44 protein-coding genes and 2 tRNA genes (1 of these 46 cut by a window edge) are annotated in these 57,671 nt (G+C 72.4%); 30 read left to right on the top strand and 16 right to left on the bottom strand.

Annotated features, from left to right (window positions below; all coding sequences use genetic code 11):
• Positions 1–1,010 carry the 5' end (the start) of an aminopeptidase N gene (gene pepN, locus ACFYMP_RS15780; RefSeq protein ID WP_388856640.1) on the bottom strand. The gene continues 1,561 nt to the left of window position 1, outside the view, so 1,010 of the gene's 2,571 nt are visible here — the first part of the coding sequence; the start codon lies at positions 1,008–1,010; the stop codon falls past the left edge of the window.
• A gap of 507 nt (positions 1,011–1,517) precedes the next feature.
• Between pepN (ACFYMP_RS15780) and ACFYMP_RS15775 the strand changes: the two genes are divergently transcribed.
• A complete protein-coding gene (locus tag ACFYMP_RS15775; RefSeq protein WP_388856638.1) occupies positions 1,518–2,804 on the top strand; it encodes an FAD-dependent monooxygenase in 1,287 nt (428 codons plus the stop codon).
• A 100-nt stretch (positions 2,805–2,904) separates the two neighbouring features.
• Here ACFYMP_RS15775 and ACFYMP_RS15770 read toward each other — a convergent pair whose 3' ends face one another.
• The gene (locus ACFYMP_RS15770; RefSeq protein ID WP_388856636.1) at positions 2,905–3,933 is read right to left on the bottom strand and encodes an aspartate-semialdehyde dehydrogenase; all 1,029 of its coding nucleotides are present in this window, start codon (positions 3,931–3,933) and stop codon (positions 2,905–2,907) included.
• Positions 3,934–4,176: 243 nt separating this feature from the next.
• Between ACFYMP_RS15770 and ACFYMP_RS15765 the strand changes: the two genes are divergently transcribed.
• The 4 genes from ACFYMP_RS15765 to ACFYMP_RS15750 all read left to right on the top strand — a co-directional run bounded on the left by ACFYMP_RS15765 (position 4,177) and on the right by ACFYMP_RS15750 (position 8,418).
• Complete coding sequence (locus ACFYMP_RS15765) at positions 4,177–4,695, top strand: RNA polymerase sigma factor (RefSeq protein ID WP_388856633.1); 519 nt, start codon at positions 4,177–4,179, stop codon at positions 4,693–4,695.
• A 1-nt stretch (position 4,696) separates the two neighbouring features.
• Positions 4,697–5,686, top strand: coding sequence for a hypothetical protein (locus ACFYMP_RS15760; protein ID WP_388856630.1), 990 nt, complete (start codon positions 4,697–4,699; stop codon positions 5,684–5,686).
• A 118-nt stretch (positions 5,687–5,804) separates the two neighbouring features.
• Entirely contained in the window at positions 5,805–6,254 is a 450-nt protein-coding gene (locus ACFYMP_RS15755; protein ID WP_388856627.1) for an NUDIX hydrolase, read from the top strand.
• Positions 6,255–6,648: 394 nt separating this feature from the next.
• Positions 6,649–8,418, top strand: coding sequence for a TIGR03767 family metallophosphoesterase (locus ACFYMP_RS15750; RefSeq protein WP_388856624.1), 1,770 nt, complete (start codon positions 6,649–6,651; stop codon positions 8,416–8,418).
• A 49-nt stretch (positions 8,419–8,467) separates the two neighbouring features.
• Here the strand turns inward: ACFYMP_RS15750 and ACFYMP_RS15745 are convergent, their stop codons facing one another.
• The 3 genes from ACFYMP_RS15745 to pepN (ACFYMP_RS15735) all read right to left on the bottom strand — a co-directional run bounded on the left by ACFYMP_RS15745 (position 8,468) and on the right by pepN (ACFYMP_RS15735) (position 13,734).
• Complete coding sequence (locus tag ACFYMP_RS15745) at positions 8,468–9,607, bottom strand: serine hydrolase domain-containing protein (protein WP_388856621.1); 1,140 nt, start codon at positions 9,605–9,607, stop codon at positions 8,468–8,470.
• A 198-nt stretch (positions 9,608–9,805) separates the two neighbouring features.
• On the bottom strand, positions 9,806–10,888 hold the full coding sequence (locus ACFYMP_RS15740) for a hypothetical protein (protein ID WP_388856618.1): 1,083 nt from the start codon (positions 10,886–10,888) through the stop codon (positions 9,806–9,808).
• A gap of 275 nt (positions 10,889–11,163) precedes the next feature.
• Positions 11,164–13,734, bottom strand: a complete 2,571-nt coding sequence (gene pepN, locus ACFYMP_RS15735; RefSeq protein ID WP_388856615.1) for an aminopeptidase N — start codon at positions 13,732–13,734, stop codon at positions 11,164–11,166.
• A 371-nt stretch (positions 13,735–14,105) separates the two neighbouring features.
• Here pepN (ACFYMP_RS15735) and ACFYMP_RS15730 point away from each other — a divergent pair, with 371 nt between their 5' ends.
• Positions 14,106–14,750, top strand: coding sequence for a DsbA family protein (locus tag ACFYMP_RS15730; RefSeq protein ID WP_388856611.1), 645 nt, complete (start codon positions 14,106–14,108; stop codon positions 14,748–14,750).
• A gap of 86 nt (positions 14,751–14,836) precedes the next feature.
• Here the strand turns inward: ACFYMP_RS15730 and ACFYMP_RS15725 are convergent, their stop codons facing one another.
• The 3 genes from ACFYMP_RS15725 to ACFYMP_RS15715 form a co-directional block, all read right to left on the bottom strand.
• Positions 14,837–15,052, bottom strand: a complete 216-nt coding sequence (locus tag ACFYMP_RS15725; RefSeq protein ID WP_388856608.1) for a hypothetical protein — start codon at positions 15,050–15,052, stop codon at positions 14,837–14,839.
• A gap of 148 nt (positions 15,053–15,200) precedes the next feature.
• Entirely contained in the window at positions 15,201–15,842 is a 642-nt protein-coding gene (locus ACFYMP_RS15720; RefSeq protein WP_388856605.1) for a superoxide dismutase, read from the bottom strand.
• A 258-nt stretch (positions 15,843–16,100) separates the two neighbouring features.
• Entirely contained in the window at positions 16,101–17,528 is a 1,428-nt protein-coding gene (locus tag ACFYMP_RS15715; RefSeq protein WP_388856602.1) for an amino acid permease, read from the bottom strand.
• An 819-nt stretch (positions 17,529–18,347) separates the two neighbouring features.
• Between ACFYMP_RS15715 and ACFYMP_RS15710 the strand changes: the two genes are divergently transcribed.
• Positions 18,348–18,935, top strand: a complete 588-nt coding sequence (locus ACFYMP_RS15710) for a biotin transporter BioY (protein ID WP_388856599.1) — start codon at positions 18,348–18,350, stop codon at positions 18,933–18,935.
• A gap of 97 nt (positions 18,936–19,032) precedes the next feature.
• Here the strand turns inward: ACFYMP_RS15710 and ACFYMP_RS15705 are convergent, their stop codons facing one another.
• Positions 19,033–20,526, bottom strand: coding sequence for an amino acid permease (locus ACFYMP_RS15705; RefSeq protein WP_388856596.1), 1,494 nt, complete (start codon positions 20,524–20,526; stop codon positions 19,033–19,035).
• A 166-nt stretch (positions 20,527–20,692) separates the two neighbouring features.
• On the opposite strand from ACFYMP_RS15705, the gene ACFYMP_RS15700 reads away from it, so the two are divergent.
• From ACFYMP_RS15700 to ACFYMP_RS15690, 3 genes are all read left to right on the top strand, one after another.
• On the top strand, positions 20,693–21,187 hold the full coding sequence (locus tag ACFYMP_RS15700; RefSeq protein WP_388856593.1) for a ribose-5-phosphate isomerase: 495 nt from the start codon (positions 20,693–20,695) through the stop codon (positions 21,185–21,187).
• 20 nt (positions 21,188–21,207) lie between these two features.
• Positions 21,208–22,023, top strand: coding sequence for an Fpg/Nei family DNA glycosylase (locus ACFYMP_RS15695; RefSeq protein WP_388856590.1), 816 nt, complete (start codon positions 21,208–21,210; stop codon positions 22,021–22,023).
• A gap of 502 nt (positions 22,024–22,525) precedes the next feature.
• Complete coding sequence (locus ACFYMP_RS15690) at positions 22,526–24,913, top strand: AbfB domain-containing protein (RefSeq protein WP_388856587.1); 2,388 nt, start codon at positions 22,526–22,528, stop codon at positions 24,911–24,913.
• Between the two features lie 74 nt (positions 24,914–24,987).
• Here ACFYMP_RS15690 and ACFYMP_RS15685 read toward each other — a convergent pair whose 3' ends face one another.
• The gene (locus tag ACFYMP_RS15685; RefSeq protein ID WP_388856584.1) at positions 24,988–26,217 is read right to left on the bottom strand and encodes a GNAT family N-acetyltransferase; all 1,230 of its coding nucleotides are present in this window, start codon (positions 26,215–26,217) and stop codon (positions 24,988–24,990) included.
• A gap of 143 nt (positions 26,218–26,360) precedes the next feature.
• Between ACFYMP_RS15685 and ACFYMP_RS15680 the strand changes: the two genes are divergently transcribed.
• Positions 26,361–27,509, top strand: coding sequence for a PP2C family protein-serine/threonine phosphatase (locus ACFYMP_RS15680; RefSeq protein WP_388856581.1), 1,149 nt, complete (start codon positions 26,361–26,363; stop codon positions 27,507–27,509).
• Between the two features lie 72 nt (positions 27,510–27,581).
• Here ACFYMP_RS15680 and ACFYMP_RS15675 read toward each other — a convergent pair whose 3' ends face one another.
• Together ACFYMP_RS15675 and ACFYMP_RS15670 are read right to left on the bottom strand one after the other, a co-directional pair.
• Positions 27,582–28,802 (bottom strand): cation:proton antiporter, encoded by a 1,221-nt coding sequence (locus ACFYMP_RS15675; RefSeq protein WP_388856578.1) that lies wholly within the window; start codon positions 28,800–28,802, stop codon positions 27,582–27,584.
• 191 nt (positions 28,803–28,993) lie between these two features.
• A complete protein-coding gene (locus tag ACFYMP_RS15670) occupies positions 28,994–30,142 on the bottom strand; it encodes an acyltransferase family protein (RefSeq protein WP_388856575.1) in 1,149 nt (382 codons plus the stop codon).
• A gap of 565 nt (positions 30,143–30,707) precedes the next feature.
• Between ACFYMP_RS15670 and ACFYMP_RS15665 the strand changes: the two genes are divergently transcribed.
• On the top strand, positions 30,708–30,902 hold the full coding sequence (locus tag ACFYMP_RS15665) for a hypothetical protein (protein ID WP_388856572.1): 195 nt from the start codon (positions 30,708–30,710) through the stop codon (positions 30,900–30,902).
• 99 nt (positions 30,903–31,001) lie between these two features.
• On the opposite strand, the gene ACFYMP_RS15660 is transcribed toward ACFYMP_RS15665, so the two are convergent.
• Positions 31,002–31,072, bottom strand: a tRNA-Gly gene (locus ACFYMP_RS15660).
• Positions 31,073–31,210: 138 nt separating this feature from the next.
• Between ACFYMP_RS15660 and ACFYMP_RS15655 the strand changes: the two genes are divergently transcribed.
• The 5 genes from ACFYMP_RS15655 (at position 31,211) to clpX (ending at position 36,111) form a co-directional block, all read left to right on the top strand.
• Positions 31,211–31,287: transfer RNA gene (locus ACFYMP_RS15655), tRNA-Pro, on the top strand.
• A 230-nt stretch (positions 31,288–31,517) separates the two neighbouring features.
• A complete protein-coding gene (tig, locus tag ACFYMP_RS15650) occupies positions 31,518–32,900 on the top strand; it encodes a trigger factor (RefSeq protein ID WP_388856569.1) in 1,383 nt (460 codons plus the stop codon).
• Between the two features lie 428 nt (positions 32,901–33,328).
• A complete protein-coding gene (locus tag ACFYMP_RS15645) occupies positions 33,329–33,934 on the top strand; it encodes an ATP-dependent Clp protease proteolytic subunit (RefSeq protein WP_388856747.1) in 606 nt (201 codons plus the stop codon).
• A 53-nt stretch (positions 33,935–33,987) separates the two neighbouring features.
• A complete protein-coding gene (locus tag ACFYMP_RS15640; RefSeq protein WP_363144960.1) occupies positions 33,988–34,659 on the top strand; it encodes an ATP-dependent Clp protease proteolytic subunit in 672 nt (223 codons plus the stop codon).
• A 162-nt stretch (positions 34,660–34,821) separates the two neighbouring features.
• Entirely contained in the window at positions 34,822–36,111 is a 1,290-nt protein-coding gene (gene clpX / locus ACFYMP_RS15635; RefSeq protein WP_363145214.1) for an ATP-dependent Clp protease ATP-binding subunit ClpX, read from the top strand.
• Between the two features lie 109 nt (positions 36,112–36,220).
• Here the strand turns inward: clpX and ACFYMP_RS15630 are convergent, their stop codons facing one another.
• The gene (locus ACFYMP_RS15630; protein WP_388856566.1) at positions 36,221–37,234 is read right to left on the bottom strand and encodes a hypothetical protein; all 1,014 of its coding nucleotides are present in this window, start codon (positions 37,232–37,234) and stop codon (positions 36,221–36,223) included.
• Positions 37,235–37,400: 166 nt separating this feature from the next.
• Between ACFYMP_RS15630 and ACFYMP_RS15625 the strand changes: the two genes are divergently transcribed.
• Positions 37,401–40,022, top strand: a complete 2,622-nt coding sequence (locus tag ACFYMP_RS15625; RefSeq protein ID WP_388856563.1) for a valine--tRNA ligase — start codon at positions 37,401–37,403, stop codon at positions 40,020–40,022.
• Positions 40,023–40,095: 73 nt separating this feature from the next.
• Here ACFYMP_RS15625 and ACFYMP_RS15620 read toward each other — a convergent pair whose 3' ends face one another.
• The gene (locus ACFYMP_RS15620) at positions 40,096–40,623 is read right to left on the bottom strand and encodes a hypothetical protein (RefSeq protein ID WP_388856560.1); all 528 of its coding nucleotides are present in this window, start codon (positions 40,621–40,623) and stop codon (positions 40,096–40,098) included.
• Between the two features lie 113 nt (positions 40,624–40,736).
• Complete coding sequence (locus tag ACFYMP_RS15615; protein WP_388856557.1) at positions 40,737–41,747, bottom strand: rod shape-determining protein; 1,011 nt, start codon at positions 41,745–41,747, stop codon at positions 40,737–40,739.
• A gap of 118 nt (positions 41,748–41,865) precedes the next feature.
• Between ACFYMP_RS15615 and ACFYMP_RS15610 the strand changes: the two genes are divergently transcribed.
• The 12 genes from ACFYMP_RS15610 (at position 41,866) to ACFYMP_RS15555 (ending at position 57,451) form a co-directional block, all read left to right on the top strand.
• The gene (locus ACFYMP_RS15610; RefSeq protein WP_388856554.1) at positions 41,866–43,404 is read left to right on the top strand and encodes a bifunctional folylpolyglutamate synthase/dihydrofolate synthase; all 1,539 of its coding nucleotides are present in this window, start codon (positions 41,866–41,868) and stop codon (positions 43,402–43,404) included.
• A gap of 5 nt (positions 43,405–43,409) precedes the next feature.
• The gene (locus tag ACFYMP_RS15605; protein WP_388856552.1) at positions 43,410–43,769 is read left to right on the top strand and encodes a DUF4233 domain-containing protein; all 360 of its coding nucleotides are present in this window, start codon (positions 43,410–43,412) and stop codon (positions 43,767–43,769) included.
• Positions 43,770–44,003: 234 nt separating this feature from the next.
• Entirely contained in the window at positions 44,004–44,417 is a 414-nt protein-coding gene (gene ndk, locus ACFYMP_RS15600; protein WP_388856549.1) for a nucleoside-diphosphate kinase, read from the top strand.
• Between the two features lie 366 nt (positions 44,418–44,783).
• Positions 44,784–45,803, top strand: a complete 1,020-nt coding sequence (locus ACFYMP_RS15595) for a rod shape-determining protein (RefSeq protein ID WP_363144967.1) — start codon at positions 44,784–44,786, stop codon at positions 45,801–45,803.
• 133 nt (positions 45,804–45,936) lie between these two features.
• Complete coding sequence (gene mreC / locus ACFYMP_RS15590) at positions 45,937–46,932, top strand: rod shape-determining protein MreC (protein WP_388856546.1); 996 nt, start codon at positions 45,937–45,939, stop codon at positions 46,930–46,932.
• Positions 46,933–46,939: 7 nt separating this feature from the next.
• A complete protein-coding gene (mreD, locus tag ACFYMP_RS15585) occupies positions 46,940–47,635 on the top strand; it encodes a rod shape-determining protein MreD (RefSeq protein ID WP_388856543.1) in 696 nt (231 codons plus the stop codon).
• A 74-nt stretch (positions 47,636–47,709) separates the two neighbouring features.
• On the top strand, positions 47,710–49,995 hold the full coding sequence (mrdA, locus tag ACFYMP_RS15580; RefSeq protein WP_388856540.1) for a penicillin-binding protein 2: 2,286 nt from the start codon (positions 47,710–47,712) through the stop codon (positions 49,993–49,995).
• On the top strand, positions 49,995–51,191 hold the full coding sequence (gene rodA, locus ACFYMP_RS15575) for a rod shape-determining protein RodA (protein ID WP_388856537.1): 1,197 nt from the start codon (positions 49,995–49,997) through the stop codon (positions 51,189–51,191). The genes mrdA and rodA overlap by 1 nt, the downstream gene beginning before the upstream one ends.
• 84 nt (positions 51,192–51,275) lie before the next feature.
• A complete protein-coding gene (locus ACFYMP_RS15570; protein ID WP_388856535.1) occupies positions 51,276–52,820 on the top strand; it encodes a CHAD domain-containing protein in 1,545 nt (514 codons plus the stop codon).
• A 209-nt stretch (positions 52,821–53,029) separates the two neighbouring features.
• Entirely contained in the window at positions 53,030–54,961 is a 1,932-nt protein-coding gene (locus ACFYMP_RS15565) for a TIGR03960 family B12-binding radical SAM protein (RefSeq protein ID WP_388856532.1), read from the top strand.
• Between the two features lie 91 nt (positions 54,962–55,052).
• Positions 55,053–56,615, top strand: a complete 1,563-nt coding sequence (locus ACFYMP_RS15560) for a hypothetical protein (RefSeq protein ID WP_388856529.1) — start codon at positions 55,053–55,055, stop codon at positions 56,613–56,615.
• Between the two features lie 47 nt (positions 56,616–56,662).
• Entirely contained in the window at positions 56,663–57,451 is a 789-nt protein-coding gene (locus tag ACFYMP_RS15555; protein WP_388856526.1) for a TIGR03936 family radical SAM-associated protein, read from the top strand.
• The last annotated feature ends 220 nt before the right edge of the window (positions 57,452–57,671 follow it).

The following is a 57,671-nucleotide window of genomic DNA, read 5'->3' as shown; positions in this document are numbered from 1 at the left end:
CCGGGCGCGTGCGCCTGGCAGGCCACCGAGGTGTACGTCGCGAAGGACTCGTTGAGCCAGAGGTCGTTCCACCACTCCATGGTCACGAGGTCGCCGAACCACATGTGGGCCAGCTCGTGCAGGATGGTCTCCGCGCGCCGCTCGTACGCCGCGTCCGTCACCTTGGAACGGAACACGTACTGGTCGCGCAGGGTCACCGCGCCGGCGTTCTCCATGGCCCCCGCGTTGAACTCCGGGACGAACAGCTGGTCGTACTTCTCGAAGGGGTACGCGTAGTCGAACTTCTCCTGGAACCAGTCGAAGCCCTGCCGGGTGACCTCGAAGATGTGCTCCGCGTCGAGGTGCTCGGCGAGCGAGGGACGGCAGTAGACGCCCAGCGGCACCCGCTGCCCGTCCCGCTCGTACACGCTGTGCACCGAGTGGTAGGGGCCGGCGATCAGCGCCGTGATGTACGAGGAGATGCGCGGGGTCGGCGCGAACTCCCAGACGTCGTCCTTGGGTTCGGGGGTCGGCGAGTTGGAGATCACGGTCCAGCCGGCCGGCGCCTTCACGGTGAAGCGGAAGGTCGCCTTGAGGTCGGGCTGCTCGAAGCTCGCGAAGACCCGGCGGGCGTCCGGCACCTCGAACTGGGTGTACAGGTACGCCTGGTTGTCCACCGGGTCGACGAAACGGTGCAGCCCCTCACCGGTGTTGGTGTACGCGCAGTCCGCGACGACCCTCAGCTCGTTGCGGCCCTCCAGCAGGCCGGACAGCGCGATCCGGGAGTCGGCGAAGACCTCCGCCGGGTCCTTGGCGTCGCCGTTGAGCACGACCTCGTGCACGGTGGGAGCGATCAGGTCGATGAAGGTCGAGGCCCCCGCCTCGGCCGAGTCGAAGCGCACGGTCGTCACCGAGCGGTAGACGCCGCCCTCCTGCGCGCCGCTGAGGTCCAGGTCGATCTCGTACGCGTCGACCGTCAGCAGACGCGCCCGCTCCTGCGCCTCTTCACGGGTCAGATTTGTGCCAGGCACGCGGTCAGCTCCTCGGTGTAGATGTCTGTGCGTCCCGACGCCAGGACAAGGGCGCCGGGCGGTGGGACGCGGTCGCGTCCGCGCCCCGGCGTCCGTCCGCCGTGGTGACGTCGGTACGTCGATGGCGTCGTATGGGGCGTTTATCCGTCCCATCCTTCCACGCGGCGCGCCCCCGGTCGGCGTCGGGCGCCGAACGGCTCGCGAGGGCGGGCGGGGGCGTGTGAGCGAACAGACGGCAATCCGGCGCGCGCTCCCGGGCAGGTACGGACCATCCCGGGAGCGGTCCGGACCAACGGGCGCGCCCGCCGGGATCATCCGGGGCATGCCGGACTTTCCCGCGCCCCCCGAAGGCGCCCCCGCGCGCCCGCCGCGAGCGCCCTGGGGCGGCCCCCTCCTCCCGGGCACCTCCGGGCCGTCCCGTGCGTTCTGCACTCAGTGCCACCCGAGGTACGATCCGCGCGCCGCGGCCCCGCCTCCACCGGCCGCGCGCAGGAGGCCGGGGCACTCGTGAACACCCGGCCCCGGTACGAGAGGCGGTGCGTGCCCGTGCCCGAGGAGCACGACGTGCTGGTGGCCGGTGCCGGCGTCGGCGGCCTCACCGCGGCGCTGTGCCTGCACGCCGCCGGCATCCCCGTACGCCTGGTGGAGGCGTCCGCGCCGCCCCTGCCCGCCGGGACCGGTGTCACCCTGCTGCCCGCCGCGGTCGCCGAGCTGACCGCCCTCGGACTCGGCGAGCCCCTCGCCGCCCTGGGGATCGCCCCCGCCGCCCTCGTCCTCTACGACCGGCACGGCGGCCCGCTGTGGTCGCGGCCGCGCGGACTGGCCCTGGGGCACCCCGTGCCGCAGTACGGCATCCACCGCGCCGCCCTCCAGGACCTGCTGCTGCGCGCCGTGCGCGAACGGCTCGGCCCGCACGCCCTGCGGACCGCCACCTCCGTCGTCCGTTTCGACGAGGCCGGGGACCATACCGTGCGGGTCACCCTGCGCGACGGCGTGCGCGGGCGCGACCACACCGAACGGGCCCGCGCCCTCGTCGGCGCCGACGGACCGCGCTCCGCCGTCCGCGCCGTACTGCACCGCGGCGAGGGCCCACCGCGCTGGGACGGCACCTGGCTGTGGCGCGGTCTCGTCCCCTGGCGCCAGGTGCTCGGCGGGCGCACCGTGGCCTTCGCCGGCGGCGGCGACGCCCGCCTCCTGGTCCAGCCGGTCTCCCGCGCCGCCGAACTGGCCGGACAGGCCCTGCTGCACTGGAGCGCCACGGTCCGCTTCGCGCCGGGGCGGCCCGGCACCGTCGGCGCCGCCGACTGGAACCGCAGGGGCCGGCTCGCCGACCTGCTCCCGCACTTCACCGGCTGGCGCCTGGGCGACCTCGACGTCCCCGCGATGCTCGCCTCCACCCCGCAGATCCACGCGAGCCCCGTGGTGCGGCGCCCGCCCCTGCGCCGCTGGGGCCAGGGCGCCGCGAGCCTCCTGGGCGACGCCGCCCACCCCTTCCTCCCGGCCGCCCTCGACGGCACCAGCCAGGCCGTGCTGGACGCCGCCGTCCTCGCCCGCTGCCTGGCCCGCACCACCCCCGACCGCGGCTCGGGCCTGCGCCTGTACGAACACCACCGGCTGCCCCGCGCCCTGGCCCTGCACCCGCCCGGCCCGCTGCCCACCGACACCCTCTTCGATCTGGTCACCGCCCGCGCCCCGGACGGCTTCGACCACGTCGAGGACGTCCTGACCCCCGCCGAACTGGGCGGGTTCTCGCGGGCCCAGCAGGAACTGGAGGCGGCGGCGGGCGCGTGGTGAACCCGCACGCCGCCGGGCCCGCCGGGCCCCCGGGCACGGGAAGGGGCGGCCACCGGTGCCCGGTGACCGCCCCTTTTCCTCCGTACGCGGACGAGCGGTGTCAGCCCTTCAGCTCCGCCGCGACCAGCTCGGCGATCTGGACGGCGTTGAGCGCCGCGCCCTTGCGCAGGTTGTCGTTGGAGACGAACAGGGCCAGCCCGTTGTCCACCGTCTCGTCGGCGCGGACGCGGCCCACGTACGAGGGGTCCTTGCCGGCCGCCTGGAGCGGGGTCGGGATCTCGGACAGCTCGACGCCCGGCGCGTCCTTGAGCAGCTCGTAGGCGCGCTCGACCGGCAGCGGGTTCGCGAAGCGCGCGTTGATCTGGAGGGAGTGGCCCGAGAAGACCGGGACCCGCACACAGGTGCCGGACACCTTGAGGCCGGGGATCTCCAGGATCTTGCGGGACTCGTTGCGGAGCTTCTGCTCCTCGTCCGTCTCGTACGAGCCGTCGTCCACGAGGTTGCCCGCCAGCGGCAGTACGTTGAAGGCGATCGGGCGCCGGTAGACGGCCGGCTCGGGGAAGTCGACGGCCTCGCCGTCGTGGGTGAGGCGGTCGGCCTCCGCCACGGTCTTCTGGGCCTGCCCGTGCAGTTCGGCGACGCCCGCGAGCCCCGAACCGGACACCGCCTGGTACGTCGCGACGACGAGCGCTTCCAGACCCGCCTCGGCGTGCAGGGGCTTGAGCACCGGCATCGCGGCCATCGTCGTGCAGTTCGGGTTGGCGATGATGCCCTTGGGGCGGTCGGCGATCGCGTGCGGGTTGACCTCGGACACGACGAGCGGGACCTGCGGGTCGCGGCGCCAGGCCGAGGAGTTGTCGATCACGACGGGGCCCTGGGCGGCGACCTTCTCCGCCAGCGCCCTGGAGGTGGAGCCACCCGCCGAGAACAGCACGATGTCGAGTCCGCTGTAGTCCGCCGTCGAGGCGTCCTCGACGGTGACCGCCTCGCCCTTCCAGTCGATCGTGGAACCGGCCGAGCGGGCCGAGGCGAACAGCCGCAGGGCGGTCACCGGGAAGTCCCGCTCGGCGAGAATCCTGCGCATGACCGTGCCGACCTGACCGGTGGCTCCGACGATTCCGACCCTCACGGGGACTCCTTCTCAGCTACGGCTCTGGCGTGTCCGGCTCGACCTGCGGACATCTGCGATACACGACCATGATGCGGCTGCCCGGGAGCGGTCTGTCCAATGCATTGTCCGGAACGTGGGACGTGCCACAGCGACCGCCACACATGAGTGTGACCCGGATCACCTGCCGGCCCCCGGCGTCGTCGAACGCATCCGGCCCACCGGACGTCGTAGGAGCGGACACGGCGAAGGGGGAGGGCCGGGGTGCTGCTCAGACGAGGGGGCGCGGGCGATCCGCTCGACGCCGCGCTGGAGGACAGGGTGCGTGCCGTGCTGACCCTGGGCGGGGTGCCGTACGCCGACCTGCCCGACGGCGTCCAGCAGGTCAGGCTGCGCCTCCTGGAACGCGCCCGCCGGGGGCAGGAGGAGCTGCGCGACGCCTCGGCCTGGGTCGCGGTCGTCGCCTCGAACCTCGCGATGGACTGGCACCGGGCGCGCCGCCGGCAGGAACGCCTCGGCGAGCGGCTCGCCGCGCTGCGCCCCGAGGAGCGGGCCGAGTACCGCGCCGCCGACGAGTCCCCGCTGCTGTCCCTCGCGGTCGCCCGGGGCCTGGACGAACTCCCCGACGCGCAACGGCAGGTGGTCGTCCTGCGCTTCTACGCCGACCTCGCGGTACGGGACATCGCCCGCGAACTGGACATCCCCGAGGGCACGGTCAAGAGCCGGCTGCACGCGGCGGTACGCGCGCTGCGGGAGCGGCTGCACGAGGACGAGGTGGTGTGAGGTGGCGGAGGAACACGGGTCAGGGCGACGGCCCGGGGAGCGCGCGGGCCACCCGGCCGGTACGGGACCCGAGGCGGAGACCGGGGCGGCGCGGGAGGGGGAGGCGGTGGCCGAGGGTGAGGTGGTGGGCGGGGTCGGGGGCGGGCCGGTGGGCGGAGCCGGCACGGACGGCCCGGCCGGCTCCGACTCCCCGGCCGGCCCCGGCCACCCGGCCGGCTCCGACTACCCGGCCGGCCCCGACTCCCCGGCCGGCCCCGACTCCCCGGCCGGCTCCGACTACCCGGCCGGTACCGGACCCGTTCACCCGGCTGAACTCGCCGCCCTCGCCGGTGACCCGCTGCCCGAGGACGCCGGGGCCGCCTACCGCGAACGGTACGAGCGCACGAGCCGGGACCTCGCCCTGCTCTCCCGGCACGTGCGCCACGTGGGGGACACCCTCGCCGGGCACCGCCCCGCGGCGCCCCGGCCGGCCCGCCGCCCCGCGTACGGCAGGCACCTGCTGACCACGGCGGCCTGCCTTCTGGGGGCCTCGGTCCTCGGCGGGCTGGTCTGGATCGGCGCCTCGCAGGGCGGGGGCGAGGCGGCGGACAGCGGCGGATCGGCGAAGTCGGCCCGGGAAGGCGGCGATCTGCGCCCGCCGAACGCCCGCGAGGACTACATCGCGTGCTCCAGGGTGCTGGCCGAGGGCGTCGTCAGGGAACTGACCCCGCTCGGCGCCGGACGCTTCCGGGTCGTGCTGGCCGTCGGGTACTACCTGCGGCCCGAGGGCCGCACCCCCGCCACCCACCCCACCGTCACGGTCACCCTGGGCGGCGCGGCCGGCCAGGAGCTGAAGGTGGGCGAGGACGCCCTCGTACGCACCCCGCGCACCGCCGGGGGCCAGGAGAGCTACGAGCCGGGCTGGGGCGCGAAGGACGCGCTCCCCGACCTGCTCCGGGCCCTGCCCCGCGCCGAGGGCCGCGCGTGTCCGCAGGGTTCCCCGTACCGCTGAGGAACGCGGCGCGGGGGCGGCGCGCGGGTGCGCCCGCCCGGGGGGACGGGCGCACCCGCGCGCGGTAATCGGTACCCGGACGTCGGACGGCCGCCGGATGAACGGCTAACGTCAGGGCGTGCGCTGGGAATTGCGGGTGGCGGCCTACGCCGTATGCGTGCGGGACGAGCAGATCCTGCTGGCCCGCTGGGTGGCCGCCGACGGCCGTCGCCTGTGGACCCTGCCGGGCGGCGGCATGGAGCCGGGCGAGGACCCCTACGACACGGTGATCCGCGAGGTGACCGAGGAGACCGGCCTCACCGCCGAGCCCACGGCCCTCCTGGGCACCGACTCCATCCGCCGCGAACACCGCCGCCTGGGCGCCGCCACCGCCTTCCACGGACTGCGCCTGGTCTACGAGGCGCGGATCACCGCCGGAACCCTCCGCAACGAGACCAACGGCTCGACCGACCTCGCCGCCTGGCACCCGCTGAGCGCCGTCCCCGGCCTCCCGCACGTCGAACTCGTCGACATCGCCCTGACCTTGTGGCGCGAGCGTCCGGCGGTGGGGAGGGTGGCGGGACGGTGAGGGCGCCCGCTCCCTTCCCCCGGAGGCCGCGCGCCGGGCACCGCCCGCCCCCGTGAGTGAGCGTGGCGGCCGGGCGGGGCGCGCTCCCTCCTCGCGGGCCGCGCCTGTCGCGGGTACCGGTCGCCGCGGGCGGGACGCCCGCGAGGGCGTCGCGGGGCGGCGGCCGCTACCCCGCCACATGAACCCGAAGTGACCTCCGTCCGTCCGCGTGACGAGGGCCCGGCGAGGACCCGGCGGCCGGCCGGTGCCGGGGTGATCCACGTTCTGCGACGCACGTGTGGCGTTGCCGCGCCGTTCACGCGCGGCTCACTCCCGGTGTCAACGCTCCTTCCCGGGGGAGGGATTCGCCTCCCTCCGGTACGCCGAGGCGTGCCGTGCTCCGGGAGGGACGCGCATGTCGCGCACACGCTCTGTCGTCAGGCCCGATCAGGACCCCGGGCGCTCAGGCGCCCCCGCCGTGCCGCGGCGGGCGCTGCTCGCCGCGGCCGGGGCGGTCTCGCTGTCCGCCGGGATCACCGTCGCCCTCGGGCGGTCCGCCGGGGGCGCCTCCGCCTCCTCCGCCGCGCCGCCCGCCCCCGCCGTACGGGCGCTGTCCCGCCCGGCGCCCGCCGCGCCGCTCGCCCCGTACACGCGCGGTACGACCCTCGCGGCCGTGTCCACCCCTTCGGGGCACGGGCCCTACCGGCGGCTCGGCGAGGGGCCGGGCTGGCGGCGGGTGCTGCGCGCGGACCTGGCCGGGGCGCGCCCCGGACGCGAGGCGCGGCGGCGCGCGGTCGCCGCCTTCGTGCAGTTCACCGACCTCCATCTGGTCGACGTGCAGCACCCGCTGCGGTACGAGTACCTGCGGGCCGCGACCGCGAGCGCCTGGCGGCCGCAGGAGGCGCTGTCGGTGGTCGGCGCGCTCTCGCTCGTGGAGCGGGTCAACGCTCTGCGCGGGGCGCCCGTCACCGGGTCGCCGCTGCACTGCGTCATGACGACGGGGGACAACACCGACAACAACTCCCGCGTCGAACTCGACTGGTTCCTGGGCCTCATGAGCGGCGGCAGGGTCACCCCGGACACCGGCGACCCCGGGCACTTCGAGGGGGTGCAGGGCTCCGGGCTCCCGCTGTACTGGCAGCCGGAGTCGGGGCTGCGCGACGCCGACAAGGGCCTCGGTTTCCCCCGGATCGACGGCTACCTCGGCGCCGCCACCCGGACCCTCACCAGCCCGGGGCTCAACCTGCCCTGGTACTCGACCGTCGGCAACCACGACTTCCTGCCCGGCGGCTGCTGGGCGCCCGGCGACGGCTGGGCCACCGAGATCGCCACCGGAGGCCGCAAGCTCATGGAACTGCCCGCCGGGCGCGGCGGGGCTTTCTGGAAGCAGGTCATGAAGGGCGAGGACCCGAAGGGGGACCTGTTCCGCGAACTGCTGCGGACCGAGGCCCGCCACCTGCGCCCCGTGACGCCCGACGAGCGGCGCGCGCCCGTCACCCCCGAGGAGTACGTCCGCGCCCACCTCGACCCCGCGCGCACCGGTCCTGGCCCGCACGGCCACGGCTACACCGAGGAGAACCTCGACCGGCAGACCCGCTACTACTCCTTCGCGCTCACCGACGAGGTCCTCGGCGTCAGCCTCGACACGACCGACTTCGGCGGCCACTACGAAGGCTCCCTCGGCCAGCGGCAGTTCGAGTGGCTGGAGAGCACCCTGCGCAAGGCCGCACAGCCGTACGTCATCGTGTTCAGCCACCACACCAGCAAGACCATGCGCAACCCGCGGCCCGACCCCGCCCGGCCCGGTGAACGCCGCCGCGACGGGGCCCAGTTGCTCGACCTGCTGGAGCGCAGTCCGAAGGTGCTGGCCTGGGTCAACGGGCACAGCCACAAGAACGCCGTCACCGCGCACCGGGGTCTGTGGGAGATCTCGACCGCCTCACACGTCGACTTCCCCCAACTCGCCCGCGTCGTGGAGCTGGTGGACAACAAGGACGGGACGCTCTCGCTGTTCACGACGCTCGTCGAGTCCGCCGCGCCCTCCCGGACCGACGTCCACGACCTCTCCACCCCCGGGCTCGCCGCCCTCTACCGCGAACTCGCCCTCAACGCGCCCGGCGCCCGCACCACCCTGGGGGGCGCGGACACCGACCGCAACACCGAACTCCTGATCCAGAAGCCCTGAGGTGACGGAGGACGCAAAGCGACAAAGCCCTCAAGCGCCAAGGAGACTCTCAGCGCGTGCCCGCGCACAGGGCCGCGTCCGCCGCCGCGAGCACGCGGCGCAGCGGACGGCCCTCGGCGGTCCACGTCGTGGTGTAGACGGTGACCGTGCCCCGGCCCCCGCTCGCCCGGCCGCCCTCCACCGAGTTGCCCGGCAGATCGCCCCCGTGGCCCCAGTACACGCCGCCGCAGGACAGCGGGAAGCTCGCCAGCCCGTAGCCGTAGCGGCTGCCGCGCGGGTACACGTCCCGGCCCCCGACGTCCGAGGTGTCGTGCGTCATCAGGCGCAGCGTCCGGGCCGGGAGCAGTCGCCCGCCGAACAGCCCGTCCCAGAAGGCGTTGAGGTCACGCGGGGTGGAGACCAGACCGCCCGAGGCGCCGAACTGGTAGCCGGGCAGCTCGGTCACGTCCACGACCCCCGCCCCCGGGTCCGCCGGGCTGACCCCGTAGTTGTGGGCGTGCGGACCACGCAGCCCGAACTCCTCCTCGGCCGGCCAGTACGTGTGATCCAGTCGCAGAGGCCGCAGGATCGCCTTGTCGATATATGTCCGGAAGTCGCCCCCCGTCACCTGTTCGATGATCATGCCGAGGGCCAGGTAATTCGTATTGGAATACCCCCACCGGGTGCCCGGCGCGAAGTCCTGGCCGTGGTCGATCGCGAGCTGGAGGTACCCCGCCTCGTCCAGCGGGCTCGCCCAGTCCACGAGCGCGGTGTACTCGGTCAGCCCGCTGCGCTGCTTGAGCAACTGCCGCACCGTGACGCGGCTGTCCGCGAGCTGCGGCAGATAGCGCCCGGCCCGGTCGTCCAGGCCGAGCCCGCCCTCGGAGACCAGCCGCATCACGGCGACCGCCGTGAACGGTTTCGTGTCGCTGGCCAGCCGCACACTCGCGTCGGCCCCCACCATCGGCCGGTCCGTGCCCAGTTCGGCGGTGCCCGCCGTCCAGGTCCGGCCGCCCCCGTACGCGAGGGCGCCGGGCACCCCGTCCCGCGCCACCAGGGCGTCGAGGCGGGCCTGCACCGGGTCGCCCGGCCGGCTGCGCACCGCTTCCCCGTGCGCCGCCGACGGGACGGCCGTCGCCAGCGGGGCCGCCGTCGCCGTCAGAACCCCTGCCAGCAGTGCCGCCGCCATGACGCGTGTACGCCGACGCATGTCGCATCCCCCAAGTCCACGGTTCCCGGCTCCCGCCGCCCGGCCCCCCGGCCGGTTTCCGTGGTCCCCACTCTCGCGCCCGCACCCGGCGGAATCAGTGGGGGCCGCGGCCGGAAACGCGGTGTACCCAGACCCCCCGCGGCCGGGGGGAGAACCCGCCCCGGCCGCACCGTCGCACCCGCCCCGCACGGCGCCCGCTCAGCGCGGCAGCACCTCGACGTACGCGGCGGGCTCCCGGTCCGCCGCGGCGAGCAGGGCCGTCCGCACCACGCATGCCTGCAGGTCAGGGGCGTCCCGCAGCTTGCGGGGGGTCATGTGGACCAGGCTGATCCCCAGCAGCTCCAGCCGCTCCCGCTTGCGCGCGCACTCCGTCCACGCCGCGTCCCGCTCCGGCCGCTCCCCGGGCCTGCGCACCCGCGTGTCCAGCTCCACCGCGACCGCCTGCTCCGGCCAGTACGCGTCCACCGTGCCCAGCGAGGGGCCCTCGGGCAGCCGCAGTTCGACGTTCCACGCCGGGTCCGGCAGACCGCCCTCCTCGACCATCAGGTACAGCCGCTCCTCGGCCACCGCCCGGCTCTCCAGCAGCAGCGCGTCCACCGCGTCCATGACGCAGGGGCGCCCCAGCAGCTCGCAGCGCCGCAGCTCGGCGACGACCGTGGCCGCGTCGCAGTGCCCGCCGCGCACCGCCTCGGTCAGCAGCCGCTCCACCTGCGCCGCGTCCGTCAGCTCCGCCACCGTGTCGGCGAGCGCCCGCGCCACCGGGGCGGTCGGCACGCCCGTCACCTGCTGCGGCACCGGCAGGTCGGAGCCGCGCACGATGCGCGCGCAGCCCGTGGACCGCAGCCGCCGCGTGTGCGGGACGAGGACGTCGAAACGGTCCATCGAGGCGAGCGAGGAGACCGGGGCCCGCAGGGCGAAACCGTGCAGCGCGAGCGCCGCGGGGCCCGTGATCATCGCCTGCGCCCCGGCGTCGGGCGCCTCCTCCCCGGTGGGCTGGGCCGGGACGCCGCGGGCTCGCCCGGCCGGCGGACGGCGCGCGTACAGCACCGCCGCGTGCAGCCGCTCCTCCGTCGTGGGCCGCCCGGAACGCAGCAGGAAGACCCCCGGCAGCAGCCGCTGCCAGCCGCCCCCCGGCGCGCAACGCGCCGCCGTGCGGGCCGCGGTCACCCCGCGGGCCCGCAACTGCGCGGCGTCGACCACGCAATGGGGCCCGGTCACCGGCAGCGCGCTCGCCCCCGGGGCGGCTGAGGAAACAGAGGTGGCAGAGGAAACATGGTTCATGCCGGGGGTCTTCCTCGGCGAACGCGTCCGCTAACCGCTGTGACGTTTTCGTCGACAAAACCGGACAACTTCGTCCTAAAGTACGGGTGTTCGACTGCCGATAAGGGTATTCCGCCGAACGGGTTAAGCAACCTCGCCCAAACCCGCCCGGGGGTCGCCGTGCGGTAGGGGGCGGTGCGCGGGCCCCGGGGGAGGCCGGGTACGCGGGCCCCCGGGGGAGGCCGGCCGCGAGGGCCGGCCTCCCGGAGCGGGGCGGGGGCGGAACGGGCCGGCGGTCAGGCCGCCTTCGTGTCGCACTCCTGCGCGCGCAGCGCCCGCGCCAGGTCGTCACGGGCCTCCAGGACCAGCCGGCGCGCCGCCTGCGAGACGTCCGTGTGGGCCTCCAGCCACGCGTCGGCGGCGGCCAGCGTGTCCGGGCTGTCCTGGAGCGAGGGGAACAGCCCGCGCACCACGTCCATGCCGATCTGGATGGACCGCTCCCGCCACACCCGGGCGATCACCTCGAAGTACTTCCCGGCGTACGGGGCGATCAGTTCGCGCTGGGCCGGCTGCTCGAAGCCCGCGATGGTCGCCTCCACCAGCGCGTTGGACAGCTCGTCGGACTCGACGACCTGCGCCCACGCCTGCGCCTTGACGGCCTCCGAGGGCCGCGCGGCGAGGCAGCGCACCTGATGCCGTTTGCCCGAGGCCGTGTTGTCGCGGGCCAGTTCGGCCGCGATCTCGGACTCGGCGGCGCGGCCGTGCACGACCAGCGGCTGGAGCAGGGCCCAGCGCAGCTCCTGGTCCACCTCCAGGCCCTCGACGGCCTCCGAACCCGCCAACAGCCCCTCCAGGAGCTGGAGATCGGCGTCCGTGGTGGCTGTCGCGGCGAAGAACCTGGCCCAGGTGAGCTGGTGCTGGCTGCCCGCCTCGGCGGCGCGCAGCTCGCGGAGGGCGCCCTCCGCGAGCAGCCGGCCGCCCTCCTCGCGCCACGCGGGCGCGGCGTACGAGACGAGCGCCGTACGCGCCCAGGCGTGCAGCATCTGGAGGACCCCGATGTCGCTCTCGCGGCCCGCGAAGCGCAGCACCAGTGCCACGAACTCCCGCGCGGGCAGCAGTCCGTCGCGCGTCAGGCTCCACAGCGCCGACCAGCACAGCGCGCGGGCCAGCGGGTCGGTGATCTCGCCGAGGTGCGCGCGCAGCGTGGCGAGCGAGTTCTCGTCGAAGCGGATCTTGCAGTAGGTGAGGTCCTCGTCGTTGACCAGGACCAGTTCGGGCGCCTCCTGGCCGGACAGCGCGGTGACGGCCGTACGCGGGCCGGACACGTCGGCCTCGGCGCGGGCGTACCGCACGAGGGCGCCCTCCTCGCGCCGGTACAGCCCGATCGCGACGCGGTGCGGGCGCAGTTCGGGGTGCGAGGCGGCGGCCTCCTGTACGACGGTGAGCTGGGCGACCCGGCCGTCCTCACCCAACTCGACCTGCGGGGTCAGGGAGTTGACGCCGGCCGTCTGGAGCCAGGACTTCGCCCAGCCGGTCATGTCACGGCCCGAGGTCTCGGCGAGGGCCGACAGCAGATCGCCGAGGGTCGTGTTGCCGTAGGCGTGCCGCTTGAAGTAGCGGCGCGCGCCCTCCAGGAACGCGTCCCGCCCGACATAGGCGACGAGCTGCTTGAGGACGCTCGCGCCCTTCGCGTACGTGATCCCGTCGAAGTTGAGCTTCGCGTCCTGGAGGTCGCCGATGTCGGCGGTCACCGGGTGCGTCGAGGGCAGCTGGTCGGCCCGGTAGGCCCACGCCTTGCGGTTGTTGGCGAAGGTGATCCAGCCGTCGGTGAAGCGGGTCGCGCCCACCATCGAGAAGGTCCCCATGAAGTCCGCGAAGGACTCCTTGAGCCACAGGTCGTCCCACCAGCGCATGGTCACGAGGTCGCCGAACCACATGTGCGCCATCTCGTGCAGGATCACGTTGGCGCGCCGCTCGTAGGACGCCTGCGTGACCTTGCCCCGGTAGATGTACTCCTCCCGGAAGGTGACCAGCCCCGGGTTCTCCATCGCGCCGAGGTTGTACTCCGGCACGAAGGCCTGGTCGTACTTGCCGAAGGGGTACGGGTAGTCGAAGTGGTCGTGGAAGAAGTCCAGCCCCTGCTTGGTCACGAGGAAGACGTCGTCCGCGTCGAAGTGCGGGGCCAGGCCCTTGCGGCACATCGCGCCGAGCGGGATCTCCAGCTCCGTACCGTCCTCGAAGGTCCGGCGGTAGCTGTCGGTCACGTAGTGGTACGGGCCGGCCACGACACACGTGATGTACGTCGAGACCGGCTTCGTCTCGGCGAAGGACCACACGCCGTCCGTCAGCTCGCCCGCGCCGTTGCTCCACACCGTCCAGCCCTCGGGGGCCTGCACCCGGAAGCGGTAGGGCGCCTTCAGGTCGGGCTGCTCGAAGTTGGCGAAGACCCGGCGCGCGTCGGCCGGCTCGTACTGCGTGTAGAGGTAGACCTCGCCGTCCTCCGGGTCGACGAAGCGGTGCATGCCCTCACCCGTGCGGGAGTAGGCGCACCGCGCGTCCACGACCAGGGTGTTCTCGGCCTCAAGGCCGTCCAGGGCGATCCGCGTGCCGTCGAAGACCGCGGCGGGGTCCAGTTCCCGCCCGTTGAGCGTCACGGCGGTGACGGAGGGGGCGAGCAGGTCCGCGAAGCTCGCGGCGCCCGGCTCGGCGCACGTGAACCGCAGCGTGGTCACCGACCGGAACGTCCGGGGCCCCTCCCCGGCGTCCCCGACGGCGGACCGCAGGTCGAGATCCACCTCGTAGCCCTGCACGGACAGCAGCTCGGCCCTGGTACGGGCCTCCTCACGGGTCAGGTTCTCACCGGGCACCGGCACTCCTTCGTGACGCGAAACGGGGGCGGGACACGCGCTCGTGGCGCGCGCCCGCGGGGCGTGATACGGGTGTCTACGATCCTCGCACGCACGGCAGAACCGGCACATCCGGGACCGGGGACAGCCTCGCGCCCCGCCCCGTGCCCCGACGCGGGCCCGGACGCGTCTCGCCGCGCGCACCCCGGGAGCCGGGGGCCGCGAGCCCGGGAATCGGGGACGCGGTTCGCGCGTTGCGCTCTCCAGGGGCCGTCGCGCGCGCGGGTCGTGTCTCCGGGTGCGTCCGGAGGCCGTCCGCGGGTTCGCGCGCCCACCGAGCTGTGCACCGGAGCCGCGCAGAGGGCCGGAGTCCGGACTTCACGAGGAGAGACATGACCGAGCAGCAGACGCAGGAGCGGATCACCGCCGACTTCTGGTTCGACCCGCTGTGCCCCTGGGCCTGGATGACCTCGCGCTGGATGCTGGAGGTCGAGAAGGTCCGCCCCGTCGACGTGCGCTGGCACGTGATGAGCCTCGCCGTCCTCAACGAGCCGAAGCTCGACGAACTGTCCGAGGAGTACCGCGAGATCCTGAAGAACGCCTGGGGCCCGGTCCGGGTCGTCGTCGCCGCCCAGCAGCTGCACGGCGACAAGGTGCTCGGCGACCTCTACACGGCCCTGGGCACCCGCTTCCACAACAGGGGCGAGGGCCCGACCCGCGAGGCGGTCCTCGGCGCCCTGGAGGAGGTCGGCCTGCCCGCCTCCCTCGCGGACTACGCCGAGTCCGGTGAGTACGACACGCAGCTGCGCGCCTCCCACCAGGAGGGCATCGACAAGGTCGGCCAGGACGTCGGCACCCCCGTCATCGCCGTGCCCGGCCCGGACGGCGAGCAGATCGCCTTCTTCGGCCCCGTCGTGACCCCCGCCCCCAAGGGCGAGCAGGCCGCGCGCCTGTGGGACGGCACCGTCGCGGTGGCCTCCGTCCCCGGCTTCTACGAGATCAAGCGCACCCGTACCCAGGGGCCGATCTTCGACTGAGGCGCCGCGGCCGCCCGGCCGGGCCCCGCGGCGGCCCCGCGCACCGGTCATCCGGCCGGCCGGTGCGCGGGGCCGGGCCGGGCGGTTCAGTTCACGTCCTCCGGGACGCGCACCGGCTCCCGGAAGCGCCACTTGTTCCCGGAGGTCCTGACCTTCCGGCAGGTCCCGGCGGCGCACATCAGGTAGTGCTCGACGTAGGTCTCCTCGATCCTGCCGCGCAGCCACTTCTTCTGGGCCTCGGTCAGCGGGACGTGCGGTTCGACGGACTTGCACCAGACGCACTCGGTCTGTCTAGGTTTCATCCCGCCACGATCCTCCGGAAGCCGCAAAACCGAAAGACCCCCGCGAGTCACGTCCTCGCGGGGGTCCCTCTTTTCATCCGCCTGCCACGTGAAGGGTGAGAAGACGATCACGAGCAGGACGTTCTCGGGGCCGGCCGGCCGGCCCGGGTCAGGGGGCCAGCAGCAGCGTGTGGGCGCGGGCCTTGGCGGCGGAGTAGCGGGCGGCCACGTCCTGCCAGTTGACGACGCGCCACATCGCCTCGATGAAGTCCACCTTCTGGTTCTTGTACTGGAGGTAGAAGGCGTGCTCCCACGCGTCGAAGACGAGGACCGGCACCGAGCCCTGGCCGACATTGCCCTGGTGGTCGTAGATCTGTTCGACGATCAGCCGTCCGCTGACCGGCTCGAAGGCCAGGACGCCCCAGCCCGAGCCCTGGGTCGTCGCCGCGGCCTTGGTGAGCTGCGCCTTGAAGCCGGCGAAGGAGCCGAAGGACTCGGTGATCGCGTCGGCCAGCTCGCCCACGCCGTCCTGGGCCAGCGGCTCGCCGCCGCCGTCACCGGTCATGTTGTGCCAGTAGATGCTGTGCAGGATGTGCCCCGACAGGTGAAAGGCGAGGTTCTTCTCCAGCCCGTTGATCGAGCCCCAGGACTCCTTGTCGCGCGCCTCCGCGAGCTGCTCCAGCGTGTCGTTGGCGCCCTTGACGTAGGTCGCGTGGTGCTTGTCGTGGTGCAGCTCGATGATCTCCGGGCTGATCACGGGGGCCAGGGCTGAGTAGTCGTACGGCAGCTCGGGAAGTGTGTAGACGGCCATGGGGAGGAACCCTCCGGAACTCTTCTTGTCGAGTCGAGCTTATTGCGAATCACTTGCAAGTGCACGTTATCAGCGAAGAGTGCGGGGGGCGCTTCGGGGCGTGCCCGGCGGTTCGGGGCGCGCGCCGGAGGCTCAAGGCGGGGTCGGGGAACCGGGCATGACGGAGCCCCCGCCCGCCGCGCGCGTGCGCGACTGACGGGGGCTCGGCCGCTCCCGCAGGGGCCCGGGGCGGGTCCCGCTCACCCGCCGCGGGCCCCCTCACCCGCGTACGCCCACGCGGGTCCCGCGCCGCTGTCGCCACAGGCCGAACACCGACAGGGCCACGGCCAGTCCGCCCGTGAAGTACAGCTGGAGCCGGGTGTCCGGCTCGCGCAGCATCAGCACCAGGACGGCCGCCATCGCCGCCAGGGCCACCCAGGTCAGGTACGGGAAGGCCCACATGCGCACGACGAGCCGGTCGGGTGCCTCGCGTTCCAGCAGGCGCCGGGTGCGCAACTGCGCCACCGCGATGAAGGCCCACACCACGAGCACCGCCGCGCCCACCATGTTCAGCAGCCACGTGAACACCGTGTCGGGCCACCAGTAGCTCAGCAGCACCGCGAGGAAGCCGAAGGCGGAGGAGGCGACGACGGCCGGGCGCGGCACCCCGCCGCGTGACAGCCGCCCCAGGAGGGCCGGGCCGTCCCCGCGCTCGACCAGCGAGTGGGCCATGCGCGAGGAGCCGTAGATGTTCGCGTTCATCGCGGAGAGCAGGGCCGCCAGGATGACGACGTTCATGACCTGCGCGGCGCCCGGGATGCCGAGCGCGTCGAGCACGGCCACGTAGGGGCCCTCCTCGGCGACCTCCGCCCGGTTCCACGGCACCAGCGTCACGATGACGGCCATCGAGCCGACGTAGAAGAGGGCGATGCGCCACATCGCCGTACGCACCGCGTTCGCGACCCCGCGCACCGGGTTCCGCGACTCGGCGGCGGCGATGGTGACCGTCTCCAGGCCGCCGTACGCGAAGACCGAGGCGAGCAGGCCGGTGATCATCCCGTCCGGGCCGTTCGGGAGGAAGCCGCCGTCGCCCGTCAGGTGCGAGAGGCCCGGGGCCGCGGTGCCGGGCAGGACGCCGAGGATCGCGAGGACGGCGATCACCAGGAAGGCGGCGATGGCCGTGACCTTGAGCGCCGCGAACCAGAACTCGAACTCCCCGAAGTTGCCGACCGCCGACAGGTTCGTCGCGCAGAACAGCACCATGAACAGCGCGACCCACAGCCAGTCCGGGGTGCCGGGGAACCAGCCCGTCATGATCGAGGCCGCCCCGATCGCCTCGGCCGCGACGCCCACGCACAGCAGCATCCAGAACATCCAGCCCGCCGTGAATCCGGCCCAGGGGCCGATCGCCCGTTCGGCGTGCACCGAGAAGGAGCCGGAGGCCGGACGGGCGGCCGACATCTCGCCGAGCATCCGCATCACGAGCATGACCAGCGCGCCCGACAGGGCGTACGCGAGGACGATCGAGGGGCCGGCCGCGGCGATCCCCGCCCCCGAACCCACGAAGAGCCCGGCCCCGATGACCCCGCCGAGGGCGATCATCGAGAGGTGGCGTTGCTTGAGCCCGTGGGTGAGGCCCGGGGCCGGGCTCGTGGCGTCCTCGGGGCCGGCGGGTCCGGTTTCGGGCGGGGCCGAGGTGCGTGTCATGGGGAAGTCCTGGGGGTGAGGCGGCGGCGGTCGGGAGAAAACGGAGGACAGTATTCCGAAAGTCCGCCAGACGGGACGCGTTGTCCGGAATGCGGACGGTGTGTGTGCGGGGCGCACGGGGCCGGGGGCGGACGGGCGCGGGGACCCCGCGCGGCGGAGTGCCGGCGGTCCCGGACGCGATACGGAGTACCGGCGGTCCCGGACGCGGGGCGCTCGGTGGTCCCGGGCGGAGGGGCGCCCCGCCCCGGGCGGAAGCCTCCGCCGGTGCCCGGCGGCCTGTCCCGGCCCCGGGTGGGAGCCTGTGGCCGTCTCGCGCGAAGCCGCCCGCCGGTCCGGGGCGTCCGCGTCGGCGCGCTCGTCCTGTAGGCCACGGGGGAGTGTCCGCCGTCCTTGGCGGAATCCCACAGCCCAAGCGGCTCCTTGCCTCCCGTGTCTCCCGTAAGCCCTCGCTCCGTCAAAGGTGACGAGCATCACCCCGGCAGGAGCGTGAGGCGTGGGTTTTGTGAGATCCCCACCAATTCCGTGATCGTCCCTTTGTTCGTGACGACCGGTGAGAGCGGGTTGACCTCTGGGCTACGGTCACTGTGCACCCGGCTGCGTCCGCCGCACCGGAGAGAACCGGCCGCACCGGAGCGGACCGAACGCCCAACCGGACGGACCGGAACGACCGGAACGGAACCACCGGACCGGAACGACCGGACCGGACGGAACGGAACCACCGGACCGGACGGACCCGGGCCGGGCAGCCCGGTCCTCGTCCCCGTCCCCGTCCCTCTCTCACCCACCCCACCCCACCCCACCTCACCTCGCGGAGACCCGATGAGTTCAGCGTCCGTCCTCCACCGCCCGGGAACGGTCCTCGCGGACCTGCTGCCCGCCTCCCGCACCCGGGACATCGCGCTCGTCGTGGGCGGTGCCGCGCTCACCGGCCTGGCCGCCCAGATCGCGGTGCCGATCCCCGGCTCCCCGGTCCCGGTCACCGGCCAGACCTTCGCCGCGCTGCTCGTGGGCACCGCGCTCGGCGCCCGGCGCGGCTTCCTCGCGCTCGCGCTGTACGCGGTCGCGGGCATGGTGGGCATGCCGTGGTTCTCCGAGGGGCAGTCCGGGACGGGCATGGCCTCCTTCGGCTACATCCCCGGCATGATGATCGCCGCCCTCGTGGTCGGCGCCCTCGCCCAGCGCGGCACGGACCGCTCGCCGCTGCGCACGGCGGGCGCCATGCTGCTCGGCAACGTCATCATCTACGCGACCGGCGTCCCCTACCTCGCCCTGGACACCGGCATGAACGCGAGCCAGGCCATCGCGGCCGGCCTCACGCCGTTCGTCATCGGCGACCTGATCAAGACGGCCCTCGCGACGGGCGCGCTGCCCACCGCCTGGAAGCTGATCGGCCGCAAGGACGGCTGACGCCGCCGTCCCCGCGCGAGGGGCCGTACGCACCGAGGGCGCCGCACCCCCCTAAGCAGGGGTGCGGCGCCCTCCGGCGTGTCCGGGGCGGGAGGGGTCAGCCGCGCGCCGTCGGCACCTTGCGGGCCTCCGGGCCGGAGCCCTCGTCCGCTCGCGGGCCGCGGACCTTCTCGCGGATCAGCGCGAAGGCCACGACGAACGCGGCCACGAGCAGCGACAACAGGACCTGCGTGCGGCCGTCGTCGTCGGTGAGCATGTAGACCAGGACGAAGGAGATCATCGCGATCGTCGCCCACGTCAGGTAGGGGAACAGCCACATCCTGACCACGAGCTGCTCCGGGGTCTCCCGCTGGATGCGGACGCGCAGCCGCAGCTGCGAGAAGCAGATGACGAGCCACACGAACAGGGCGACCGCGCCCGAGGAGTTCAGCAGGAACTCGAAGATCGTGTCCGGCCACTGGTAGTTGAGCCACACCGCGAGGAAGCCGAAGACGACCGAACCGAGGATCGCGGCCTGCGGCACGCCCCGGTGGTTGGTGCGGGCGAAGGCGCGCGGGGCGTCGCCCCGGCCGCCGAGCGAGAAGGCCATGCGAGAGGCCGTGTACAGACCCGAGTTCAGGCAGGACAGGACCGCCGTCAGCACGATGACGTCCATGATCTGCCCGGCGTGCGGGATACCGATCGAGTTGAGCGCGGCCACGTACGAGCCGTCCGTCTGGATCGACTTGTCGTTCCACGGCAGCAGGGTCAGCACGACGAGGATCGAACCGAGGTAGAAGATCGCGATCCGCCAGATCACGCTGTTGGTGGCCTTGGACACCGCGCGCTGCGGGTCGGAGGACTCCCCGGCGGCCAGGGTCACGATCTCACTGCCCATGAACGAGAAGACCACGAGCAAGGTGCCCGTCAGGATCGCCCCCGGCCCGTTCGGCATGAAGCCGCCCGCGTCCGTGAGATGCGCGAACCCGGAGCCCGGGTTGTCGGAACCGGGCAGGACGCCGAACACGGCGAGCAGCCCGATGATCACGAACACGCCGATCGCCACGACCTTGATCCCCGCGAACCAGAACTCGAACTCGCCGTACGAACCGACCGAGACCAGATTGGTCGCGGTCAGCACGAACATCACGATGAGCGCCCAGCCCCACTGCGGGACGGCCGGTACCCAGCCGTTGAGGATCACCGCGCCCGCCGTGGCCTCCACGGCGAGCACGACGACCCAGAAGAACCAGTACAGCCAGCCGATCGAGAACCCGGCCCAGCGGCCCAGCGCCATGTCCGCGTACGCCGAGAAGGAGCCGGAGGACGGCCGGGCGGCGGCCATCTCGCCGAGCATCCGCATCACGAGCACGACCATCACGCCGACCAGGGCGTAGGACACCAGGATCGCCGGCCCGGCCGCCGCGATGCCCGCGCTGGAGCCGACGAACAGACCGGCCCCGATGACCCCGCCGATGGCGATCATCGACAGGTGACGCCCCTTGAGCCCCGGCTTGAGGCCCTCCCCGCCGGGTGCGCCGCCGCTCCCGGGGTCGCCGGGCGGCTGCTGCCGGGGTGAACGATCGGGCTCTCTGATCGACTGCGAGGTCATGCGATGAGTCCTTCGGTTCTCAGATGAGCGGATTCCAGTAGGGGACCATGTGAGGGCCGCTTACCGGAAGGCTCGATTCCGGATTGTTGTCCAGAGCACGTCCGGGGCGCGCCGTCCCCGGACCCGGGGGCGGCTACCCCGTGGGTGACATGCCACACTCATTCGCATGCGCGTGTATCTCGGCTCGGACCATGCCGGCTACGAACTCAAGAACCACCTCGTCGAGTGGCTCACCGCCCACGGACACGAGCCCGTCGACTGCGGGCCCCACGTCTACGACGCCCAGGACGACTACCCGCCCTTCTGCCTGCGCGCCGCCGAGCGTGCCGCCGCCGACCCCGAGGCGCTCGGCGTCGTGATCGGGGGTTCCGGCAACGGGGAGCAGATCGCCGCGAACAAGGTCGAGGGCGTGCGCTGCGCCCTCGCGTGGAGCGTCGAGACCGCGAAGCTCGGCCGCGAGCACAACAACGCGAACGTCGTCTCGGTGGGCGCGCGGATGCACTCCACCGACGAGGCCACCTCCTTCGTCGAGGTCTTCCTCGCCACGCCCTACTCGGACGAGGCCCGGCACACCCGCCGGATCGACATGCTCTCCGCCTACGAGAAGACCGGCGAACTGCCGCCGATCCCGGCGCACCACCCGCAGCAGCCCGGGGCCTGAACCCGCACGACCGACACGACATGCCCGAAGGCCACACGCTGCACCGGCTGGCCGCCGACCACCTCCGGAGGTTCGGCGGCCGGCCGGTCCGCGTCTCCAGCCCGCAGGGGAAGTTCGCGGACTCCGCCGCGCTGCTGGACGGCGCCGTACTGCGGAGCGCCGAGGCCCACGGAAAGCACCTGTTCCTCGGCTTCGGCCCGCTCGGCTGGGTCCACGTCCACCTGGGCCTGTTCGGCAAGGTGAGGCAGGGGCCCGCGCCCGCCCCGCCGCCCACCGACACCGTGCGGCTGCGGCTCACCGGCCCCGGCGGCTGGTCCGATCTGCGCGGCCCCACCGCCTGCGCCCTCCTCGACGACACGGAGAAGGCCGCGATCCACGCCCGCCTGGGGCCCGACCCGCTGCGCCCCGAGGACGACGGGGAGGCCGCCTGGGCCCGGATCTCCCGCAGCCGGGTCAGCCTCGCGGTGCTGCTCATGGACCAGAAGGTCGTCGCGGGTGTCGGCAACGTCTACCGGGCCGAGGTCCTCTTCCGGCACGGCATCGACCCGCTGCTGCCCGGCCGCGACCTCGACCGCGCGACCTGGGACGCGATCTGGGCCGACCTCGTCCTGCTCATGCGCGAGGGCGTCCGGCTCGGGCGCATCGACACCGTACGGCCCGAACACACCCCCGAGGCGATGGGCCGCGCCCCACGGGTGGACGACCACGGCGGCGAGGTCTACGTGTACCGGAGGGCGGGTCAGCCGTGCCTGGTGTGCGGGACGGAGGTCAGCCGAGGGGAGCTGGGGGGACGGAACCTGTTCTGGTGCGGGGGGTGCCAGGGGCACCGGGGGTGAGGCGGTCGGCGCTTCGCGCCTCGTCCTCAAGCGCCGGACGGGCTTGCTTGGTGCCCTGTCCTCTAGCGCCGGACGGGCTTGATGGCCGCCTTGTCCTCAAGCGCCGGACGGGCTTGATTAGCCGCCTTGTCCTCAAGCGCCGGACGGGCTTGGTTGGTGCCCTGTCCTCAAGCGCCGGACGGGCTTGGTTGGTGCCCTGTCCTCAAGCGCCGGACGGGCTTGGTTGGTGCCCTGCCCTCTAGCGCCGGACGGGCTTGATAGCCGCCTCGTCCTCTAGCGCCGGACGGGCTTGGTTGGCGTCCCCGGTTTATCAAGTGGGCTCCTCTGCTTGCCAGTTGAAGGTTTCCTGGGCTCTGTATCAGTCGGTGCGAGGGGCCTGGACAGCGGTGGGCGGGCGTGCTGTCATGCCGTCGACCGGGGATTTCCAACGTTGGAATATCTGGTCGCAGCACTGCGCAACCCCCACCCGCACGGCCTTCGAGTCGAGGACGCAGGAGTCCCCATGTACGCGAGACCGCACCCGCACCCGTACCCCCGAGCAGGCCGGAGAGCAGCTGCGCCGGCCTCGGGCCGACGCCGACTGACCCTGCTGGCCGCCCTCTTCGCCCTGCTCGCGCCGCTCCTGGTGGCGCTCGGCACCGGCACCCCCGCTCAGGCGGCCACCGCCGCCTGGACACCCAGACCGGCGCCGATGACGACCCCGTGGACCAGCCAGGTCCCCGTCGACAAGCCGCTGCCCGAGTACCCGCGACCCCAGCTCACCCGGCCCGACTGGGCCAATCTCAACGGGATATGGGACTTCGCGGTGACCGGCAGGGACGCCGGTCAGCCGGCCCGGTTCACCGAGCAGATCCGGGTCCCCTTCGTCGCCGAGTCGGCGCTCTCCGGAATCCAGCGGAAGATCACCCAGAACGACAAGCTCTGGTACAAGCGGCAGTTCACCGTCCCGGCCGGCTGGAGCGGCCGCCACGTCGTCCTCAACTTCGGGGCCTCCGACTGGCAGACCACCGTATGGGTCAACGGGCAGCAGGTCGGCGCGCACAAGGGCGGCTACGACTCCTTCAGCTATGACATCACCGCCCAACTCGTCAGCGGCGACAACACCGTTGTCGTCTCCGTGTACGACCCGACGCAGACCGGCGGCCAGGCCGTCGGCAAGCAGCGCGTCAACGAGGTCACCCCGCACGCGGGCGGCGGCATCTTCTACACCGCCGCCTCCGGGATCTGGCAGACCGTGTGGCTGGAGCCGGTCGCCGACGCGCACATCACCCGCCTCGACATGACGCCCCGGCTCAGCGACAACACCCTGCGGGTACGCGTCCAGGGCTCGGGCGCGGCGAACGGCCGCACCGCCCGCGTCACCGTCTCCTCCGGCTCCACCGTGGTCGCCACCGCCACCGGAGCCGTCGGCTCCGAGATCACCCTGTCCGTGCCCAGCCCGCACCTGTGGACGCCCGAGGACCCCTACCTCTACGACGTCAGGGCCGAACTGCTCAACGGCACCACCGTCCTCGACAGCACCGGCAGTTACGCCGGGATGCGCACCATCGCCCTCGCCAAGGTCGACGGGGTCCAGCGGCCGGTGCTCAACGGCAAGTTCGTCTTCCAGACCGGGACCCTCGACCAGGGCTACTGGCCCGACGGCATCTACACCGCGCCCACCGACGCCGCCCTCAGGTCCGACCTCCAGGCGCACAAGGACCTCGGCTTCAACATGGTCCGCAAGCACATCAAGGTCGAACCGCAGCGCTGGTTCTACTGGGCCGACAAGCTCGGGCTGCTCGTGTGGCAGGACATGCCCGCGATGGACACCGGCAAGTCCCCGGACAGCGCCGCGCGTACTCAGTGGGAGCAGGAGTACCACGCGGTCGTCGACCAGCACCGCAGCTCCCCCTCGCTCGTCATGTGGGTGAACCAGAACGAGGGCTGGGGCCAGTACGACCAGGCCAGGATCGCCGGCGACATCAAGGCGTACGACCCCTCGCGGCTGGTCGACAACATGAGCGGGATCAACTGCTGCGGAGCCGTCGACGGCGGCAACGGCGACGTCATCGACCACCACAACTACGTCGGCCCCGGCGTCACCACGCCCAGCGCCACCCGCGCCGCCGTCCTCGGCGAGTTCGGCGGCCTCGGCTACCGGGTGCCCGGCCACGAGTGGTTCCCCGGCGGCGGCTTCAGCTACGAGGACCAGCCCGACACGGCGACCCTCGACAACCGCTTCGTGGGCCTCCTCGACGCCCTGCGGACCGGCGGACTGCCCGCCGGGCTCTCCGCCTCCGTCTACACCGAGATCACCGACGTCGAGAACGAGGCCAACGGACTGCTCACCTACGACCGGCAGGTCACCAAGGTCGACACCGCCCGGGTCCGCGCCGCCAACACGGCGCTGATCGACGCCTCCAAGAACCCGCCGCCGCGCGTCACCCTGCCCTCGGGGCAGCACTCCCTGCGGGTCACGACGCCCGGCCACACCGACAAGTACCTGCGCCACCGCGAGGCGCTGGCCGAGACGGCCGTGGTCGACGCCAACAGCGGCGCCCTGCTCAAGTCCGACGCGACCTGGAAGGTCGTACCCGGACTGTCCGACAGCTCCTGCTACTCCTTCGAGTCGCGCAACTACCCCGGCGAGTACCTGCGCCACCGCGACTTCCGGGTGCGCAGGGACGCCTCCGACGGATCGGCGCTCTTCAAGTCCGACGCCACTTGGTGCGCCTCGGCCGCGACGGGCGGGGTACGGCTGTCCGCCGCCGCCTTCCCCGGCCAGTACCTGCGCCACATCAACTCGGAGGTCTGGCTCGCCACCCCGGGCGGCAGCCACGCCTGGGACAACCCCACGCTGTTCGACCAGGACACCGTGTGGTCGGTCGAGGCACCGTGGGCCCCGTGAGGTAGCGGTGCGGCCGGCCCCGGGCGGTGCCGCTCACCGCCCGGGGCCGGCCCGCCCGCGGCTGCCGTACGGTCTCAGAAACCGTGCGGCAGCCACGGCGCCACCGAGGAACCGAAGGCGACCGACGCCTCCTCCAGCGCCCCGGCCCGGTGCTCCACGACCCGCCCGGCCGCCCCGAGGCCCGTCAGGCCGGAACCGCCGAGGTACACCGCGCCCAGCTCCCGCACCGAGAGCGACAGATCCGCCTCCCGGCCGGTGGGTACGCAGCGCGCGCCCGCCGGGCCCCCGGTCAGCAGCCAACGCCCCTCGTTCCAGGGGCAGAAGGCGTCCTCGACCTCCAGCACGACGTCCACCGGCGTCCGGTAGGCGCGGGCCGACAGCGCGGCCCCTACGTCCACCAGCCGCACGTACAGCCCGTCGCGCACCCGCAGCCGGCAACGGCGCACGTCCGACACCATCTCCTGCCACGCCGCGTCCACCGGCGAGTCCGGCAGGTGCAGGGTCGAGGTCAGGTCCACCGAGAACAGGTACCGCAGCAGCGCCGCGTACGCCGCCGGGTCCAGCCCGTACAGGTCGCGGACGCGCACGGTTCCCTTCGGGCCCGCTTCGTCCCACTCCGGCCGGATGCTGAACCGGGTGTAGCCGACGACCTCGCCGTCCCGCTCCGCGAGGACGCACTGCAGCGGCGAATGGCCCTCCCGGTCCCTCTCCGGGTCGAGCACCGCGAGCCGCTCCCAGCCCGGCTGCCGCGCGAGCATCCCCGGGCGCCCCGGCACCCGCCGCGCGTACACCGACTCGCAGGGCTCCAGACCCTCTTCGAGCCCCACCCGCCGCAGCCGCACCTCCTCGGTGCCCGCCGGAAGCGACAAGCGCACCCGGTCGGTGTCGATCCGTCCGACGAGCCGCCGGGACGCCGAGGCGTAACCGAAGCGGCCGTAGATCGCCGGCTCCGAGGCGGTCAGCACCGCGAGCGGCTCGCCCAGCGCCCGTACGTCGTCGAGCTGGCGCCGCATCATCGCGGTGAGCACCCCGCGCCTGCGGTGCGTCGTCGCCACGCTCACCATCGTCACCCCGGTCGCCGGGACCAGCGCGCCCCCGGGCACCGACACACGGAAGCCGAACCCGCCGGCCGAACCGATCAGCCGGTCCCCGTCCCACGCCGCCAGCGCGCGGTCGTACTCCGTGAGCGCGTCCCACAGCGCGCGCTCCTGCCAAGCCTCCTCCACGCCGCCGAAGGCCAGCACGAGATTCCCGTACCACTCCTCGTGGAAAGCCTTGTCCAGCCTGCGCACCTCAACCGTCATGCGGCCATGCCTACCAGTGCGAACCCGGCCGCGCGAACTTGTTTCCTGCGACCTGCGCGCCCGCTGTGCGCCCGCTGGGCACATCACGGACAAGCCGGACCCCCGGTGCGCGGGACCAGCCCCGATGGATAAGGTCCCGAACAATGGCTGGCGAACGCGCGGCGGCGGACACGCTGACGGCACGGTGGAGAAAGCGGTACCACCGGGCCCGGACCGGCGTGCGCCGGGCCGGGGTCGACTACTTCCGGGGCGACGGCTCCGACTGGATCGCCTTCGTCGCCCTGCTGCTCAGCGTGCCGCTGCTGGGCTGGATCACCGTCGCCACCCCCGTGTGGTGCGATCCCGCGATGCTCGCCCTCCCGATCGTCGCCGGCGGACTGCTGCTGCGGCCCGCGAACCTGCTCGGGCTGTACGCCGCCTCGGCCGCCGCGCTCATCGCCGAGTCCGTGGTCCTCGGCCCCTACACGGAGGGACCGGCCCGCGTCACCCCCGGATCGATCCTCGTCGTCGCCGGCTGCGGATTCATCGGCCTGCTCGTCGCACAGTTCCGCAGCCGCGTCGGCGTGCCGTGGAGACGCGGCGGCACCATGCTCTTCGACCTGCGCGAACGCATCCGGGTGCAGAGCAAACTGCCCGGACTGCCGGCCGGCTGGCACCGCGAGATGTCCCTGCGCCCGGCCGGCGGACAGTCCTTCTCCGGGGACTTCGTCGTCGCCGCGCGCACCCACGGCGGACGCACCCTCGAAGTCGTCCTCACCGACGTCTCCGGCAAGGGCATGGACGCCGCCTCCCGCTCCCTCCTGCTGTCCGGCGCCTTCGGCGGACTGCTCGGCTCCCTGCCGCCGCACGCCTTCCTGCCCGCCGCCAACGGCTACCTGCTGCGCCAGGACTGGGACGAGGGCTTCGCGACCTCCATCCACCTCGTCCTCGACCTGGAGTCCGGGGACTACGAGATCTTCTCGGCCGGCCACCTGCCCGCGATGCAACTGCACCGGGGCACCGGCCGCTGGGAGGAGAAGGCCGCCGAGGGACCGCTGCTCGGGGTGTACGACGGCGCGCGGTTCGACCCCGTCAAGGGCTCCCTCCAGCACGGTGACGTCCTCATGCTGTTCACCGACGGGCTCGTCGAGACCGTCGACCGGGACCTGTCCGAAGGCGTCGACCGGCTCACCGGAGAGGCCGACCGCTACGTCGCCGGCGGCTTCCACGGAGCGGCCTGGCACCTCATCGAGGCCGTCGCCAAGGACGTCAACGACGACCGCGCGCTGCTCCTGATCTGCCGGGACGCCTGACCGGGGCCGGGGGAGGAGCGCGGCCTGCCGGTCGTAGCGGTGGCCCCCACCCCTCCCCTTCTCAGGGGGTTCTCAGTGGGCCCCCGCCTTCACGAGGGACACCGGTTCTGTCCGCCCCGCGCCACCTGTCTCGTCCCCGCCCGGCCCACCGCCCCCCTTCCGGCCGGGCAGCACCCGCGCCAGCCAGTGGGAGCGGCCCGCCGCGAGCGGTCCGAGGACGGCGAGCAGCAGCACGTAGCCCGCGATGAACGGCGACAGCCGCTCGTCGAGCCCCGCCCCCGCCGCCATCGTCGCGAGGATCAGCGCGAACTCCCCGCGCGCCAGCAGCGTCGTGGCGATGTTCGCGGCGGGACCGGGACCGAAACGGTAGACACGGGCCGCCGCGAGCCCCGCCACCACGTTCATGCAGAGCGTCACCAGCACCGCGAGCAGCACCGGCCACAGCACGCTCGGCAGATCGCCCGGGTCGATGGACAGCCCGAAGGCGAAGAAGAACATCGCCCCGAAGGCGTCCCGCAGCGGGTGCACGAGCGACAGGATGCGCTTGCCCGAGCTCGTACTGCCCAGCATCAGGCCGACCATGAAGGCGCCGATCGCGTCCGCGACCCCGAACCACTCGGAGACGCCCGCGACGAACACCGCCGCCCCCAGGAAGGAGATCACGAGCAGTTCGTCGTCCCTGGTCGCCATCAGCCGCCCCACCAGCCGGGTGCCGAAGCGCGCGGCCAGCGCGAGCAGCAGCAGGAAGCCGAAGGCCTTGCCGCCGTCCACGAGGGCCGCCGCGAGGGAGTCGGCGCCCGAGAGGATCGGCTGGAGCGCCGCGAGGTACAGCGCGAGGAAGACGTCCTCGACGACGATGATCCCGAGGACCGGCCTGGTCTCGGGGTTGCCCAGCCGCCCGGTGTCCACGAGGACCTTGGTGACGATCGCCGAGGACGAGATGCCGAGCACCCCGGCGAGGACCAGAGCCTCGGAGGTGCCCCAGCCCAGGGCGAATCCGAAGCCGAGGCCGGCGCCGACGTTCAGGGCGAGATACGCCCCTCCGGCCAGCGCCATGCGCCGGCCGCCCGCCTTCAGGTCGTCGAGATGGAATTCGAGCCCCAGGTAGAACAGGAGCAGGACCAGGCCGAGCGCCGAGAGCATCTCCAGATCGTGCGGATCGGAGACCAGGACGACGCCCGGAGTGTGCGGGCCGAGCAGTATCCCGGCCAGGATGAACAGGGGGATGGTGGGGAGTCCGATGCGCCCGCCCGTGCGGGCGAGGACGGCGGCGGCCAGAAAGGCGCCGCCCATGGCTATGAGGGTCTCCGCGTGTCCGATGGGCCGACCTCCGTTCGCTTGGTCAAGGAATGGTCAAGTGCGAGTCAAGAGTTACCCTACCAAAGGGTTGAAAGGGAAAGAGTTGCTCCTTCGAACCCCGCCTCGCGCGGCGCCGACGGGGGTGGACCGCCCCGGTCCCTTACGGTCCGTGCGACCCGTCGGCCTCAACTGCCGGTGCGGAAAGCCCACTTCAGCCGGGGTTCGAGCACCCATCGGAAGGCCCGCCGGACCGGGGAGGCGCACAGCAGGCTGACCGCCGTACCCGCCGCGAGCGTGACCACCGCCCCGCCCCACCCGGTGCGCACCCAGTCCTGCCGGTACAGCCCCAGGTGGACGGCGGTCTTCACGAGGAAGCCGTGCAACAGGTAGCCGCCGATCGTCCCCGCCCCCAGCCGCGTGATCCAGGCCGCCCGGCGCGGCACCCAGGCCAGGAAGCAGGCCGTCAGCACGAGCGAGCACACCAGCAGGGCCAGGGTCATCAGCACCCCGCTCCACCACGGCGCCCCCAGCTCCTGCGCGCTCTCCCGGTGGTACAGCCAGGCGTACGGCAGGCGCGGCGCCAGCCAGTACGCGGCGCCCAGCGCCGCCGTGAACACGGGTACGGCGACGATCTTCGGCCACTTCCGGCGCAGCAGCGCGAAATGGGCGGGGCGCAGCGACAGCCCGGCCACGTAGTACGGCAGGAACTGCAGCACCCGCTGAAGGTCCAGGTCATCGCCGATCCCGGGGGAGAGGGAGGCGAGCGCGGCGCAGGCCACGGCGACCGGGAGCGGCCACCGCAGCACCCGCCAGAGCGGGGTCGTCAGCCGCCACACGAACAGCGCGATCAGGAACCAGTCGAGCCACCAGGGGTCGAGCAGACTGACCGGCGCGTGCCCGGAGGGGTCCGTGAGCCGCAGGAACACCGCATACGCGCATTCGAAGACCGCATAAGGCACGGCCACCGTCGTGACGAGTTTCCGCGCCCGTCCCGGACTCAGGTCCGAGCCGCGCGAGAGGTAGCCCGAGATGAGGACGAAGGCGGGCATGTGAAAGGCGTAGACGGTCAGATAGAGCGCGAGCAGCGGGCGGCTGCGCGCGAGCAGCGGCTCCCAGGAATGCCCCATCGCGACCAGGACGATCGCGAGGTATTTCGCATTGTCGAAGAAGGGCTCCCGGATTTTCCCGCCCCCGCCGGCCGTCCGGGAACCGCGCGCGGCCGGCGCCGGGGGCGTGGAATTCGCGTCAGCCCCGCCGCGGTGCCCCGCGAGGCCCGCACGCCCGGCCGGGAGAGCGCCCCTGACCTGGACGGACTCGCGCTCCCCGGGGTTCACGCGGCGCCCCCGCCGGGCGGCGGGACGGGCTCCGCGAACGCCCCGGAAATGACGGTGCGGGCGAAACGGTCGTGCATGCGCGGTCCCTCGGCCTCGTCGGGGATTCCGCCCCCCGGGCGGCCTCCCGCTCGCTCTCACTGGACTTCCGTACGCGTCTGCCCGCTATTGCCGCGCCACGGCCGGCACGGCACACGACAGCCATCACACCTGCGCGTACGGCCGGTTACCCCGGTTTCGGCGAGGGCTTCCCGGGCATACGGGCACCCTTGTGAAAACCGGCGACGATCTCTGTCCCCCACGGTACTGCCCGGGACTTCCCGAGCCGGTCCCTGAAAACGATCAAGCCGAATTCCAGGCCCCCGGCGGCGGCCGGTCACACCGCCCCGCCCCGCGCGCCACCGGCGCGTTCATGGCGTGAAGCCGACCTCCGGCACCCGCACGCATGGCCGACGATGCGTCACGGGCCGCATGACTGAGGCCCGTTGGTGGCACGATGGTTCTGGCGGGGGTGTGCGGCCTCGTACCCCCCGGGCCGGGAGCGGACCGACCTAGGGTGTGATCAGTTGTGGCCATTTCACTGTCTGTGGTGGTGTTGTTGGCGGTCGTCCTGGTGGTGCTGATCCGCGGCGGCTCCATCAAAGCGGGACCCGCCGTCGTCGCGGTCCTCTTCGGCTTCTTCCTCGCCTCCAGCGGCATGGCCCCGTCCATCCGCCGCTTCCTCGACTCGATAGCGGACATGATCAGCTCGGTCAACTTCTGACCCGGGCCGCTCCGGGGCGTCCCCGCGCCCCGGAGCCGGGCGGGCCCGGACGCGCGAGAGGCCCGGACGTCCAGGACGTCCGGGCCTCTCGGCGTGCAGAGCGGGCGACGGGAATCGAACCCGCGTAGCTAGTTTGGAAGACTAGGGCTCTACCATTGAGCTACGCCCGCATACGCGGTGTCACGGCGCGCGGTCCGGGACACGAGGAGCATCGTAGCGGGTCGGGGCCCGTGCTCGCACACCCCGGCCCGGTCGCGCGGCACAGGCACGGCGTGGCCTGCGGGCATGTACCCTACGATCCGCACCTGCGGGGTGTGGCGCAGCTTGGTAGCGCGTCCGCTTTGGGAGCGGAAGGTCGTCGGTTCGAATCCGGCCACCCCGACCAGCATCACGACGCGCGGCGCGTCAGGCAGCGGCCCCGGCCCGGTGGGGGCCGGCCGTACGAGCGCGTTGCGGGTCTCATCCCGCGCACGGTTACTATGCAAGCTGCGTGCCCGTGTGTCTGCGTGTCTGAAGTACGTGTCTGCACTCCCGGGCCCGGCCCCTCATCGGCCCGTCCGCACGAACGGTGCGGCCGCGCAGTACCCCAGAAGTCAGCCACAAGGAGACCTAACCGTGAAGAGCGCCGTGGAGACCCTGAACCCGACCCGGGTTCGGCTCACTGTTGAGGTGCCCTTCGAGGAGCTCAAGTCCAGCCTCGACGCGGCGTACAAGAAGATCAACGAGCAGGTCACGGTGAAGGGCTTCCGCAAGGGCAAGATCCCCGCCCGCGTCATCGACCAGCGCTTCGGCCGTGGCGCCGTGCTCGAGGAGGCCGTCAACGACGCGCTTCCGAAGTTCTACACCGAGGCCGTCAACGAGGGTGAGCTGAACGTCCTCGGACAGCCCGAGGTCGACATCAAGGAGCTGAAGGACGGCGAACTGCTCTCCTTCACCGCCGAGGTCGACATCCGGCCCGAGATCGAGATCCCGGACTACTCCGGCATCGAGGTCGAGGTGGACGCCGTCGACGTCTCCGAGGAGGACGTCGACAAGGCCGTCGAGGAGCTGCGTGAGCGCTTCGCCTCGACCTCCACCGTCGAGCGTGCCGCCGAGGACGGCGACGTCGTGACGATCGACCTGGAGGCCAAGGTCGACGGCGAGGTGCTGGAGGACGGCCTCGCCAGCGACGTCGCCTACACCATCGGCTCGGGCGAGCTGCTCGACGGTATCGACGAGGCCGTGAAGGGCCTGGAGGCCGGTGGCGAGACCACCTTCACCTCCGAGCTGAAGGGCGGCTCGGCCGCCGGCAAGCAGGCCGAGATCACCGTCAAGGTGTCCAAGGTCGAGGCCCGCGAGCTGCCCGCTCTCGACGACGACTTCGCCCAGCTGGCCAGCGAGTTCGACACGCTGGACGAGGTCCGTGCCGACAGCCGCAAGCGGCTGGAGAACATGAAGCAGTACGACCAGGCCACGCAGGCCCAGGAGCGCGTCCTGGAGAAGCTGCTGGAACTGGTCGAGGTCCCGGTCCCCGAGAAGCTGCTCGCCGACGAGATCCAGACCCGCACCCACAACCTGGAGCACCACCAGCTCCCGCAGATGGGTCTGGAGCTGGACAAGTACCTGGAGATCCAGGGCAAGACGGCCGAGGAGTTCCAGGCCGAGACCGAGGAGCAGGCGGTCAAGGGCATCAAGACCCAGTTCGTCCTGGACGAGCTGGTCTCCCGCGAGAAGCTGAACGTCAGCCAGGAGGAGCTCACCGAGCACCTGCTGCGCCGTGCGGCCTCCTCCGGCATGTCCCCCGACCAGTTCGCGCAGGCCGTCGTAGAGGGCGGCCAGGTGCCGATGCTCGTCGGTGAGGTCGCGCGCGGCAAGGCGCTGGCGACCGTGGTCGAGGCCGCGACCGTCAAGGACACCAACGGCGAGATCGTCGACCTGGACGACGAGGAGGAGGAGGCCACCGAGGCCGCCTCCGCCGACGACGCCGAGGCCGAGGCCGTCGAGGCCGAAGCCAAGTAATCAGGGCCGTCGCAGGGGCCCCGGGGACACCGTCCCCGGGGCCCCTGCCCCTTTCCCGGTGTCCCGGCCTCCGGCCGTGTCCCCAAGCGCCGGACGGGCTCAGGAGAGTGATCCGCGCGGACGTCCTCCCGCGCGCCCGGAACAAGCCCGTCCGGCGCCCGGAACAAGCCCGTCCGGTGCTTGAGGACGAGGGAAGCGCGGCGAACGACCTGTCTCGCTCCGCCGCCGGAACATGCGCTCACAGCGAACAGTTCCCCATGCGGGATGGCCTGCGGCGAGCCGCGCGTTAGGGTCCATGAATACGAGGGCAGGGGAGTCCCCACACGCCGCCCACCGGTGGCGCGACACGGGGTCCCAGGCTCCAGCAGAAGACGTGAGACGGCCCGGCGCCGTCGTTAAGACGAGCAGGTGGATACGTGACGAATCTGATGCCCTCCGCCGCCGGCGAGACCTTCAGCGGTGGCGGCCTCGGCGACCAGGTCTACAGCCGACTGCTCGGCGAGCGAATCATCTTCCTCGGTCAGCAGGTCGACGACGACATCGCCAACAAGATCACCGCACAGATGCTCCTCCTGGCGGCAGACCCGGACAAGGACATCTACCTCTACATCAACAGCCCCGGCGGCTCGGTCACCGCGGGCATGGCCATCTACGACACCATGCAGTACATCCCCAACGACGTCATCACGATCGGGATGGGCATGGCGGCCTCCATGGGGCAGTTCCTGCTCACCGGCGGCACCGCCGGCAAGCGGTTCTCCCTCCCGAACACCGACATCCTGATGCACCAGGGCTCCGCCGGCATCGGCGGCACCGCCTCGGACATCAAGATCCAGGCCGAGTACCTCCTGCGGACGAAGAACCGCATGGCCGAGATCACCGCCCGGCACTCCGGACAGTCGATCGAGACGATCATCCGGGACGGTGACCGCGACCGCTGGTTCACCGCCGAGCAGGCCAAGGAGTACGGCCTGATCGACGAGATCATCTCCGCCGCCTCGGGCGTTCCCGGCGGCGGCGGCACGGGCGCCTGAGCACCCACCGCCGCACTCGCCCCCGCGAGACACCCCGCCAGAACGCCACCAGGATGGTGAACACACAGATGAGCAACTTCTCCGCCAGCGGCCTCTACACCGGCCCGCAGGTCGACAACCGGTACATCGTCCCGCGCTTCGTCGAGCGCACCTCGCAGGGCGTGCGCGAGTACGACCCCTACGCGAAGCTCTTCGAGGAGCGCGTGATCTTCCTCGGCGTGCAGATCGACGACGCCTCGGCCAACGACGTCATGGCCCAGCTGCTGTGCCTGGAGTCGATGGACCCGGACCGGGACATCTCCATCTACATCAACAGCCCCGGCGGATCGATGACGGCGCTCACCGCCATCTACGACACGATGCAGTTCGTGAAGCCGGACATCCAGACGGTCTGCATGGGCCAGGCGGCCTCGGCCGCCGCCGTCCTGCTGGCCGCCGGCGCCCCCGGCAAGCGCATGGCACTGCCCAACGCCCGTGTGCTGATCCACCAGCCCTCCAGCCAGACCGGCCGCGAGCAGCTCTCCGACCTGGAGATCGCGGCCAACGAGATCCTGCGGATGCGTTCGCAGCTGGAGGAGATGCTGGCCAAGCACTCCACCACCCCGATCGAGAAGATCCGGGACGACATCGAGCGCGACAAGATCCTGACGGCTGAGGACGCCCTCGCCTACGGCCTGGTCGACCAGATCACCACCCCGCGTAAGGTGGTGGGTTCCGCCGCCTGAATCGGCGGCAGCGGACTACCCCCTGGACCCTCCTCGGCCGGAGCGTGAGAAGCGAACCGTGCCAAGGGGGGCCCGGACGGGGGGCCGGGCAAGGTACCGTCGGGTATGAGGCACCAGGAGTCGTCGCACGCGCGCGTCTCCCAGGCGAAGGGGAAGCACCTCGTGGCACGCATCGGTGACGGCGGCGATCTGCTCAAGTGCTCGTTCTGTGGAAAGAGTCAGAAGCAGGTCAAGAAGCTCATCGCAGGCCCCGGTGTGTACATCTGTGACGAGTGCATCGACCTCTGCAACGAGATCATCGAGGAAGAACTCGCGGAGACCAGCGAGGTGCGGTGGGAGGAACTCCCCAAGCCCCGTGAGATCTACGAGTTCCTGGAGGGGTACGTCGTCGGTCAGGAACCGGCGAAGAAGGCCCTCTCCGTCGCGGTGTACAACCACTACAAGCGGGTCCAGGCCGGAGAGAACGGCGGGCCCTCGGGGCGGGACGACGCCATCGAACTGGCGAAGTCCAACATCCTGTTGCTGGGCCCCACCGGCTCCGGCAAGACACACCTGGCCCAGACGCTCGCCCGGATGCTCAACGTGCCGTTCGCCATCGCGGACGCCACGGCGCTCACCGAGGCCGGCTACGTCGGCGAGGACGTCGAGAACATCCTGCTCAAGCTGATCCAGGCGGCCGACTACGACGTCAAGAAGGCCGAGACCGGGATCATCTACATCGACGAGATCGACAAGGTCGCGCGCAAGAGCGAGAACCCGTCGATCACCCGCGACGTGAGCGGCGAGGGCGTCCAGCAGGCCCTGCTGAAGATCCTGGAGGGCACCACCGCCTCCGTACCGCCGCAGGGCGGGCGCAAGCACCCGCACCAGGAGTTCATCCAGATCGACACGACGAACGTGCTCTTCATCGTGGGCGGCGCGTTCTCCGGTCTGGAACGGATCATCGAGGCCAGGGCCGGCGCCAAGGGCATCGGCTTCGGTGCGACGATCCGCTCGAAGCGGGAGATCGAGTCCAGCGACCACCTGCGCGAGGTCATGCCGGAGGATCTGGTCAAGTTCGGCATGATCCCCGAGTTCATCGGCCGGCTCCCGGTCGTCACCTCGGTGCACAGCCTGGACCGCGAGGCCCTGCTGCGCATCCTCGTCGAGCCGCGGCACGCCTTGGTCAAGCAGTACCAGCGGCTGTTCGAACTCGACGGCGTGGAGCTGGAGTTCGAGCGCGAGGCGCTGGAGGCCATCGCCGACCAGGCGATCCTGCGGCAGACCGGCGCCCGCGGACTGCGCGCCATCATGGAGGAGGTCCTCCAGTCGGTGATGTACGAGGTCCCCTCCCGCCAGGACGTCGGCCGGGTCGTCATCACCTCCGAGGTGGTCCGCTCCAACGTCAACCCCACCCTGATCCCGCGCGAGGCGCGCGGCGGCCGGGGACCGGGGGAGCAGAAGTCGGCCTGAGGCCCAAGGCCGCGGCCCCGCGGCCGTACCTGCCTGACTCACTGCGTACGAGGGAGGGCCCGGTCCCAGTGGACCGGGCCCTCCCTCGTCGTCTGTGACACGGTACGGCTCAGAGCTTGACGCGCACGTCCCCGCGCAGGTCGGCGGCGACCTTGGCCGAGTCGTCCAGGCTCAGCGTCTCGGTCGCGCCGTCGGCGGGGACGACGAGACCGATCGTGCTGTGGTCCGCCCACAGGCACATGTACTGCCGCACGGTCTTGCCCGTGGTGGAGTTCGGCGCCTCGACCTTCTGGCACTTCATGACCGCGCCGTCGAGCGAGTCGGGCTTCACCGCCTCCGGGTCGCCGAGCAGCTTGAGCTTGTCGTCGTCCTTGGACTTGCGCATCTGCGCGAAGGTCGCGTCCACCGCCTCCTCGGGGTCCTTCACCTTGCCGAACAGCCCGACGAAGGAGAGCGCCTTGCCGGCCGCGGCCTCCTCGGGGTCCACGCTCGACGGGTCGCTGAGGTCGACGGTCGTGTACGTCGCGCTGACGGCCTTGGCGTCGCTCACCCCGCTGTGCGCGAGGTCCTTCGCATCGCTGTCCGAGGCGGGTTCGGGGGCCTTCTGCGGGGTGAAGCGCTGGTACTCGCCCAGCACCTTCGCCGGTGTCGTCAGCTTGTGCGGACCGTCGTCCGCGACCGAGGAGCCCCCGTCACCGGTCCCGAACGCGACATAGGCCCCCACGGCGACCGCCGCGACCACGGCGACCCCGCCGATGATCAGCCCGGTCCGCTTCCCGTTGCCGCCGCCCGCGGGGGGTGGGGTCCCCGGACCGCCGTACACCGGCGGGGCGGGCGGCTGCTGCCCGTAGGGGCCGGGCTGCTGCGGGCCCCCGTAGGGGTTCGGCTGCCCCGGGTCCCCGTACGGGCCCGGCTGCCGCGGGGCGCCGTAGGGCCCCGCCTGTCCCGGCTGCCCGTAGGGGCCCTGCCGCGGTACGCCCTGCGGGGCCTGGTGCGGGGGGCCGTACCCGGGCTGTCCCTGCGGGGGAGCAGGCGGCTGCTGTCCGTAAGGGCCTGGCTGCCCGTACGGGTTCGCCGGCTGCGGCTGCTCTCCCCCGTGGGGGCCCGGCTGGTCGCTGCTCATGACTGGGGTCCCTCCGTAGCTGTCGCGTCCCCGACATCCTGGCCGAGCGGACCGGCGCACGGCGTTCCCGGTGCCGCACTGTTACCGAGACCGCCGTGATCGGAACGCGCCCGTGACCCCGAGAACCCGTTTCCGCGCACCGTCCGGGGACCTCTAAACTGGCGGCGTGACCGAGAACTCTCAGCAGACTCCAGCGCCCACCTCCGAACTGCCGACCCAGTACACGCCGGCCGACGTAGAGGGGCAGCTGTACGAGCGCTGGGTGGAGCGGGGCTACTTCGAGGCGGACGAGCACAGCGAGAAGCCGCCGTACACCATCGTCATCCCCCCGCCCAACGTCACCGGCTCCCTGCACCTCGGCCACGCCTTCGAGCACACGCTGATCGACGCCCTCACCCGCCGCAAGCGCATGCAGGGCTACGAGACGCTGTGGCAGCCCGGCATGGACCACGCCGGTATCGCCACGCAGAACGTCGTGGAGCGGGAACTCGCCAAGGAGGGCAAGTCCCGGCACGACCTCGGCCGCGAGGCGTTCATCGAGCGTGTGTGGCAGTGGAAGGGCGAGTCGGGCGGCCAGATCTCCGGCCAGATGCGCCGCCTCGGCGACGGCGTCGCCTGGTCCCGTGAGCGCTTCACGATGGACGAGGGCCTGTCCCGGGCCGTCCGTTCCGTCTTCAAGAAGATGTACGAGGACGAGCTGATCTACCGCGCCGAGCGCATCATCAACTGGTGCCCGCGCTGTCTGACGGCCATCTCCGACATCGAGGTCGAGTACCAGGACGACGACGGCGAACTCGTCTCCATGCGCTACGGAGACGGCGAGGACAGCATCGTCGTCGCCACCACCCGCGCCGAGACGATGCTCGGCGACACCGCCGTCGCCGTCCACCCCGAGGACGAGCGCTACCGCCACCTCGTCGGCCGGCAGATCCGGCTGCCGCTGACCGACCGCACCATTCCGGTCGTCGCCGACGCGCACGTCGACCCCGAGTTCGGCACCGGAGCGGTCAAGGTCACCCCGGCCCACGACCCCAACGACTTCGAGATCGGCCGCCGGCACGACCTGCCCATGCTCACCGTCATGGACGAGCGGGCCGTCATCACCGTGCCCGGCCCCTTCGAGGGCCTGGACCGCATGGAGGCCCGTTCCGCGATCGTCGCCGCCCTGCGCGCCGAGGGCCGCGTCGTCGCCGAGAAGCGCCCCTACACGCACTCCGTGGGCCACTGCTCGCGCTGTAAGACGACCGTCGAGCCGCGCCTGTCCATGCAGTGGTGGGTCAAGGTCGCCCCGCTCGCGAAGGCCGCCGGTGACGCGGTCCGCGACGGCCGGGTCAAGATCCACCCGCAGGAGATGGAGAAGCGGTACTTCGACTGGGTCGACAACCTCCACGACTGGACGATCTCCCGTCAGCTGTGGTGGGGCCACCGCATCCCCGTCTGGTACGGCCCGAACGGCGAGACGGTGTGCGTCGGCCCCGACGAGCAGCCGCCCGCAGGCGAGGGCTGGCACCAGGAGACCGACGTCCTCGACACTTGGTTCTCCTCGGGCCTGTGGCCCTTCTCGACCCTCGGCTGGCCCGAACAGACCGACAGTCTCGCGAAGTTCTACCCGAACTCGGTCCTGGTCACCGGCTACGACATCCTGTTCTTCTGGGTCGCCCGGATGATGATGTTCGGCCTGTACGCGATGGACGGCACCCCGCCGTTCCACACCATCGCGCTGCACGGCATGGTCCGCGACCAGTTCGGCAAGAAGATGTCGAAGTCCTTCGGGAACGCGGTCAACCCGCTCGACTGGATGGACAAGTACGGCTCCGACGCGCTGCGCTTCACCCTCGCGCGCGGCGCCAACCCCGGCGTCGACGTGCCGATCGGCGAGGAGTGGGTCCAGGGCTCGCGCAACTTCACCAACAAGCTCTGGAACGCGACCCGCTTCGCGCTCATGAACGGCGCCACGGTCGAGGGCGAACTGCCGCCCGCCGAGCGGCTGTCGGCGACCGACCGGTGGATTCTCTCCCGGCTCGGCGAGGTCGTCGCGCAGGCCGACGCGTACTACGAGGACTACCAGTTCGCGAAACTCTCCGACCTGCTCTTCCACTTCGCGTGGGACGAGGTCTTCGACTGGTACGTCGAGCTGTCCAAGACCACCTTCCAGGCCGGCGGACAGCCCGCCGAGGACGCCCGCCGGGTGCTCGGCGAGGTCCTCGACGTCACGCTCCGGCTGCTGCACCCGGTCGTCCCCTTCGTCACCGAGACGCTGTGGACGACGCTCACCGGCCGCGAGTCCCTCGTGATCGCCGAATGGCCGGCCGACTCCGGTTTCCGGGACGCCGGGGCCGAGGCCGAGATCGCCACGCTCCAGCAGGTCATCACCGAGGTCCGCCGCTTCCGCGCCGACCAGGGGCTCCAGCCCGGCCAGCGGGTGCCCGCGCGCCTGAGCCTGGAGGGCACCGCGCTCGCCGCGCACGAGGCGGCCATCCGCCAGCTGCTGCGCCTCCAGCCGGAGGGCGAGGGCTTCACGGCCACCGCGACCCTGCCGGTCTCCGGTGCGCGGGTCGCCCTCGACCTGTCCGGCACGATCGACGTGGCCGCCGAACGCAAGCGGCTCACCAAGGACCTCGCCGCCGCGGAGAAGGAGAAGGCCCAGGCCGAGGGCAAGCTCGGCAACGCCGAGTTCCTCGGCAAGGCGCCCGAGAAGGTCGTCGACAAGATCCGCACCCGGCTCAGCAAGGCGGAGGCCGACATCGAGCGCCTCCAGAACCAGCTGGAAGGGCTGCCGGCGGCCTGACCCGCGAAGACCCGGTACGCGTGAGGGCCCGGCCGCTCCGAGGCGGCCGGGCCCTCACGCGTGTGCCGGGAGGTCAGGCGCCCCGCAGGCCCAGGCGCGCCAACTCGGCCTCGGCCAGGGCGTCCAGGGTCTCCGGGTCGGCGTCCCGCCAGCCCTCGGCGAGGGCGCCCGGGGTCGCGCCCGCGAGGGAGGCGGTGCGGGCCACGTCGTCCAGTGGGCGCATCAGGGAGCGCAGGGCCAGCAGCTCCCGGCCGTCCGCCGACGCGGCCAGCTCGTGCGCCGCCGTCGCCCTGCGGTGCCAGCGCAGCCGGCGCGGCAGCCACCAGCCGACGACCGGCACCGTCAGCAGCAGGAACACCGCCACCCCGGCCACCGACACCACCAGGGGCCACAGCGAGGGGTCCAGGAGACCCAGCAGCTCCACGGGGCCGGGCAGCCCGCGCACCGCCTTCGCCACGTCCCCGCCGAACAGTTCGGTGATCCGGCCCGACGTACGGTGCACGACGGCTGCCGCCAGGGCCCAGCCGGTGACCCACAGCAACACGGCGAGGTCCCCCGCGAGCTGACGGACCGCACGGCCCGGATTCTGCGCGTACCACATGGGGCGAATTGCACTATTAGTCCACGTGCATACCGGGTCACCGCGCCGCGTGCGGACGCCGTGTCCCCTCAACGGCCCAGCGGGGGCCCGCCCGGCTCGCGCGAGGGCGCCGCTCAGCCCAGGGTCAGCACACGGTTGAGGGTGTCGAAGTCCTCCACGCACCGGCCGCAGCCCAGCGCGACGCTGTCCAGCGGGTTCTCGGCCACGAACACCGGTATCCCGGTCGCCGAGGCCATGCGCAGGTCCAGACCCGGCAGCAGCGCCCCGCCGCCGGTCAGCACGATCCCGTACTCCATGAGGTCGCCGGCCAGCTCCGGCGGGCACTCCTCCAGGGTCTCGCGCAGCGCCCGGATCATCGCCTCCACCGGCTCGTCCAGCGCCCGCCGTACGTCCGGGGCGGTCAGCTCCAGCATCTGCGGCAGGCCCGCGACCTTCTGCCGGCCGCGCACCACGTACGTCCGCTTCTCCAGCTCCGGGTCCTCCGGGACCGGCCAGGCCGAGCCGATCGCGATCTTGACGTCCTCGGCGGTGCGTTCACCGATCAGCAGGCCGTGCTCCTTGCGCACGTGGTCGGTCACCGCGACGTCGAGCCGGTGCCCGCCCACTCGCAGGGAGCGCGCCGTGACGACCCCGCCCAGCGAGAGCACCGCGACCTCCGTCGTGCCGCCGCCGATGTCCACGACCATCGAGCCGCGCGGCTCCGAGACGGGCAGGCCCGCGCCGATCGCCGCCGCCATCGGCTCCTCGATCACGTGCACGGTACGGGCCCCGGCCTGCCGCGCGGCCTGCACGATGGCCCGGCGCTCCACCGGCGTCACCCCGCTGGGCACGCACACCACGAGACGGATACGGGTGGAGCGGCGCGGGGCCACCTTCCGGATGAAGTACCGGATCATGTCCTCGGCCGCCTCGAAGTCGCTGATCACCCCGTCCTGGAGCGGCCGGATCGAGGTGATGGAGCCGGGGGAACGGCCGAGCGTCGCCTTCGCCTCGGTGCCGACCGCGAGGCTCGGGCCCTTGCGCCCCTGCCGCACCGCCACGACCGAGGGTTCGTTCAGCACGATGCCCTGACCCCGTACGTACAGCAGGGTGTTCGCGGTCCCGAGATCAATGCCTATGTCCATGATCGCCAAGTGTGCCTGATTGCGGGCCCCGACGGGTAGGAGGACCAGCTGTCGGGCAGAGCGAGTTCTCCGGCCGGGGTCCGGGCGGTGATCGTCGCGCGCTCCGTAGACTGGTGTGGTGAGTGAGCTCCCCCCGCACGACGACCACAGCGCCGAGGCCGAGGACGCGTCCGGCCCCCGCGACGACTTCGAGGCAATCGTCGGAGCCGAGACCGAGAGGGACCCGGACCTCGCGGTCATCGAGGCCGGCAGCCGTACCCTGCGCACCCAGGCCGGACCGCCCGAGTCCGACATCCCGGACCGGCCCGAGGACCCGGAGGTGGACCGGGCGCTGCGCGAGGTCGAGACCGAGCTCGCGGGCCGCTGGGGCGAGACCAAACTGGAGCCCTCGGTCACCCGGATCGCGGCCCTCATGGACGTCCTGGGCGAACCGCAGCGCGCCTACCCCTCCCTCCACATCACCGGCACCAACGGCAAGACCTCCACGGCCCGCATGATCGAGGCGCTGCTGGCCGCCTTCGACCTGCGCACCGGCCGCTACACCTCGCCGCACGTCCAGTCGATCACCGAGCGCATCTCGCTGGACGGCGCGCCGATCGCCGCGGAACGCTTCGTCGAGGCGTACCGCGACATCAAGCCCTACGTCGAGATGGTCGACACCAGCCAGGAGTACCGGCTGTCCTTCTTCGAGGTGCTGACCGGCATGGCCTACGCGGCCTTCGCCGACGCGCCCGTCGACGTGGCCGTCGTCGAGGTCGGCATGGGCGGCAGCTGGGACGCGACCAACGTCATCGACGGGGACGTCGCCGTGATCACCCCGATCGACCTCGACCACACCGACCGGCTCGGCTCGACCACCGGCGAGATCGCCGGGGAGAAGTCCGGGATCATCAAGCAGGACGCGACCGTCGTCCTCGCCCAGCAGCCGGTGGACGCGGCGCAGGTGATCCTCAAGAAGTCCGTCGAGAAGAACGCCACCGTCGCCCGCGAGGGCATGGAGTTCGGCGTCGTCTCCCGGCAGGTCGCCGTCGGCGGCCAGTTGCTGACCCTGCGGGGACTGGGCGGGGAGTACGAGGAGGTCTTCCTCCCGCTGCACGGTGCGCACCAGGCGCACAACGCGGCCGTCGCCCTCGCCGCCGTCGAGGCGTTCTTCGGGGTCGGCTCCCAGCGCCCCGAACCGCTCGCCCTCGACACCGTGCGCACCGCCTTCGCCGCCGTGTCCTCCCCGGGCCGCCTGGAGACCGTACGGCGCTCCCCGACCGTGCTGCTCGACGCGGCGCACAACCCGGCCGGGGCGCGGGTCACCGCCGAGGCGATCAGCGAGGTCTTCGACTTCAGCCGGCTCATCGGCGTGATCGGCGTGAGCGAGGGCAAGAACGCGCGCGGACTGCTCGAAGCCTTCGAGCCGATCCTCGCCGAGGTCGTCGTCACCCGGAACACCAGCCACCGCGCGATGGACCCCGACGAGCTGGCCGCCCTCGCCGTCGAGGTGTTCGGCGAGGACCGCGTCCAGGTCGAACCCCGCCTCGACGACGCGCTGGAGGAGGCCATCACCCTCGCGGAGGAGGAGGGCGAGTTCTCCGGCGGCGGTGTCCTGGTGACCGGCTCCGTCATCACGGTCGGCGAGGCCCGGCTGCTCCTCGGAAAGAAGGGCTGAACGCCGTGCGCATGCTCTGCTCCTCCACTCTGATCGGCGAGTTCCTCATCATCGGCTTCGCCGGTCTCGTCGCGATGAAGAACGAGGACCTCACCCAGGCCACGGTCTGGACGGTCAGCGGCGTCGCCATGCTGCTGTGCCTCCTGCTGTGCGGCTTCGTGACCCGGCCCGGCGGGGTGCAGCTCGGCTGGGTCCTCCAGATCGCGCTGTTCGTGAGCGGGCTCGTCGTCCCCATGATGTTCATCCTGGGCGCGGCCTTCGGCGGACTGTGGTGGGCCTCGGTGCACTACGGCCGCAAGATCGACGAGGCGAAGGCGCGCTGGGCCGCGCTCGCCGAGGCGGAGGGCGAACCCCAGCCGGGATGAGCCGCGGGCGCCCCCGGGGGCCTTCGTGAAGTCCCGCACGGCACCCACCGGCCCGGCCGAGGCAAAAGCCCCGGCCGGGCCTGCGTGTGTCGGCTTGCGCCGCTCCGTATAACCTCTGGACCACCGCACCACCGCACCACCGCACCACCGCACCACCGCCGGACCACCGCGTCCGCACTCCCGGGCCCCGCGTCCGCACCGCACCCGCTTTTCCCGTGTTCCAAGGAGCCGCACATGTCCCAGCGCACCCTCGTCCTGCTCAAGCCCGACGCCGTACGCCGCGGCCTGATCGGCGAGGTCGTCGGCCGGATCGAGCGGAAGGCCGGCTGGAGCGTCACGGCCCTGGAGCTGCGCACCCTGGACCTGCCGACCCTGGAGACGCACTACGCCGAGCACATCGGCAAGCCGTTCTACGAGCCGCTGGTCGAGTTCATGCTGTCCGGCCCGGTCGTCGCGCTCGTCGTCGAGGGGGAGCGCGTCATCGAGGGCGTCCGCACGCTCGCCGGCCCGACCGACCCGATCGCCGCCGCCCCCGGTTCCATCCGTGGCGATTTCGGCACCATCGTCCGCGAGAACCTGATTCACGCCTCGGATTCCGAGGAGTCCGCCGAGCGCGAGCTGAAGATCTTCTTCCCGGGCCGTTTCTGAGCGGTCGCCCATTCGGTCCCGCGCACCGGCGGCGACACGCGCCCCGGGCGGTCCGCGTATCGAAATGGAAAAAAATACTGACGCGCCCTCAGCCCATTCGGGGCGCGGCGCCGCGGAAGGCGACCGGAAATTCCGGTCGCCTTCTGGCATATGCGGCCCCGATCGGGGGAACCCACGCCCCGGATGGCACGTCTCCACAGGCGAGGCGTGCACCCATCGGCGCAGAATGCCGACAATGGCGCGGACCCTTGCGCCGTGTCGCCGCAGGCGAGACTACGATGGAAGCCTCCACTCCCACAGCACCCACCTCGCCGTCCTGAAAAGCCGTCAACGCTGGGAAGGCCAGACGATCTCATGGGGAACTCTATGTCGTTCATCGGCCGTGATATGGCTGTCGACCTCGGGACCGCCAACACGCTGGTGTACGTCAGGGGGCGCGGAATCGTGCTCAACGAGCCCTCCGTGGTGGCCATCAACACCAACACCGGCGGAATCCTCGCGGTCGGCGCCGAGGCGAAGAAAATGATCGGCCGCACCCCCGGCAACATCGTCGCGGTGCGCCCTCTGAAGGACGGCGTCATCGCCGACTTCGAGATCACCGAGCGGATGCTCCGCTACTTCATCGTCAAGATCCACAAGCGCCGCTACCTGGCCCGTCCCCGCATCGTCGTGTGCGTGCCCTCGGGCATCACGGGCGTCGAGCGCCGCGCGGTCATCGAGGCGGCCACCCAGGCCGGGGCCCGGCAGGTGCACATCATCGAGGAGCCGATGGCCGCGGCGATCGGGGCCGGGCTCCCGGTCCACGAGGCCACCGGCAACATGGTGGTCGACATCGGCGGCGGCACCACCGAGGTCGCCGTGATCTCGCTCGGCGGCATCGTCACCGCGCAGTCCATCCGGGTGGCCGGGGACGAGCTGGACAACGCGATCATCCAGCACATCAAGAAGGAGTACAGCCTCCTGCTGGGCGAGCGCACCGCCGAACAGATCAAGATCACCATCGGTTCGGCGTACGACCTCGACAACGACGAGCACACCGAGATCCGCGGCCGGGACCTCGTGTCCGGGCTGCCCAAGACCGTCGTGATCTCGGCGGCCGAGGTGCGCAAGGCGATCGAGGAGCCGGTCAACGCCATCGTCGACGCGGTCAAGACGACCCTTGACAAGTGCCCGCCCGAGTTGTCGGGTGACGTCATGGACCGGGGCATCGTGCTCACCGGCGGCGGAGCCCTGCTGCGCGGCCTGGACGAGCGGCTGCGGATGGAGACCGGCATGCCGATCCACATCGCGGAGGACCCGCTCGACTCCGTGGCCCTCGGCTCCGGCAAGTGCGTCGAGGAGTTCGAGGCGCTCCAGCAGGTGCTGGACGCCCAGCCCCGTCGCTAGCGGTTCCGTTCGACCCCGACGGCGCGCCCCCAGCGGACGCGCCGTCACGCTCCGGCCTTGAACCACCGGCGGGTGCCGCGCGCGGTACCCGCCGCAGAACAGAATTCCGACGAGGAAGGCACGGCCGCCGCACGTGAGGGACACACGAGAGAGCCGGCTGCTCCTGGTGCTGCTGATCGTCATCGCGTTCGCACTGATCACGATCGACATCCGCGGTGGCGAGGACTCTCCGGTGGACGGCGCCCGCCAAGCCGCCGCCGGCGTATTCGGACCGGTCGAGAACGGCGTCTCCGGCGCCGTCGACCCGGTGGGCAACGCGGTCGGCGCCGTCCGCGACTCCGACAGCAGACACAACCGCATCACCGCCCTGGAGCACGAGAACGCGGCGCTCAAGCAGCGGCTCGGCAGCGACGACCGCAACGCCAGCCGGGTGCGGCAGCTCGACGCGATGCTCGCGCGGGCCGGGGCCGGCCAGTACGGCATCAAGGGCGCCGAGGTCATCGGCATAGGAGCCGCCCAGGGCTTCTCGTGGACCGTCACCATCGACGTCGGCACCCGCGACGGCATCAAGCGCGACATGACGGTGCTCAACGGGGAAGGGCTCGTCGGCCGGGTCACCACGGTGGGCCCCTCCACCGCGACCGTGCTGCTCGCCAACGACCCCGACTTCACCGTCGGCACCCGGCTGGAGAAGACCGACGAACTCGGCTTCGCCACCGGACGCGGGGACCGGCCGCTCGCCGTGCAGCTCCTCAACGGCAAGGCCAAGGTCAAGAAGGGCGACCGGCTCGTCACCTTCGGCTCGCAGGCCGACAAGCCCTTCGTGCCCGGCGTCCCGGTCGGCCGTGTCGTCCGCGTCGACCCCTCCGGCGGGGACCTGACCCGCAACGTCTACGTCGAGCCCTACGTCGGCTTCACCAAGCTGGATCTGGTCGGCGTCGTCGTCGAGGCGCCCCGCAAGAACCCGCGCGACGCCGTCCTGCCGGCCAGGCCCAAGCCCGCCCCGACCGTCACCGTGACGGTCACCCCCTCGGCCCCGGCCGACCCTTCGGAACCCGCCGATCCCACGGCCCCGGACGCCCCCGCGGCCCCGCCCACGGGCGCGGCCGGCGCGAACGAGCAGGAGTAGCGGACACATGCGCGTCAACCGGATTCTGCTCTCCACCGCCCTGGTGGTCGTCGCCCTCATGATCCAGGTCAGCGTCCTGGCCCGGCTCCAGCTGCCGGGCGCGGTACCGGACCTGCTGCTGCTCACGGTGCTCGGCCTGGCCCTGGTCTACGGGCACCTCGCGGGCGCCTTCGTCGGGTTCGGCGCCGGGCTGCTCGCCGACCTCGCCCCGCCCGCCGACCACGCGGCCGGCCGCTACGCCCTCGTGCTGTGCGTCGTCGGCTACGCGGCGGGACTGGCCCGGCCCGAGAACGGCCGGCTCAAGTCCATCGCCGGCCCGCTGCTCGTCGTGGTCGGCGCGGCCATCGGCTCGACCCTGCTCTACGCGGGCGTCGGCGCCCTCGTCGGGGACACCGCCGCGCGCCACGTGGGCCTGAGCGGGCTGCTGGTCAGCGCGGCCGTCTACGATCTGGTGCTCGCGCCCTTCGCCGTGCCCTTCGTGATGTGGCTGGCCAGACGCTCCGAGAACGACCCGCTCGGGGAGAACGCGCCCACCCGAGGCTCGGCCAAGGGCGCCGACGTCGCGACCGGCTGGATCAGCTCCGGCACCGGCCTGAACATCGGCGGTCAGCGCGGCGGCCGGCTGCGCACCCGGGCCCAGCGGGTGCGCGTCTCGCGCGCGACCCGCAACAGCAGCCGTATCAAAGGGGTGAAGCGGCTGTGACCCGCAGCGTTCCCCGTCTCCTGGGGCGCCCGAGCGTCCCGTCCCGTCACCGCCGTCACTGAGGGGGGCGCAGCATGTCCAACATCCCGGAGACCGGGCGCACCCCCCGGGTGCGCATCCGGCTCGTCATCATCCAGGTGCTCGTCTTCTCCCTGCTGCTCACACTCGGCGGCCGGCTCTGGTACCTCCAGATCCGCAACGGCGACGAGTACAAGGCCGAGGCCTCCGGCAACCACGTCCAGCAGGTCGTGGACCCCGCCGTACGCGGAGCGATCCTCGACGCGCGCGGAGTGCCGCTCGCCGACAACCAGACCCGGCTCGTGGTGTCCGCCTCGCGCACCGAACTCATGAAGATGCCGGACGACGGGAAGTCCGCCCTCACCCAGCTCGCCTCGGTCCTCGCCATGAAGCCGAAGGACGTCATGGACAAGGTCCGGCTGTGCGACGCGAAGACCCCGCAGCCCTGCTGGAACGGTTCGCCGTACCAGCCGATCCCCATCACCGACGAGGCCACCCCGCAGCAGGCCCTGCAGATCCGGGAACGCGCCGAGGACTTCCCCGGCATCACCGCCGAGCCCACCGCCGTACGCCGCTACACCGCCCCCGGCGGGGCCCACACCGCGCAGGCCCTCGGCTACCTCTCGCCGGTCACCGACGCGGAGATCGAGCAGGCCAAGGACAGCGAGTCCCCGTACCTGCGCTCCGACATGGTCGGCCGCAACGGGCTGGAGCGCGAGTACGACAAGCAGTTGCGCGGGAAGGCCGGCGTCACCCGCTACGAGGTCGACAACCTCGGCCGGGTCATCGGCAAGGCCAAGTCGGACCGCGCCGAGCCCGGTTCGAACATCGTCACCAGCATCGACGCGCGCGTGCAGTCCATCGCCGAGTACGAGCTGAACGAGGCGATGAAGGCCGCGCGCCACGAGTTCGACAAGAACACCGGCACCAACTACAAGGCCGACTCGGGCGCCGTCGTCGTCATGGAGGCCAAGACCGGCCGGGTCGTGGCGATGTCCTCACTGCCCGACTACGACCCCAACGCCTGGGTCGGCGGGATCTCCGGCAAGGACTACGCGAAGCTCACCGGCAAGAAGTCGAACTACCCGCTGCTCAACCGCGCCATCCAGGGGCAGGCGGCGCCCGGCTCGATCTTCAAGGTCGTCTCCACGACCGCCTCGGTCAACGCCGGCTACGACTTCAACGGCAACTACGACTGCAGCAGTTCGTACTCGATCGGCAATCAGGTCTTCAAGAACTTCGAGTCGGAGAACTACGGCCCCATCAGCCTCGGCCGGGCCCTGGAGGTCTCCTGCGACACCGTCTTCTACGGCATCGCGCACAACGAGTGGAAGAAGGACGGCGGCACCAAGCCGAAGAAGAACGCGCACGACTGGTTCTACAAGACCGCCCACCAGTTCGGCCTCGGCAAGACCACCGGCATCGACCTGCCGAACGAGGTCAGCGGACGCGTCCCCGACCGCCAGTGGAAGAAGGACTACTGGAAGGCCAACAAGGACGCGTGGTGCAAGTCCGGCAAGAAGGACGGCGACTACGCGCAGCAGATCGCCTACGAGAACTGCCTCGAAGGCAACCAGATGCGCGCCGGTGACTCGGTCAACTACTCGATCGGCCAGGGCGACACCCTCGTGACCCCGATCCAGATGGCCACGATCTACGCCGCGATCTCCAACGGCGGCACCCTCCACGACCCGAGCATCGGCAAGGCCGTGATCAGCCCCGACGGCAAGAAGGTCGAGCCGATCAAGCCCGCCTCGCACGGCAGGCTCCCGATGAACCAGAAGCTGCGCGACGAGATAGACGGTGCGCTCGCGGGCGTCGCCACCCAGGGCACCGCCGCCTGGCGGTTCCAGGGCTGGCCCCAGGACAAGATCCCGATGCACGCCAAGACCGGCACCGCCGAGGTCTACGGCAAGCAGACCACCTCGTGGTTCGCTACCTACACCAAGGACTACTCGATCGTGATGACGATCTCCCAGGGCGGCACCGGCTCCGGCGCCTCCGGTCCGGCCGTCCGCAAGATCTACGACGCGCTGTACGGAGTCGACGGCGGCGGCGGGATCAACAAGAAGAAGGCCCTGCTGCCCAAGCCGCAGGCCGCGCTGCCGAAGATCCAGCCCGACGGCTCGATCGACGCCCCGCGCGTCAAGTCGAAGTTCGCGCCGTACAACCTGGACGTCAAGCCCTCCCAGCCGCCGCTCGACCCGGGCACCGGCCAGGCCGGCACCACCGGCGCGACGGACCCTGCCGGGGCCACCGACCCGGCGGGCGGCACCGGGCAGACCGGCGGCGACCAGCAGACCGCGGGCACCCCCGTGACGTACAACGGGAGGCGCGACTGATGGCCGGCAGCCCCTCGTTCAGCGTCTCCGGCTACGGGCCCGAGCGCTCCTCCTGGTCCCGGCTGCTCGCCAAGGGCTCCGTCGTACGCCGGCTGGACTGGCCGATACTGCTCGCGGCCCTCGCCCTGTCCCTCCTGAGCTGCGCCCTCGTCTACTCCGCGACCCGCGGGCGCACCGAACTCGTCGGCGACGACCCGTACGCCTTCGTGTTCAAGCACGTCGTCAACATCGGGATCGGGCTCGGCCTCATGGTCGGCACGATCTGGCTCGGCCACCGCACCCTGCGCACCGCCGTGCCGATCCTGTACGGCCTCTCGGTCTTCCTCGTGCTGCTCGTGCTCACCCCGCTCGGCGTGACCGTCAACGGGGCGCACGCCTGGCTGATGGTGGCCGGCTTCTCGCTCCAGCCCTCCGAGTTCGTCAAGATCACCATCATCCTGGGCATGGCGATGCTGCTCGCCGCCCGGGTCGACGCGGGGGACCGGGACCACCCCGACCACCGCACCGTTTTGCAGTCCCTCGGTCTCGCGGTCGTGCCGATACTGATCGTCCTGCTGATGCCCGACCTCGGCTCGGTCATGGTCATGGCGATGATCGTCCTCGGGGTGCTGCTCGCCTCCGGCGCCTCCAACCGCTGGGTCCTCGGGCTGCTGGGCGCGGGCACGGTCGGCGCGATCGCCGTCTGGCAGCTCGGCGTCCTCGACGAGTACCAGATCAACCGCTTCGCGGCCTTCGCCAACCCCAGCCTCGACCCGGCGGGCGTCGGCTACAACACCAACCAGGCGCGTATCGCGATCGGCTCCGGCGGCCTCACCGGCACCGGACTGTTCAAGGGCACCCAGACCACCGGGCAGTTCGTCCCCGAGCAGCAGACCGACTTCGTGTTCACCGTCGCCGGGGAGGAACTCGGCTTCGCCGGGGCCGGGCTCATCATCGTGCTGCTCGGCGTCATCCTGTGGCGCGCCTGCCGCATCGCCCGCGAGACCACCGAGCTGTACGGCACGATCGTGGCCGGCGGGATCATCGCCTGGTTCGCCTTCCAGGCGTTCGAGAACATCGGCATGACCCTCGGCATCATGCCCGTCGCGGGGCTGCCGCTGCCCTTCGTCTCCTACGGCGGCACCTCGATGTTCGCCGTGTGGATCGCCGTCGGCCTGCTCCAGTCCATCCGCGTCCAGAAACCCCTGTCCGCCTGACCCGGCGGGCCCCGCCCGGCCCCCTGTCCCGTATCCGGCGCCCGCACCCGGTTTGAAACGCCCGTTTGCGTCTACCTTCCAGACATGACGGAGACCGTGCGCGAGACGGAACGGAAGTACGAGGCCGACACCGACGAAGCAGGCGCCCTCCCGCCGCTCCCGGAGCTGAGGAAGCTCCCGGGGGTGGCCGCCGAGGCGGACACCGGCGTCCAGGAACTGGACGCCACGTACTACGACACCGAGGACCTCGCGCTCGCGGCCGCGCGCATCACGCTGCGCCGCCGCACCGGGGGCGAGGACGCGGGCTGGCACCTCAAGCTCCCCGTCTCCCGGGACGTACGCGAGGAGGTGCGCCTTCCCCTCGCCGACACCCTGCCACCCCCGCTCGCCGGTCTCCTGCGCGCCCGCACCCGCGGCGCCGCGCTGCTGCCCGCCGTCCGGCTGCGGAGCCGGCGCACCGTGCGCACGCTGTACGACGCGCGGCGGCGCGCGCTCGCCGAACTGAGCGCCGACGAGGTCGAGGCCGAACGCCTCTCGGGCCCCACGAAGGGCAGGCGCGCCGCGTGGGCCGAGGCCGAACTCGAACTCGGCGCCGGAACCGACCCGAAACTGTTCGGCCGGGCCGAGAAGCGGCTCGCGAAGGCCGGTTACCGGCGCTCCTGCGCCCCGTCCAAACTCGCCCGCGCCCTGGAGGAGACCGGAGCGGCACCCGCGCCCGGCCCCGCCACCGCCCCGGCCGCCCAGGACACGACGGCCGGAGCCGAGGTCCTCGCCTATCTGCGGGCCCAGTACGAGGAACTGCTCGCCCGCGACGTCGCGGTGCGCCGCGAACTGCCCGACGCCGTCCACAAGATGCGGGTCGCCCTGCGCCGCAGCCGCAGCGCCCTGCGCTCGTACCGCCCGGTACTGGACGCCGCCGCCACCGATCCGCTGCGCGCCGAACTCAAGTGGCTCGCGGGAGAACTCGGCGTCGACCGCGACCGCGAGGTGCTGGCCGGACGTCTCGCGGCGCGCGTCGCCGAGACGGACACCGCCCTCCTGCTCGGCCCCGTCGAGGCCCGGCTGCGCCAGTGGTCGGTCGCCGCGGAGCAGGAGTCCCGGGCCCGGGTGCGCGCCGCCCTCGACAGCGAGCGCTACCTCCGCCTGCTCGACGCGCTCGACGCCCTGTTCGCCGCCCCGCCGCTGCGCGGGAAGGCGGCCCGTCCCGCGTCGAAGGTCCTGCCCAAGGCCGTCGCGAAGGAGCACCACCGGCTCGCCGTACGCATGGAGCGCGCCCTCGCCCTGCCCCCGGGGCCCGGACGCGACCGGGCGCTGCACGAGGCCCGCAAGAAGGCCAAACGCCTCCGCTACGCCGCCGAGGCCGCGAAACCCTCCTGCGGGAAGGCCGCCAAACGCCTCGCGAAGGACGTCAAGGCCCTTCAGTCCCTGCTCGGCGACCACCACGACAGCGCCGTCGCCCGCGCCACCCTGCGGGAGACCGGCGTCCGCGCCCACACGGCGGGGGAGACCGCCTTCACCTGGGGCCTGCTGCACGGCCGGGAGGAGGCCAGGGCCCTCGACCACGAGCGTGAGCTGCCCGGCGTCTGGGCGGGACTCGCGGACCGCGACACACGGGCCGAGCTGAGCTGAGGGGCGCCGACCGCGCGGCGGCGTGGCGCGGGGGCCGCGGCCCGGAACCGGGCGCCGCCCCGAGACGCGGGCCGGGCCGGGCCCCGCACCGGCCCACGCCGCCGGCGGCCGGCCGCACCCGGTCCGGCGCCCGGCCGCGTCACGCTACGCTGGAGGATCACGCCTCTTTCCCGGAGGCGGCCCGTGTCCGCACGCAAAAGGTCAGCGAGATGTCTGCTCAGTCCGCCCCATCGGTGTTTCCGCAGCTCGAAGCCCTGCTCCCGCATGTGCAGAAGCCCATCCAGTACGTCGGTGGCGAGCTGAACTCCACGGTCAAGCCGTGGGAGGAGTGCGACGTGCGCTGGGCGCTCATGTACCCGGACGCCTACGAGGTGGGGCTGCCCAACCAGGGCGTCATGATCCTCTACGAGGTACTGAACGAACGCGAGGGCGTCCTCGCCGAGCGCACCTACAGCGTGTGGCCCGACCTCGAAGAGCTGATGCGGGAGCACAAGGTCCCGCAGTTCACCGTGGACAGCCACCGCCCGGTCGGCGCCTTCGACGTGTTCGGCCTCAGCTTCTCGACCGAGCTGGGCTACACCAACATGCTCGCCGCCCTCGACCTCGCGGGCATCCCGCTGGAGGCCAGGAACCGTACCGAGGACCACCCCGTGGTGCTCGCCGGCGGCCACGCCGCCTTCAACCCCGAGCCCATCGCGGACTTCATCGACTGCGCCGTCATCGGCGACGGCGAGCAGGCCGTCCTGGAGATCACCGACATCGTCCGCGCCTGGAAGGCCGAGGGCCGCCCCGGCGGCCGCGACGAGCTGCTGCTGCGCCTCGCGAAGACCGGCGGCGTCTACGTCCCGCGCTTCTACGACGTCGAGTACCTGCCCGACGGCCGCATCGCCCGCACCGTGCCCAACCGCTCCGGGGTGCCGTGGCGCGTCTCCAAGCACACCGTGATGGACCTCGACGAGTGGCCCTACCCCAAGCAGCCGCTCGTCCCGCTCGCCGAGACCGTGCACGAGCGGATGTCCGTCGAGATCTTCCGCGGCTGCACGCGCGGCTGCCGCTTCTGCCAGGCCGGGATGATCACCCGGCCGGTGCGCGAACGGTCCATCACCGGCATCGGCGACATGGTCGAGAAGGGCCTCAAGGCGACCGGCTTCGAGGAGGTCGGCCTGCTGTCGCTGTCCTCCGCCGACCACTCCGAGATCGCCGACGTGGCCAAGGGCCTCGCCGACCGGTACGAGGAGGACAAGATCGGCCTGTCCCTCCCCTCCACCCGTGTCGACGCCTTCAACGTGGACCTGGCCAACGAGCTGACCCGCAACGGCCGCCGCTCCGGCCTCACCTTCGCCCCCGAGGGCGGCTCCGAGCGGATGCGCAAGGTCATCAACAAGATGGTCTCCGAGGACGACCTGATCCGCACCGTCTCCACCGCGTACGGGAACGGCTGGCGCCAGGTCAAGCTGTACTTCATGTGCGGTCTGCCCACCGAGACCGACGAGGACGTCCTCCAGATCGCCGACATGGCGACCAGCGTCATCGCCGAGGGCCGCAGGGTCTCCGGCAAGAACGACATCCGCTGCACCGTCTCCATCGGCGGGTTCGTGCCCAAGCCGCACACGCCCTTCCAGTGGGCCCCGCAGCTGTCCGCCGAGGAGACCGACGCCCGCCTCGGCAAGCTCCGCGACAAGATCCGCGGCGACAAGAAGTACGGCCGCTCCATCGGCTTCCGCTACCACGACGGCAAGCCCGGCATCGTCGAGGGCCTGCTCTCGCGCGGCGACCGCCGTGTGGGCTCGGTCATCCGCGCGGTCTACGAGGACGGCGGCCGCTTCGACGGCTGGCGCGAGTACTTCTCGTACGACCGCTGGATGGCCTGCGCCGCGAAGACGCTGCCCGCCTTCGGCCTCGACGTCGACTGGTACACGACCCGCGAGCGCACCTACGAGGAGGTCCTGCCCTGGGACCACCTCGACTCCGGTCTCGACAAGGACTGGCTGTGGGAGGACTGGCAGGACGCCCTCGACGAGACCGAGGTCGAGGACTGCCGCTGGACCCCGTGCTTCGACTGCGGCGTGTGCCCCTCGATGCAGACCGAGATCCAGGTCGGCCCGACGGGGAGGAAACTGCTGCCGCTCATGGTGAAGTGACCCACCGGGCCGGCCGGTACCTCCGGTAACGACTCGGCCACCGTGCCGTACGGGCGGGATACGTTCCCGCGCGGGCCACGTCTGTGGGTACATGGACCTTGAGAAGGCGCCCCCGCCGGACGGAGCGGCCCCCGGCGGATGCCTGGCCGCCGTGATCCGCGTCCCGGTCAGGATCTTCGCGCTCCTCGTCCTCGTCCCGGTGCGTCTGGCGTGGGACGCGGCCGCGGGAGGCGGCCGGTTCCTCCACCGGCGCGTCCTCCTCCCGCTGGGCCGCGGACTTTGGCTGCTCGCGTACGGGGTGCTGGTGTGGCCCTTCCGCGCGCTGTGGCGGTACGGATGCGTGCCGACGGGCCGGGTGCTGGCCCGGCTCGGGCACGTCCTGTTCGTCGTCCCGGCCGGGTGGCTGGGCCACGGCGTGTTCGCCCCGCTCGGCAGGTGGCTGACGCGGGCTTGCGCCGGGCTGGGCCGGGGCGTGTGGGCGGGACTGTCGTGGACCGGCTCCGGTGCCGCCCGCCTCGGCCGCTACGTGGGCGGCGCGCTCGCCCGGTCCGGACGCGCGGTGTGGTCCGGGGTGTCCTGGGCGGGACGCGGCGTGCGGGGCGGACTCGCTCGGTGCGGTCGCACGGTGTGGGGCGGGCTCGCCTGGGCCGGGCGGTCGGTGGGGGCGGGCGTGTCGTGGGCGGGACGCGGGCTCGGGGCGGTCGTCTCGCGGGCCGGGCGCGCCGGGTGGACCGGCGTGTCCTGGGCGGCGCGAGGCGTCTGGACCGGCGTGTCCCGGGTCGCGCGAGCCGGCTGGGCCGGGCTCTCCTGGGCCGGACGTGGTCTCGGGGCCGCGCTCGCCTGGGCCGGGCGTGGCGTGGGGGCCGGGGTGTCGTGGGCCGGACGCGTCGCCTGGGCGGGAGTCTCGTGGGCCGGGCGAGGCATGGGGGCCGGGCTGTCCTGGGTGGGGCGCGCCGTGGGGGCGGGATGTGCGGCGGTCGGACGGTTCGTGTGGGCGGGGTGTGCGGCGGTAGGGCGGACCGTGTGGGCGGGAGCGTCGTGGGCCGGGCGGACCGTGTGGGCGGGGGTCTCGTGGGCCGGGCGGACGGTCTGGGCCGGGGTCGCGTGGGCGGGGCGGACCGTGTGGGCCGGGGTCGCGTGGGCCGGGCGCGGGCTGCTGGCCGCCGGGTCCTTCCTCGTCCGGTGGCTCGTGCTCGTACCCGCTCTCGCGCTGTGGCGCTGGTTGCTCTCCCCGCTCGGGCGCGGCCTCGTCCTCCTTTGCCGGGAGGCCGCGGACGCCGTGGCCCTCGGCTGGCGGCTCGCGGGGCGGGTGTCGAACGCGGCGGGGCGGCTCCTCGTACGCCTGCTGCGGTGGACCTTCGTGGAACCCGTCCGGTGGGCCTGGTCCCGCGTGCTCACCCCGATGGGGCACTTCGTACGTGACGAGGTGTGGCGGCCCGCCCGGCGGGTCGCCCGGGAGACGCTCGCCGCCGCCCGCCACACCGTGCGCCTGGCCGTGGCCACGGCCCGGCGGACCGTGCGGCAGACCCGCGCCGAACTGCGCGCGGCCGTGTTCGGCGGGCCACCGGCGGTTACCCCCGCTCCGTCCCGGGAACCCGAAGCGCCAGTGGCACGTACTCTAGGCAGTAGTAAGACCGCACTCACGAAGGACTGACTCCCCTGGGCAAGCGACAGCCCGAAGGCCCCCCGCCGGCGCCAGTGGTGCAGCGCATCAGACTGCGTTACACCAAGCGCGGCCGCCTCCGGTTCACCAGTCACCGCGATTTCCAGCGCGCGTTCGAGCGGGCCCTGCGCCGCGCCGAGGTACCCATGGCGTACTCGGCCGGCTTCACCCCGCACCCCCGGGTGTCGTACGCCAACGCCGCACCCACCGGCACCGGCAGCGAGGCCGAGTACCTGGAGATCGCGCTCGCGCAGTCCCGGGAACCGGAACCGCTGCGCGCCCTGCTCGACGAGTCGATGCCGCAGGGCCTCGACATCGTCGACGCCGTCGAGGCCCGCACCTCCGGCCTCGCCGAACGGCTCCAGGCATCCGTCTGGGAACTGCGGCTCGACGGGGTGGAACCGGAGGACGCCCGGCGCGCCGCCGAGCGCTTCGCGGCGGCCGAGTCCGTCGAGGTGCAACGCCGTACCAAGAACGGAATGCGCAGCTTCGACGCGAGGGCCGCCGTCACCCGGCTCGACCTGGAGCCCCAGCGGGCCGATGGGCCCGCCGGACGCCCCTGTGCGATACTGCGCCTGGTTGTACGGCACGTGACGCCTGCCGTGCGCCCTGACGACGTCCTGTCCGCTCTCCGAGCCGTGGCCGACCTGGCGCCGCCGGTCCCCGTCGCGGTGACCAGGCTGGCGCAGGGGCCCCTCGATGAGGAGAGCGGCACGGTGACCGACCCGCTCGCGCCCGACCGCGAGGCGGCCTCGGCCGTCGTGGCTCCCGCCACGGCCGCCGTACCCGCCACCGCGACGGTGTCCGCGCCGGAAGGTCCCGCGTAAGGAAAGTCGTGCAGCGCACCGCCCTCGCACTCGGGAGCCACCTGGGTCGGGCGGAGCGATACGACCACAAGACTTTCGCCAGGCCGTGCGCATCCCGCGTACGGAACCGGCGAGACAGACACTGAAAGCTCCCGAGCGGCGCCCGCGCCCCGGACGGCGGCCCCGCGCACAGCGTGGGCCCGCGGACGTCACCGGAACAGGCGCGGCGCCCGGGAGCCCG

This window comes from Streptomyces sp. NPDC007088, from assembly GCF_042869355.1.
In the GTDB taxonomy this organism is placed as follows: Bacteria; Actinomycetota; Actinomycetes; order Streptomycetales; family Streptomycetaceae; genus Streptomyces.
This window is presented reverse-complemented; position numbering and strand designations above follow the sequence as displayed.

Bases quoted from the DNA above. Each gene is read 5' to 3' on its own strand.
- ACFYMP_RS15645 (WP_388856747.1), top strand. From the start codon at position 33,329: ATGCCCTCCGCCGCCGGCGAGACCTTCAGCGGTGGCGGCCTCGGCGAC.
- ACFYMP_RS15695 (WP_388856590.1), top strand. From the start codon at position 21,208: ATGCCCGAAGGCCACACGCTGCACCGGCTGGCCGCCGACCACCTCCGG.
- ACFYMP_RS15615 (WP_388856557.1), bottom strand. From the start codon at position 41,747: ATGGACATAGGCATTGATCTCGGGACCGCGAACACCCTGCTGTACGTA.
- ACFYMP_RS15560 (WP_388856529.1), top strand. From the start codon at position 55,053: ATGGACCTTGAGAAGGCGCCCCCGCCGGACGGAGCGGCCCCCGGCGGA.
- ACFYMP_RS15680 (WP_388856581.1), top strand. From the start codon at position 26,361: ATGGCTGGCGAACGCGCGGCGGCGGACACGCTGACGGCACGGTGGAGA.
- ACFYMP_RS15595 (WP_363144967.1), top strand. From the start codon at position 44,784: ATGTCGTTCATCGGCCGTGATATGGCTGTCGACCTCGGGACCGCCAAC.
- ACFYMP_RS15710 (WP_388856599.1), top strand. From the start codon at position 18,348: ATGAGTTCAGCGTCCGTCCTCCACCGCCCGGGAACGGTCCTCGCGGAC.
- ACFYMP_RS15750 (WP_388856624.1), top strand. From the start codon at position 6,649: ATGTCGCGCACACGCTCTGTCGTCAGGCCCGATCAGGACCCCGGGCGC.
- mreD (WP_388856543.1), top strand. From the start codon at position 46,940: ATGCGCGTCAACCGGATTCTGCTCTCCACCGCCCTGGTGGTCGTCGCC.
- ndk (WP_388856549.1), top strand. From the start codon at position 44,004: ATGTCCCAGCGCACCCTCGTCCTGCTCAAGCCCGACGCCGTACGCCGC.
- ACFYMP_RS15565 (WP_388856532.1), top strand. From the start codon at position 53,030: ATGTCTGCTCAGTCCGCCCCATCGGTGTTTCCGCAGCTCGAAGCCCTG.
- ACFYMP_RS15730 (WP_388856611.1), top strand. From the start codon at position 14,106: ATGACCGAGCAGCAGACGCAGGAGCGGATCACCGCCGACTTCTGGTTC.
- rodA (WP_388856537.1), top strand. From the start codon at position 49,995: ATGGCCGGCAGCCCCTCGTTCAGCGTCTCCGGCTACGGGCCCGAGCGC.
- ACFYMP_RS15745 (WP_388856621.1), bottom strand. From the start codon at position 9,607: ATGCGTCGGCGTACACGCGTCATGGCGGCGGCACTGCTGGCAGGGGTT.
- ACFYMP_RS15570 (WP_388856535.1), top strand. From the start codon at position 51,276: ATGACGGAGACCGTGCGCGAGACGGAACGGAAGTACGAGGCCGACACC.
- ACFYMP_RS15640 (WP_363144960.1), top strand. From the start codon at position 33,988: ATGGTGAACACACAGATGAGCAACTTCTCCGCCAGCGGCCTCTACACC.
- ACFYMP_RS15725 (WP_388856608.1), bottom strand. From the start codon at position 15,052: ATGAAACCTAGACAGACCGAGTGCGTCTGGTGCAAGTCCGTCGAACCG.
- ACFYMP_RS15690 (WP_388856587.1), top strand. From the start codon at position 22,526: ATGTACGCGAGACCGCACCCGCACCCGTACCCCCGAGCAGGCCGGAGA.
- ACFYMP_RS15675 (WP_388856578.1), bottom strand. From the start codon at position 28,802: ATGGGCGGCGCCTTTCTGGCCGCCGCCGTCCTCGCCCGCACGGGCGGG.
- mrdA (WP_388856540.1), top strand. From the start codon at position 47,710: ATGTCCAACATCCCGGAGACCGGGCGCACCCCCCGGGTGCGCATCCGG.
- ACFYMP_RS15630 (WP_388856566.1), bottom strand. From the start codon at position 37,234: ATGAGCAGCGACCAGCCGGGCCCCCACGGGGGAGAGCAGCCGCAGCCG.
- ACFYMP_RS15740 (WP_388856618.1), bottom strand. From the start codon at position 10,888: ATGAACCATGTTTCCTCTGCCACCTCTGTTTCCTCAGCCGCCCCGGGG.
- ACFYMP_RS15715 (WP_388856602.1), bottom strand. From the start codon at position 17,528: ATGACACGCACCTCGGCCCCGCCCGAAACCGGACCCGCCGGCCCCGAG.
- ACFYMP_RS15620 (WP_388856560.1), bottom strand. From the start codon at position 40,623: ATGTGGTACGCGCAGAATCCGGGCCGTGCGGTCCGTCAGCTCGCGGGG.
- ACFYMP_RS15700 (WP_388856593.1), top strand. From the start codon at position 20,693: ATGCGCGTGTATCTCGGCTCGGACCATGCCGGCTACGAACTCAAGAAC.
- ACFYMP_RS15720 (WP_388856605.1), bottom strand. From the start codon at position 15,842: ATGGCCGTCTACACACTTCCCGAGCTGCCGTACGACTACTCAGCCCTG.
- ACFYMP_RS15685 (WP_388856584.1), bottom strand. From the start codon at position 26,217: ATGACGGTTGAGGTGCGCAGGCTGGACAAGGCTTTCCACGAGGAGTGG.
- ACFYMP_RS15705 (WP_388856596.1), bottom strand. From the start codon at position 20,526: ATGACCTCGCAGTCGATCAGAGAGCCCGATCGTTCACCCCGGCAGCAG.